The 42,097-nt window shown below is 69.9% G+C and carries 36 protein-coding genes (1 of these 36 cut by a window edge); 18 read left to right on the top strand and 18 right to left on the bottom strand.

Annotation, left to right across the window (positions count from 1 at the left end):
* Positions 1-319: 319 nt before the first annotated feature.
* Entirely contained in the window at positions 320-2,491 is a 2,172-nt protein-coding gene (locus tag JHL17_RS31535; RefSeq protein WP_200198617.1) for an ATP-binding protein, read from the bottom strand.
* A gap of 217 nt (positions 2,492-2,708) precedes the next feature.
* Between JHL17_RS31535 and JHL17_RS31530 the strand changes: the two genes are divergently transcribed.
* The 4 genes from JHL17_RS31530 to JHL17_RS31515 all read left to right on the top strand — a co-directional run bounded on the left by JHL17_RS31530 (position 2,709) and on the right by JHL17_RS31515 (position 6,809).
* Positions 2,709-3,143, top strand: a complete 435-nt coding sequence (locus JHL17_RS31530) for a response regulator (RefSeq protein ID WP_200198616.1) — start codon at positions 2,709-2,711, stop codon at positions 3,141-3,143.
* 167 nt (positions 3,144-3,310) lie between these two features.
* Positions 3,311-4,072: an exopolysaccharide biosynthesis protein gene (locus JHL17_RS31525; RefSeq protein ID WP_200198615.1), complete on the top strand. Its 762-nt coding sequence runs from the start codon at positions 3,311-3,313 to the stop codon at positions 4,070-4,072.
* Between the two features lie 25 nt (positions 4,073-4,097).
* On the top strand, positions 4,098-5,402 hold the full coding sequence (locus tag JHL17_RS31520) for a hemolysin family protein (RefSeq protein ID WP_200198614.1): 1,305 nt from the start codon (positions 4,098-4,100) through the stop codon (positions 5,400-5,402).
* 174 nt (positions 5,403-5,576) lie between these two features.
* Complete coding sequence (locus JHL17_RS31515) at positions 5,577-6,809, top strand: HWE histidine kinase domain-containing protein (RefSeq protein ID WP_247893952.1); 1,233 nt, start codon at positions 5,577-5,579, stop codon at positions 6,807-6,809.
* 63 nt (positions 6,810-6,872) lie between these two features.
* Here JHL17_RS31515 and JHL17_RS31510 read toward each other — a convergent pair whose 3' ends face one another.
* Together JHL17_RS31510 and JHL17_RS31505 are read right to left on the bottom strand one after the other, a co-directional pair.
* Positions 6,873-7,133 (bottom strand): hypothetical protein, encoded by a 261-nt coding sequence (locus tag JHL17_RS31510; RefSeq protein ID WP_200198612.1) that lies wholly within the window; start codon positions 7,131-7,133, stop codon positions 6,873-6,875.
* A 130-nt stretch (positions 7,134-7,263) separates the two neighbouring features.
* The gene (locus tag JHL17_RS31505; RefSeq protein ID WP_200198611.1) at positions 7,264-7,638 is read right to left on the bottom strand and encodes a DUF1636 domain-containing protein; all 375 of its coding nucleotides are present in this window, start codon (positions 7,636-7,638) and stop codon (positions 7,264-7,266) included.
* Positions 7,639-7,856: 218 nt separating this feature from the next.
* On the opposite strand from JHL17_RS31505, the gene JHL17_RS31500 reads away from it, so the two are divergent.
* Together JHL17_RS31500 and JHL17_RS31495 are read left to right on the top strand one after the other, a co-directional pair.
* On the top strand, positions 7,857-11,366 hold the full coding sequence (locus tag JHL17_RS31500) for a hybrid sensor histidine kinase/response regulator (protein WP_200198610.1): 3,510 nt from the start codon (positions 7,857-7,859) through the stop codon (positions 11,364-11,366).
* Complete coding sequence (locus JHL17_RS31495; RefSeq protein WP_200198609.1) at positions 11,363-12,307, top strand: response regulator transcription factor; 945 nt, start codon at positions 11,363-11,365, stop codon at positions 12,305-12,307. The genes JHL17_RS31500 and JHL17_RS31495 overlap by 4 nt, the downstream gene beginning before the upstream one ends.
* A gap of 35 nt (positions 12,308-12,342) precedes the next feature.
* Here JHL17_RS31495 and JHL17_RS31490 read toward each other — a convergent pair whose 3' ends face one another.
* Together JHL17_RS31490 and JHL17_RS31485 are read right to left on the bottom strand one after the other, a co-directional pair.
* Positions 12,343-13,176, bottom strand: coding sequence for an FkbM family methyltransferase (locus JHL17_RS31490; protein ID WP_200198608.1), 834 nt, complete (start codon positions 13,174-13,176; stop codon positions 12,343-12,345).
* A gap of 114 nt (positions 13,177-13,290) precedes the next feature.
* A complete protein-coding gene (locus JHL17_RS31485; protein ID WP_200198607.1) occupies positions 13,291-13,758 on the bottom strand; it encodes a MaoC family dehydratase in 468 nt (155 codons plus the stop codon).
* A gap of 213 nt (positions 13,759-13,971) precedes the next feature.
* Between JHL17_RS31485 and JHL17_RS31480 the strand changes: the two genes are divergently transcribed.
* The 9 genes from JHL17_RS31480 to JHL17_RS31440 all read left to right on the top strand — a co-directional run bounded on the left by JHL17_RS31480 (position 13,972) and on the right by JHL17_RS31440 (position 26,220).
* Positions 13,972-14,565, top strand: coding sequence for a chemotaxis protein CheW (locus tag JHL17_RS31480; protein ID WP_247893949.1), 594 nt, complete (start codon positions 13,972-13,974; stop codon positions 14,563-14,565).
* A complete protein-coding gene (locus tag JHL17_RS31475) occupies positions 14,562-16,013 on the top strand; it encodes a CheR family methyltransferase (protein ID WP_200198605.1) in 1,452 nt (483 codons plus the stop codon). The genes JHL17_RS31480 and JHL17_RS31475 overlap by 4 nt, the downstream gene beginning before the upstream one ends.
* Positions 16,013-16,672, top strand: coding sequence for a chemotaxis protein CheW (locus JHL17_RS31470; protein ID WP_200198604.1), 660 nt, complete (start codon positions 16,013-16,015; stop codon positions 16,670-16,672). The genes JHL17_RS31475 and JHL17_RS31470 overlap by 1 nt, the downstream gene beginning before the upstream one ends.
* Positions 16,673-16,720: 48 nt before the next feature.
* On the top strand, positions 16,721-18,409 hold the full coding sequence (locus JHL17_RS31465; RefSeq protein WP_200198603.1) for a methyl-accepting chemotaxis protein: 1,689 nt from the start codon (positions 16,721-16,723) through the stop codon (positions 18,407-18,409).
* A gap of 292 nt (positions 18,410-18,701) precedes the next feature.
* Positions 18,702-20,963, top strand: coding sequence for a hybrid sensor histidine kinase/response regulator (locus JHL17_RS31460; RefSeq protein WP_200198602.1), 2,262 nt, complete (start codon positions 18,702-18,704; stop codon positions 20,961-20,963).
* Entirely contained in the window at positions 20,960-22,093 is a 1,134-nt protein-coding gene (cheB, locus tag JHL17_RS31455) for a chemotaxis-specific protein-glutamate methyltransferase CheB (protein ID WP_345773920.1), read from the top strand. Before JHL17_RS31460 ends, cheB begins: the two co-directional genes overlap by 4 nt.
* A gap of 23 nt (positions 22,094-22,116) precedes the next feature.
* Positions 22,117-22,857: a response regulator transcription factor gene (locus tag JHL17_RS31450; RefSeq protein WP_247893948.1), complete on the top strand. Its 741-nt coding sequence runs from the start codon at positions 22,117-22,119 to the stop codon at positions 22,855-22,857.
* A gap of 95 nt (positions 22,858-22,952) precedes the next feature.
* Entirely contained in the window at positions 22,953-24,632 is a 1,680-nt protein-coding gene (locus JHL17_RS31445; RefSeq protein ID WP_200198600.1) for an ATP-binding response regulator, read from the top strand.
* 517 nt (positions 24,633-25,149) lie between these two features.
* Positions 25,150-26,220, top strand: coding sequence for an alkene reductase (locus JHL17_RS31440; protein WP_200198599.1), 1,071 nt, complete (start codon positions 25,150-25,152; stop codon positions 26,218-26,220).
* Between the two features lie 12 nt (positions 26,221-26,232).
* On the opposite strand, the gene JHL17_RS31435 is transcribed toward JHL17_RS31440, so the two are convergent.
* A complete protein-coding gene (locus tag JHL17_RS31435; protein ID WP_200198598.1) occupies positions 26,233-27,150 on the bottom strand; it encodes a LysR family transcriptional regulator in 918 nt (305 codons plus the stop codon).
* Between the two features lie 88 nt (positions 27,151-27,238).
* On the opposite strand from JHL17_RS31435, the gene JHL17_RS31430 reads away from it, so the two are divergent.
* On the top strand, positions 27,239-28,000 hold the full coding sequence (locus tag JHL17_RS31430) for an SDR family NAD(P)-dependent oxidoreductase (protein WP_200198597.1): 762 nt from the start codon (positions 27,239-27,241) through the stop codon (positions 27,998-28,000).
* 45 nt (positions 28,001-28,045) lie between these two features.
* Positions 28,046-28,582, top strand: coding sequence for a VOC family protein (locus JHL17_RS38050; RefSeq protein ID WP_200198596.1), 537 nt, complete (start codon positions 28,046-28,048; stop codon positions 28,580-28,582).
* On the opposite strand, the gene JHL17_RS31420 is transcribed toward JHL17_RS38050, so the two are convergent.
* The 5 genes from JHL17_RS31420 to JHL17_RS31400 all read right to left on the bottom strand — a co-directional run bounded on the left by JHL17_RS31420 (position 28,509) and on the right by JHL17_RS31400 (position 32,880).
* Entirely contained in the window at positions 28,509-29,060 is a 552-nt protein-coding gene (locus JHL17_RS31420; RefSeq protein ID WP_200198595.1) for a nitroreductase family protein, read from the bottom strand. The two genes, JHL17_RS38050 and JHL17_RS31420, sit on opposite strands and share 74 nt — an antisense overlap.
* 18 nt (positions 29,061-29,078) lie before the next feature.
* Entirely contained in the window at positions 29,079-29,327 is a 249-nt protein-coding gene (locus tag JHL17_RS31415; protein WP_247893946.1) for a DUF2934 domain-containing protein, read from the bottom strand.
* Positions 29,328-29,466: 139 nt separating this feature from the next.
* On the bottom strand, positions 29,467-30,699 hold the full coding sequence (locus JHL17_RS31410) for an ABC transporter permease (protein ID WP_200198593.1): 1,233 nt from the start codon (positions 30,697-30,699) through the stop codon (positions 29,467-29,469).
* The gene (locus tag JHL17_RS31405) at positions 30,696-31,442 is read right to left on the bottom strand and encodes an ABC transporter ATP-binding protein (RefSeq protein ID WP_200198592.1); all 747 of its coding nucleotides are present in this window, start codon (positions 31,440-31,442) and stop codon (positions 30,696-30,698) included. Before JHL17_RS31405 ends, JHL17_RS31410 begins: the two co-directional genes overlap by 4 nt.
* A gap of 16 nt (positions 31,443-31,458) precedes the next feature.
* Positions 31,459-32,880, bottom strand: coding sequence for an efflux RND transporter periplasmic adaptor subunit (locus tag JHL17_RS31400; RefSeq protein ID WP_200198591.1), 1,422 nt, complete (start codon positions 32,878-32,880; stop codon positions 31,459-31,461).
* Between the two features lie 197 nt (positions 32,881-33,077).
* Here JHL17_RS31400 and JHL17_RS31395 point away from each other — a divergent pair, with 197 nt between their 5' ends.
* Positions 33,078-33,425 (top strand): ATP-binding cassette domain-containing protein, encoded by a 348-nt coding sequence (locus JHL17_RS31395; RefSeq protein WP_200198590.1) that lies wholly within the window; start codon positions 33,078-33,080, stop codon positions 33,423-33,425.
* A gap of 9 nt (positions 33,426-33,434) precedes the next feature.
* Here the strand turns inward: JHL17_RS31395 and JHL17_RS31390 are convergent, their stop codons facing one another.
* The 7 genes from JHL17_RS31390 to JHL17_RS31360 all read right to left on the bottom strand — a co-directional run.
* Positions 33,435-34,493 (bottom strand): osmoprotectant NAGGN system M42 family peptidase, encoded by a 1,059-nt coding sequence (locus JHL17_RS31390; protein WP_200198589.1) that lies wholly within the window; start codon positions 34,491-34,493, stop codon positions 33,435-33,437.
* 185 nt (positions 34,494-34,678) lie between these two features.
* Positions 34,679-36,457 (bottom strand): N-acetylglutaminylglutamine synthetase, encoded by a 1,779-nt coding sequence (gene ngg, locus JHL17_RS31385; protein ID WP_200198588.1) that lies wholly within the window; start codon positions 36,455-36,457, stop codon positions 34,679-34,681.
* Between the two features lie 262 nt (positions 36,458-36,719).
* Complete coding sequence (locus tag JHL17_RS31380) at positions 36,720-38,495, bottom strand: N-acetylglutaminylglutamine amidotransferase (RefSeq protein WP_200198587.1); 1,776 nt, start codon at positions 38,493-38,495, stop codon at positions 36,720-36,722.
* 226 nt (positions 38,496-38,721) lie between these two features.
* Complete coding sequence (locus JHL17_RS31375) at positions 38,722-40,170, bottom strand: mechanosensitive ion channel family protein (protein WP_200198586.1); 1,449 nt, start codon at positions 40,168-40,170, stop codon at positions 38,722-38,724.
* A gap of 123 nt (positions 40,171-40,293) precedes the next feature.
* Positions 40,294-40,851: a BLUF domain-containing protein gene (locus JHL17_RS31370; protein WP_200198585.1), complete on the bottom strand. Its 558-nt coding sequence runs from the start codon at positions 40,849-40,851 to the stop codon at positions 40,294-40,296.
* Between the two features lie 111 nt (positions 40,852-40,962).
* The gene (locus JHL17_RS31365; protein WP_200198584.1) at positions 40,963-41,673 is read right to left on the bottom strand and encodes an extensin-like domain-containing protein; all 711 of its coding nucleotides are present in this window, start codon (positions 41,671-41,673) and stop codon (positions 40,963-40,965) included.
* 11 nt (positions 41,674-41,684) lie between these two features.
* Positions 41,685-42,097, bottom strand: partial view of a GFA family protein gene (locus JHL17_RS31360; protein ID WP_200198583.1) — the 3' portion only. 82 nt of this gene lie beyond the right edge of the window; only the last 413 of its 495 coding nucleotides appear in the window; the start codon falls outside the window, past its right edge; its stop codon occupies positions 41,685-41,687.

Below are 42,097 nucleotides of genomic sequence, written 5' to 3'. Positions count from 1 at the left end.
GCTTCTCTTCTAGCAAAACTCAAAGACACAAGGGGGCGGTGGCCGTAGGCCTATGGAAATTGAGATTTCCACCCCCTCACCCCAACCCCTCTCCCGCGAAGGGAGAGGGGCTACCTTCAACGTGAAGCTGCCTTTCCTGCTGTAGGCGCGAAATGTGTGCATACTTTAGCGCCTCCGCGGGGATGACGAGTGGGAGATGTGCACGCCTGCCAGATCGGGGCTTTCTCATCCGAGTCCGACGTCCTCACGGCCTCCTTTGCCGGAATGACGGCCGATGCGGTGATGTCCCCGGATTCGAGCGGCCGTGGACTTCCCCTCCTCAATCGTCGCTCCCCACAGGGTCGCGCACCAGGCTGCTGGTGGCGGCGACGGCGGTCTCCAGCAGGGGCAGCAGGGCCGCGGCCTTCTCGGCGTCGGTGGGATTGTCGTTGATGGCGCGGGCGATGGCGGCCATGCGCGGGGCGCCGAAATTGGCGGCGAGGCCGGCCAGCGTGTGGGCGGCCTGCTTCAGCTCCTTCGGCCTGCCGGCCTGCAGGGCGGAACGGATGGCCGTCAGCTCGCGCAGGGCGGTCTCCGGCAGCAGCTGGAGCATGCCGTCCAGCGCCTCGCCGCCCAGCGCCAGCCGCAGCTCCGCCAGTTTCACCCGGTCGACCAGCGGCAAGGCGGAGAATTGGCCGCCATCGTCCGGCGGACGGCTGGGGATCGGCACCACGCGTCCCTCCTGCGGCCGGGTCGCCAGGTCAACCAGCACGGCGTTCAGCTGTTCCCAGTCGATCGGTTTGGTCAGATAGGCGTCGAGACCCGCCGCCATATGGCCGTCGCGATGTTCCGGCAGGGCGTCGGCCGACAGCCCGACGATGGGGATGCGCGACACCGGCCCGTCCATCCGGCGGATCGCCCGCGCGGCCGACCGGCCGTCGAGCACCGGCATCTCCATGTCCAGGATCAGTGCGTCGTAATCGGCCGCGGCGAGCGCGTCCAGCGCCGCGCGCCCGTCGGTCACCGCGTCGATCTGGTGGCCGATCCGGGTCATCATCGCCACGACCAGCATGCGGTTGATGTCGTTGTCCTCGGCCAGCAGCAGCCGCAGCGGCACGCGTGTCGGCGCATCCGACTCCGCCCCTGCTGCCCCCGACAGGGCCGGCCGGGCGCCGAGCTCGCCGACCGGCGACGCCTCCGCCAGGCGGGCGGCGATCGAGAAGCGGAAGGTGGATCCGCGGCCGGGCGCGCTGATCACGGTGATGTCGCCGCCCATCGCCTCCACCAGCCGCTTGCAGATCGCCAGCCCCAGGCCGGTGCCGCCGTATTTGCGGCTGGTCGATGCATCGGCCTGCACGAAGGCGTCGAACAGCCGGGCGCGCTGTTCCTCCGTCATGCCGATGCCGTTGTCCTGCACCTCGAACCGCAGGGTCACCGGGTCGGAATGGCTATCCGCCGCCGCCGCATCCGGTGCGGTGAGGGCGGAGGGCGGGTCGGGCGACCACACCGCGATCTCGATGGCGCCGCGGTCGGTGAACTTGATGGCATTGGACACCAGGTTGAACAGCACCTGCCGCAACCGCGTCGGGTCGCCGCGGATGTGGCGCGGCGTGTCGTCGGCGATGGAGGCCGACAGGCTCAGCCCCTTGGCCGCCGCCCGCACCAAAAACAGCTGCACCACGTCCTCGACCAGCCGGGGCAGGGAGAAGTCGATCTCTTCCAGGGTCAATTGACCCGCCTCGATCTTGGAGAAGTCGAGCACGTCGTTGAGGATGGTCATCAGCGTGTCCGCCGACGAGCGCAGGGTCTTGACGAAGGCCCTCTGCTGGTCGTTCAGACCGGTGCCCATCAGCAGGTCGCCCATCCCGATCACCGCGGTCATCGGCGTGCGCAGCTCGTGGCTCATCATCGCCAGGAAGCGCGACTTGGCGCGGCTGGCATTCTCCGCGGCGACGCGGGCGGCCTCCGCCTCCTCCCGCGCGCCGTCCAGCTTCTCGGCCAGCGCGAAGGTCTCGGCGGCCAGCCGGGTCAGCTGGTCGTCGGCGGCGCGCAGCTCCTCCTGCGATCGGCGGTTGTCGGTGACGTCGGCGCAGGAGGCGGCGATCCAGCGCGCCTGCCGGCCCGGTCCCGGCACCGGCCGCAGGTTCAGCGCGTTCCAGAAGACGCTGCCGTCCTTGCGGTAATTCAGCACCTCCACCGACAGCGGCTGCGCGTCGGCCATCGCGCTGCGGATCGCCGCGGCGGTTTCGGGATCGGTGGCCGGCCCCTGCAGGAATTCGCCGTTCCGGCCGATCACCTCCTCGGCCGCGTAGCCGATCATCTCCAGGAAGGCGCTGTTGCAGTAGACGATGGGATGGTCGGGGCGGGTGGCATCGGCGACCGTGATGCCGGCGCCGCTGGCATCCACCACGGCGGCGAGCATCGCCGCGTCAGCGATCGCCGGTACGGGCATCGCCGGTTCGGGCGAATTGCCGAAGGGCGGCGGCGGCGGGGTGGCGGGCGGCGCGGTCAAGGAGCGATCCTGATCGGTTCGGAACGACCCGCATTGCGGGTGGGTGCCCAGGATATGACGTTGTGCGGCCGATTGCCATTCTCCGACAGCACCATTTGCATATCCCACCGACCGACATGGCGAATCCGTTAACGACTGCGCAACAATATGTTAAGAAAACTGTGTCGGCCGGCCGCTGGAATAGCGTACGGGGAACACTGTCGGAGCGGAGAGCGTCATGGTGGTGGAAGCAGGCGGACGGACCCGTCAGGTCCGGACGGTTCACGATCTCGGTGTGCTTCTGGTCGAGGACGACGACTTCACCCGCAAGCTGATCTACCGGCTGCTGCACGACATCGGCCTGCGGACGGTGTTCGAAGCGGCGGACGGCATCCAGGCGCTCGACATCCTGCGCAAGAGCGGCGAGGACGTCGATGTGGTGATCTGCGACCTGGAAATGCCGCGCATGGGCGGGCTGGACCTGCTGCATGCGCTGCGCACCGCCACCGGCAACCCGCTGGCCGACCTGCCGGTGCTGGTGCTGACCGGCCATCGCGAGGCGGAGGTGGTGAAGCGCGCCATCGCCTACGGCATCTCCGGCTATCTGGTGAAGCCGGTGTCGAAGGCCGACCTGATGAAGCGCCTGGCCTTCGTCATGCAGAAACGGCAATAGCCCGGACCGGCGGTGCCGTTCCCCTTGCACGCCGCAACCCGCACTGGCGCTTTCGTCTCCCGTCCTGTAGAAGGGAGATCGATGCCGCCGCGACGCGAAAGGTCCATGGTTTCCTGCCATCCTTCGCCCGGCCCGCTCCGATCCCGCTTCCGGCATCGGGGAGAGCCGTGAGCAAAGACCGACCTCCCGGGTCGTCCCCCAGGTCGAAAGACGCACGCCATCCCGGTGCGGACCGGCCCTGCGCGCGCGTTTCGGATCTGCTGGACGACTTCCTGACGCGCGGTGACGCCGCCACACCCGGCGATCCCGAGTCCGGTGCAGCCGCTTCCGACGGCCCGGCTGCTCCGGCTCCCGCCCGCATTTCCGTGGGCGAGGCTCCATCCCGCATCTCGCTGGGCGAGATCATGGACGCGCTCGGCGACCGTGCCTTCGGCGCGCTGCTGCTGATCCTGTCGATTCCCAACGTGCTGCCGGTCCCCGGCCTGTCGACCGCCACCGGCGTGCCGATGATCCTGCTCGGCGCCCAGATGGCGGCCGGCCGGCATGGCCCCTGGCTGCCCCGCCGCATGCTGGCGGCCAGCTTCGATCGCAAGGCCTTCCTGGGGGTGATCCGCCGGGCCAAGCCCTGGGCCGAGCGGGTGGAGCGCCATCTTCGCCCACGCATGCCGGCGCTGGCCGGCCCCACCGCGGAACGGCTGCTCGGGCTGGCGGTGGTGGTGCTGGCCGTCATCCTGTCCCTGCCCATCGTTTTCGGAAACCAGCCTCCGGCCTTCGCCATCGCGCTGATCGCGCTGGGGCTGATGGAGTCCGACGGCGCCTTCGTGTCGGCCGGCCTCGTCGCCGGCCTCCTTGCCATCGCCATCGTCGCCGCCGTCCTGCTCGGTCTCGGGCAGGCGGCGGTCGCCGTGGCGCAACAATTGATCGGTTGAGGGAGCGCCCTTCGGGCACAATGCCATGATCTGGGAACTGTTGGTCATCGTCCTGCTGATCCTGCTCAACGCCTTCTTCGCGATGTCGGAGATGGCGCTGGTGTCGGCGCGCCGCGCCCGGCTTCAGCAGATGGCCGAGGAAAAGGGCGGTGCCGGCGCCCGCGCCGCGCTGGAGCTTTCGGAGGATCCGAGCCGCTTCCTGTCCACCGTGCAGGTCGGCATCAGCCTGACCGGCATCATCGCCGGCGCCTATGGCGGCTCCACGCTGGCCGAACGGCTCGGCGGCGTGCTGGACGAGCGGGTCGCCTGGATCGCCCCCTACGGCCACACCGTCGCCTTCGCGCTGGTCGTCGCCGCCATCACCTATTTCTCCCTGATCATCGGCGAACTGGTGCCCAAGCGGGTGGCGCTGATCTCGTCGGAGCGGATCGCCTCGCTGGTCGCCGCCCCGATGCGGACGGTGTCGCGCCTGTCGGCCCCGGTGGTCTGGATCCTCGGCGTGTCGAGCGACGCGGTGCTGAAGCTTCTGCGCCTGCCGACCTCGCGCGAGCAGACGGTGACGGAGGAGGAGGTCAAGACCCTGATCGCCGAAGGCACCCAGAGCGGCGTCTTCGAGCCTGCCGAACGCCAGATGATCGAAGGCGTGATGCATCTGTCCGACCGCACCGTGCGGTCGATCATGACGCCGCGCCCCGACCTGATCTGGCTCGACATCGACGACGGTCCCGAAATCGTCGGCCGCGAGATCTGCGACAGCGGCTATTCCCGTTTCCCGGTCTGCCGCGGCGACGTCGACGAGCTGCAGGGCATCGTCTCGGCCAAGGGGCTGCTCGACCAGTCGCTGAAGGGGGTGGCCTTCGACCTGCGGTCGGCGATGGTCCGGCCGCTGGTCGTCCATGACGGGACTCCGGTCTTCCGCCTGCTCGACCTGTTCAAGCAGGCCAGCGTCCATATGGCGGTGGTGGTGGACGAGTACGGCAGCGTCGAGGGTCTGGTCACGATGACCGACATCCTGGAGGCGATCGCCGGCGAGCTGCCCGACAGCACCCAGGAAGGCGACGCCGGCGCGGTCCAGCGCGAGGACGGCAGCTGGCTGGTCGACGGCATGACCCCGGTCGAGGAAGTCGAGGCGCTGGTCGGCGTCAAGAACCTGAAGGGGGAGGGCGATTTCCACACCATCGCCGGCTTCCTGCTCGACCAGTTCGGCCATGTCCCGACCGCGGCGGAGCATTTCCACTGGAACGGCATCCGCTTCGAGGTGGTCGACATGGACGGCCGCCGCATCGACAAGGTGCTGATCCAGTTGAACCCCGAGGTCTCGGAAGGATAAGGAAAGCGGCCTCGCTTCGGCTATTCTCATATGTCGTCCTCATGCCGGAAGCGCTAGTTGCTCCAACCGCCATCGAGGGGAGATAGTCGGGCGTTCCCAGCCAAGGTACCGGCACTGGGGAGACTGTCGGCGGCCCGACGCCCTCGCCTCAACGTCCGGATGGCTTCCTTGAGCATGCTTCGCATCGTCTCGACCACCCCCACGCTCTCCGCATTCCAGGAGGCGCAAGACGGCTCGTCGGACATCGACCTGCTCCATGCGATCAGCGTCGATCTGATCGCGGAGCAGGACCGGATGGCGCTCTACGGCAAGATCGTCGATGCGGCCATCGCGATCACCCGGTCGCAATTCGGCACCATGCAGTTGAAGCGCCAGCCCTCCGACGGCGGCGCCCCCGGTCTGCACCTGCTCGTGTCCCGCGGTCTGACGGCAGAGGACAGGGCCGTATGGCAGTGGGTCGATCCGGCGGCGCACAGCAGTTGCACCGCCGCGCTCAAATCGGGCCGGCGGGTGGTCATCGCGGATTACGAGTTGTGGGACGAGATCAGAGGCACCAGGGACCTCGAAGCGTTTCGTCGCGCCGGCATCCGGTCCGCGCAGACGACGCCGCTGGTCTCCCGGGACGGAACCCTGCTCGGCATGATCTCAACCCACTGGGACGAGCCGCACGAGCCGTCCCGACGCGACTTGCGCCTGCTGGACATTCTGGCGCGCCAGGCGGCCGACCTGCTCGACCGCATGATCGCCGAAGAGGCGCTGAGGGACCGGGAACAGGAGCTGGAGAAGACGGTCGCGGCCCTTCGGAAGAACGAAGAGCTGCAAAAGGTGCTGAACGACGAGCTCGGTCATCGCGTCAAGAACCTGTTCGCCGTGGTCGCGGCGATCACGTCGTACACTCTGCGCGGATCGAGCGATCAATCGCGGTCCCGAACCCTGCAGGATCGCCTCATGGCGCTCAGCTCGGCGCACGACATCCTTCTGCAATCGAGCTGGAAGCCGGCTCTGCTGAAGGATGTCGCCGTCGCGGCCATGGCCAACGCTGGCATAAGGGACCGGATCGGGATCGACGGCCCCGACGTCGCCCTGGGTTCGAAGGCGGCTCTGAACCTCGCCCTCATCCTCCATGAACTGGCCACCAACGCCCTGAAATACGGCTCCCTGTCGCTCGGCGCCGGCTTCGTCGACCTTTCCTGGAGGATCGGCGGCGAGCCGGCGTCCGAAACCCTGTATTTGTCCTGGAAAGAGACCAGAGGCCCCATAGTCCGGAAACCGACGGGCTCCGGATTCGGTTCGAGGCTGATCGGCGCCGGGATCGCCGGCTCGGGCAACGTGGTGCTCTCCTACAAGACGACCGGGCTCGAATGTGAGATGAGCGCTCCGCTCAACGAACTGGGTGGTTCGGAATAGCGCCGGCGGGTTCTCGAAGGATCGTGTTCGAGCGATTCGGTCGCGTTCAGGGACGCTGGTCCGTCAGTGCAAGGCCGCTCCGCCCTCCGCCAAGCCGAACGGCCGTTCGTCCGCGTTCGTGACCCGCACCGCTTCCACCAGATCGCGAACTTCTTCCGACAGATCGTCGGCATTCCAGCCATGCCCGTCGGCGCCGGCCACCACCAGCAGGCGGAGCGTGGTGCGCAGCAGGTCGCCGGCTTCCCAGCCGTTGGACCGCTCCGCCTCGCGGGCCATGTGCAGCAGGCCGGTGGCGCAGTTCAGGACCTCGGGGTCGACCTTCATCGGGCGCTCCTCCCCGCCCGTAAGGGGGCGAGATTGGTTGGTCTTTCCAACAATAATTGGAACGCCACCTTGGTCTGTCAAACACGTCCTTCGGAAATAGGGGAAAGCACCTAAGTACCGCAGCCCCGGCTCACTCCTCCAGCGGTGGCAGGCGCGAGACGAACCGGCCCTTGACGCCCTGGGGCCATTGCTTGAAGGGAACGATTCCATCGGCGGTGGCGGAATAGGCGCGCAGATAGGCGGTCAGCGTCTCCACCGTCACCTCGTCCGGGGCCATGTCGCCCAGCACGTAGCTCATGCGGGCGGCCGAACGCACCGCGACGGCGCAAGGCCGCCGGCAGCTCATCAGGCAGCGCATCGGCCGCAGCCGCACCTGCGCCGCCAGATCGGGGGCGTCGGCCAGCGCCCGCTCCATCAGCGCCACCAGCTCCGCCCCCGGCCGGATGGCTTCGGGCGGGTCTTCCGGACGGCGGCAGGTTTCGCAGACGATGAGCTCGACGGTCATGCTTTGGCTTTCAAAACTGTTTTGGGGAGCCATGAGGTCCGACAGCTAGAGGCCGGTCCCGGCGCTGTCAACATCGCCCTCTCCCGTCCCGGGAGAGGGAGGGGACCCACGAAGTGGGGAGGACGAAGGACATTCCCGGCGCTTCCACCTTGCCAAGGGCGGGGAAACTCCCGACGATGCGGGCCGGCGGAGGCGACGGGCGGGAACGGCGGACGGGCATGAGCGCGAGGCAACGGATCGTCCGCGAACGCCGGCAATACAACCAGCTCGCCGCCGACCAGACGATGGAGGACTACGCGCTCCGCTACACCGCGGAGCGGGCGCGGCGCTGGAGCGCCTGGCGCGTCGCCAACACCGCGCTCGGCGCCATCTCCTTCCTGGCCTGCGAGGCGATCGGCGCGGCGGTGACGCTGACCTACGGCTTCGAGAACGCCATGGCCGCCATCCTGGCGGTGGCGCTGCTCAGCATCCTGGTCGGGCTGCCCATCACCTACCATGCGGCCAAGGCCGGGGTGGACATCGACCTGCTGGCCCGCGGCGCCGGCTTCGGCTATCTCGGCTCCACCATCACCTCGCTGGTCTACGCCTCCTTCACCTTCATCCTGTTCTCCATCGAGGCCAGCATCATGTCGGCCGGGCTGACCATGGTGCTGGGCATCCCGGCCTCGGTCGCCCATGTCATCAGCTCGCTGGCGGTGATCCCCATCGCCGTCTACGGCATTCGCTTCATCAGCCGCATGCAATGGGCGACCCAGCCGGTGTGGATCCTGCTGCAATGCGCGCCGCTGGCCTATTTCTTCCTGCTCGACCGCGAGACGCTGGCGCAATGGACCTCGCTGCCGGGTGTCTACGCCCCCGACGGCGGGCTGTCGCTGCTGCCCTTCGGCATGGCCGCCTCGGTCCTGCTGTCGCTGCTGCCGCAGATCGGGGAACAGGTCGACTATCTGCGCTTCCTGCCCTCCCAGGCCCGCATCGGCCGGGTGCGCTGGTGGGCGGCGATGCTGGCCGGCGGGCCGGGCTGGGTGCTGATCGGCAGCCTGAAGCTGGCGGCCGGCTCGCTGCTGGCCTTCCTCGCCCTCAAGCATGGCTTGCCGGTGGAGGATGCGGTGCAGCCAAACATCATGTACCACATGGCCTTCCTCGACGTCTTCGGCTCGCCCGCCGCGGCGCTGGCGCTGACCGGCATCTTCGTCGTCGTCTGCCAGATGAAGATCAACGTCACCAACGCCTATGCCGGGTCCATCGCCTGGTCGAACTTCTTTTCCCGCCTGACCCGCAGCCATCCCGGCCGCGTCGTCTGGCTGGTGTTCAACGTGCTGCTGGCGCTGCTGCTGATGGAGATCGGCATCCTCGGCGTGATCGAGAGCATCCTCGGCCTCTACGCCAACGTCGCGGTCGGCTGGCTGGGGGCGGTCGCCGCCGATCTGGCCGTCAACAAGCCCTTGGGCTTCAGCCCGCCGGGCATCGAGTTCAAGCGCGCCCATCTCTACGACATCAATCCCGTAGGCACCGGTGCCATGGGGCTGTCGGTGCTGTGCTCCACCACCGCCTTCTTCGGGATGCTGGGGCCGGTGGCCCAGGCGCTGGCCCCCTTCATCGGTCTGGTCGTCGCCTTCGCCGCCGCCCCGCTGATCGCCTGGAGGACGAAGGGCCGCTATTACATCGCCCGCAGGTCGGACAGGCTGCCGGCCGATGCCGCGACCATCCGCTGCTCGATCTGCGAGAACCAGTTCGAACGCCAGGACATGGCCTTCTGCCCGGCCTACGACGCGCCGATCTGCTCGCTCTGCTGCACGCTGGAGGCACGCTGCCACGACCTGTGCAAGACCGACAGCCGCTTCGCCGACCAGATCGCCCGCAGCCTGCAGCGGGTGCTGCCCAGGCGGATGGCCGCCGGGGTCCACACCCGCACCGGCCACTTCATCGGGGTGATGACGCTGTTCTCGCTGGTGCTGGGCGGGGTGCTGGTGGTCATCGACTTCCAGTATGCCGCGGCCGAGGCGGCGGAGCGGGCGGCGATCCACACCGCGCTGGTCTCCGTCTTCGTCTGCCTGTTCATCCTGTCCGGCGTCGCCGCCTGGCTGCTGGTGCTGGCCCATGAGAGCCGCCGCAAGGCGGAGGAGGAGACCGGCCGCCAGACCGCCATGCTGATGGACGAGATCGCCGCCCATGAACGCACCGACGCCGCGCTGCAGAAGGCCAAGGAGGTGGCGGAGGCCGCCAACGCCGCCAAGAGCCGCTACATCATCGGCGTCAGCCACGAGATCCGGGCGCCGCTGAACGCGATCTCCGGCTATGCCCAGCTGCTGGAGAGCAACAGCACCCAGCGTCCCCAGGACGCCGTCCGCGTCATCCGTCGCAGCGCCGAGCATCTGTCGAACCTGATCGACGGGCTGCTCGACATCTCCAAGATCGAATCGGGCCTGCGCCGGCTCAGCCGCGACAAGGTGCAGCTGATCGACTTTCTCGACCAGTTGGCCGACATGTTCCGTATCCAGGCCGCCGCCAAGGGGCTGGAGTTCCGCTATGCCCGCGTCCCGCATTTGCCGGTCTGGGTCCACACCGACAGCAAGATCCTGCGCCAGATCCTGATCAACCTGCTGTCCAACGCGGTGAAATACACCGAGACCGGCCATGTCGCCCTGACCGTCCGCTACCGCAGCCAGATCGCCGAGTTCGAGATCGCCGACAGCGGCATCGGCATCCGCAAGGAGGATCTCGACCGCGTCTTCGAACCCTTCGAGCGCGGGCGGGGCGCTGCGGTGCGGGCGGTGGCCGGCACCGGGCTCGGCCTGACCATCACGCGGGTGCTGACCCGGATCATGGGCGGCGACATCGCGCTGCGCAGCGAGGCGGGGCAGGGCAGCGTCTTCACCGTCCGCCTGCTGCTGTCGGAGGCGATGCACCGGCCGGGCGAGCAGGCGGAGCGCCGCGCCGTCACCGGCTATGCCGGGCCGCAGATCACCATCCTGCTGGCCGACGACGACCGCGACCACCTGGCGCTGATGACCGACATCCTGCGCCCGCTGGGATTCGTCCTGTTCACCGCCTCGGACGCCGCCACCTGCCTGGAGCTGGCGGCGCAGTGCAAGCCCGACGTCGCCATGCTCGACATCTCCATGCCCGGCGAGAGCGGCTGGGACGTGGCGGAGGGCTTGCGCCGGCAGTTCGCCGACCGCATCCGCATCATCATGGTCTCCGCCAACGCCTACGAGGCGCAGGGACCGGGCGACGGCCGGGCGCCGCACGACGCCTTCGTCGCCAAGCCCATCGAGATCCAGGCGCTGCTCGACCGCCTCCAGGCGCTGACCGGCCTGGAATGGATCCATGCGGTGGAACCGGTATCCCAGCCGCCCCTCCAAGCGGTGGAAAAGCCGGAGCCGGCGGTTGTGCCGCCGGTCCCGGCGGTCGAAGCTGCCCCCGCTGCGATCCCCGTCCAGCCGGCCGGTCCGCCGGATTCGGCGCTGCGTCATCTCGACGACCTGCGCCAGCTCGGCCGGATCGGCTACATTCGCGGGATCGAGGCCAAGCTGCGCGAGATCGAGGCGGAGGATGCCGCCGCCCTGCCTTTCGTCGAGCGGCTGCGAAGGCTGGTGCGCGCCTTCGACCTGAAAGGCTATATGCGTGCGGTCGAGGATGCGGCGGCACAGCGCGACGTCGCCGCCACGGAGGATGAAGGGCGTGACCATGACGACGACCAGGCAGAACACGGGGCCGTGACGGGATGAAGCGCCGCGACATGATCCTGGTGGTGGACGACACCCCCGACACGCTGGGATTCCTGACGGAGGCCATCGAGCAGGCCGATCTGACCGTGCTGGTCGCCGTGGATGGCGAGGGCGCGCTGGATCTGGTCGGCCAGATCACGCCGGACCTGATCCTGATGGACGCGGTGATGCCCGGCCTCGACGGTTTCGAGACCTGCCGGCGGCTGAAGCAGATCCCCCAGCTGTCGCACATTCCCGTCATCTTCATGACCGGCCTCAGCGACACCGAGCATGTGGTGAAAGGGCTGGAGGCCGGCGGCGTCGACTACGTCACCAAGCCCATCGTGGTGGACGAGCTGATCGCCCGCATCCGCGTTCATCTGACCAACGCCCGCGTCGCCTACGGTGCCCGCGCGGCGCTCGACGCCACCGGGCGCTTCCTGCTGGCGACCGACGGGGAGGGCAGGCTGCTGTGGTGCACCCCGCAGGCGGAACGGCTGCTGGGCGGGCTGCTGCCCGGTCCCGACGGCGTGCGGCCGGCGGCGGCATCCTCGCTGGCCGGCGGTCTGGTCCGGCTGCGCCAGGCATCCTCCCCGGCATCCTCTCCCGGGTCCGCCACGGAAAGCTTCACGCTGGAGCTGCCGGACGGCGAGGGCGTGCGGCGGCTGGAGTTCACCTATCTCAGCCCGGCCAATCCCGACGAATATCTCTTCCGTCTCAGCGAGCCGACCGCCGGCCGGCAGGAAGCCGTCCTGCGCGACGCGCTGGGCCTGACCGCCCGCGAGGCGGAGGTGCTGCTGTGGATCGCCAACGGCAAGCCGAACCGCGACATCGGCGAGATCCTGGGCATCAGCCCGCGCACGGTGAACAAGCATCTGGAGCAGGTCTTCGCCAAGCTGGGCGTCGAGAACCGCGCGTCCGCCGCCGCCCTGGCGATCCGCACCCTGGCCGCCCGGGCGTGAGCGGGGAGCGGGGCCGCCGCTCCTCCGCGCTCCCCTCAGCGCAGTCCTTGCTCGAAGACGAGGCGGCGGCCGTCATCCTCCAGGCCGAATCGCAGGATCTCCCGCCGGCTCAGATGCTGGGCGATCGCCATTTCCCCGGCGACCAGCACCTCGTAGCCGAGCCCGTAGAGATGGGACAGCAGCGCCTCCTGCGGGTCGCGGATGCCCGGCATGGCGTCGGCATCCCACAGTTCGAACAGGACCGGTGGATGGCCGGACCGCTTCAGCGTTTCCGCCGCTCCCTTCAGGACCGGCAGTTCCATCCCCTCGACGTCGAGCTTCAGCAGGGAGAGGTCGTCGATGCCGAAATCGTCCAGCCGGACCATGCTGGCCTGTCCCATACGCACCCCGGGCGCGTCGGTGTCGCAGCCGAGCCCGGCTTCGCGGCGGATCCGCCGCACCTCGGGATCGAGGCTGAGCGCGCCCAGGTTGGGGTCGTTGGCATAATCGGGCAGGGGGATCTCGATCACCGCCATCCGCTCGCCCAGCGCCAGATTGTGGACCAGCACGCTGTCGAGCCCGTTGAGCGCGACGGAGCCGCACAGCAGGTGATAGAGCGGCCGCTGCACCTCGAAGCCGACCAGCCGGTGGCTGTCGCGGAAGGTCAGCGCCATCGGGATGGTGAAGGCGCCGACATTGGCCCCGCCATCGACGATGGTGCCGCCGCTGCGGCCGCCGCTTTCCCCGATCTGCACCAGGGCCTTGGCGACCGTCAGGGTGGTCGGATCCCATTGGCCGTCGCGACGCAGGTGGCGGGTGATGCCGTCGGCCGCGTCGAACAGCAGGAACCGGCCCATCTGGGTCTCGACCACGGTGGCGTTCGGCAGCATTCGGGAAAAGCCTCGCAACGGGAAGATGCCATCATAGCCGACGCCGCCCGCCCGTCATCAGGCGATTCGAACGGCGATTCGACCCAACGGCGCTCGGATCGGACTGCATTCGGATCAGACTGCGATCGTGGCTTCCGGGCCGCTCCGCCCGGCGATGATGTGGTTCATGATGCAGGTCATCACCGGCTCGCCCCGCTGGTTCACCGTGGTGTAGGCCAGCCGCACCGTACCGCGGCCGCCGCGGCGCGACGGGATCGTTTCCATCACCTCCGCCCGGACGCGGATGCTGTCGCCGGGCCGCACCGGCCGCAGCCAGCGCAGCTCGTCCATGCCGGACCCGCCAAGGCTGGTGCCGGTGATGATGCCGGTGTCGCGGATCAGCCGGAAGGTCAGCGACAGGGTATGGAAGCCGCTGGCGATCAGCCCCTGGAACGGCCCGTCCGCCGCGGCGGACGCGTCGATGTGGAAGGGCTGCGGGTCGAAGCGCAGGGCGAAATCCATGATCTGGCTGTCGGTCAGGGTCGCTCCTTCCGACAAGATCACGTCGCCGATGCGGAAATCCTCGAAGTAACGGCCGGCCATCGTCTCGCCTCTCCCTTGATCTGTCCGGCTTGTTCGGCCCGGTTTGCCCGTTCCGTCCGGTGCCGCCGAGAGTAGCCTGCCGCAGCCACAGGGCAAAGGGCAGGGACGGCCAAGCCCAAGGCATAGGCCCTACGGCGTAAACCTTTGGAGTAATTCGCATTGCAGTCGTGATGGGGCATGTTCCCGGTCGGATCCCAGACCATCGACGGACGGATGTCACCACTCCCCGAGCAATTCCCCTCCCTGCCGTCGTCGGTCCGTTGCGTCGTGTTTTCGGTTGCCGGCCGGGTGCTGGCGCTGCCGGTCGAAGCCGTGCGGCGTTTCCTGCCGTTGCCGCGGCTGGAACGGCTGCCGACGGCACCGCTGCCGGTGGAGGGCGTCTTCCGCTACCAGGGGGAGGTGGTGCCGGTCCTGCGCCTGGACATCCTGCTGGACCTGGCGGAAGGGGCCGCGGTGCCGAGCCTCTATTCGCCGCTGCTGCTCGTCACCTGGCAGGGCCGGCCGGCGGCGCTGCTGGCCGATCAGGTCCATGGCGACATGGCGGTCGATCCGGCGGAGCGGACGCCCACCGACCCGTCGCTGTCCTTCAACGGCTGTGCGGCCGGCGCCTTCCTGGACCGGGTGACCGGCCGCGGCGGCGCGGTGACCCTGCTCGACCCCGGCCGGCTGCTGACCGAGGCGGAGGGCCGGCTGCTCGACTCCTTCCGCGCGGTGGCGGAACGGCGGCTGGCGCAGTGGGACCCCGTGCCGCCCGCCGTCCCGTCCGCCTCGCACGATGCGGCGTCGTCCCGGGACGGCGCCGCATGATGCCGAGCGCCGCCGCCGCCGGGATCGAGGCGATCCGCCGCGACCCGAACTTCCTGCGCCTCAAGGCGATGGTGATCGACGCCACCGGGCTCGCCTATTACGCCGACAAGGATTCCGCCTTCGCCGAGCGGATCAACCGCCGGCTGCCCTTCGGCCGGATCACCACGGTCGGCGGCTATCTCGCGGTGCTGGAGGCCGAAGGGCCGAACGGTGCGGAATACCAGGGGCTGATCAACGAGCTGGCGGTGGGGGAGACCTTCTTCTTCCGCTACATCGAGCAGTTCGACGCGCTGCGCGCCGTCGCCATCCCCGAATGCCTGCGCCGCAACCAGTCCAGCCGCCTGCTGCGGATCTGGAGCGCGGGCTGTTCCATCGGACCGGAGGCCTACACCGTCGAAATCCTGCTGAAGCAGCATTTCGCCGCCCAGCTGGAGGGCTGGCAGGTCCACATCGTCGGCACCGACATCAACGGCGCCTTCCTGGAACAGGCGCGGCGCGGCGCCTACGGCGACTGGGCGGTGCGCGGCCTGTCGCCGGAAACGCTGGAGGCCTGCTTCGACCGCCAGGACAGGCTGTGGTCGGTGAAACCGAAATACCGCCAGTGGACCAGCTTCATGCCCTTCAATCTCGTGGAGGGGGAGATCCCCTCCTATCCGCACGGGATCGGGCATTTCGACATCATCCTCTGCCGCAACGTCATGATCTATTTCGACGAGGCGACGCGGCACCGGCTGCTGGGGAACCTGCACAAGGCACTGGCCGATGGCGGCTGGATGGTGGTCGGCCATGCCGAGGCCGGACCGCAGATGAACGAGCTGTTCATTCCGGTGTCGGTTCCCGGCGCCACCCTCTACCGCAAGCAGGCCGAAACGCCGGCTCCGGCCGCCGCCGCGAAGCGCGGCGCGCCCCCCGGCCCGGTGCCGGTGCCGTCCACGGCGGCGACCGCGGCCGGACTGCGGCGCGCCATCTCCAAATCCGCCGTCCCCCCCGTCTCCGGGGCGTCGGCCGAATCGGCCCCCGGCCCGCGCCCGCGCAAGGCCGCATCGACGGCCACGCCGCCCCCCGTGCCGCCCTTGCCGAATCAGGCCGAGACGAACGACCGCTCGAGCGCACTGGAAGCCTGTCTGGCCCGGGTGGAGGCGAACCGGCTGGATCCCGCCGTCCACTACCAGCTCGGGCTGGTGGAGGAGGAACTCGGAGTCGGCGATCCGGTGGCGGCCTTCAAGCGGGCCCTGTATCTCGACCCGCGCTTCGTCCTCGCCGACTATCACCTGGCGCTCGCCTATTGGCGGCGCGGCCGGCTGGTCCCGGCGCAGCGCCATTTCCGCAACGCGCGCGAGGCGCTGGAGACCCGTGCCGACGACGAGGCGGTGACGGAGGGCGGCGGCCTGACCGTCCGGGAGCTGCGCGGCATGCTGGACCTCTGGCTGACCGGTGAGGAGGGCTGATGGACGATACGCTTGCCGGCGCCGGTCCGGGAGCCGCTCCGCTGCGCGCCGCTCTCGAAAGCGCATCCGCCGCCCGCGCTTCCATCGACTGGGAGGCGGTTCACGACAAGCTGGCGCACCGCCGCGCCGAGCTGGAGGAGACCTTCGCCGGCCGCGGCCCCTGGGCCGACGCCGTGCTGGCCCGCCGGGCGGACGAACTGGCCGAAACCCCCCGGCTCCACGGCGAGGAGAGCAGCGGCACGCCGATGCTGGTGGCGCGCGGGGCGGAGACGCTCTATGGGCTGGAACTGCGCCATCTCGGCCAGATCGTGCCGATGCCGCGGCTGGCCCGGGTGCCGGGCACACCGCCCGCGGTGCTCGGCGTGATCGCCGTCGCCGGCCGGGTGATGCGGCTGTTCGACCTCGACCGGCTGTGCGGCGGGCTCGGCGCCCTGCCGGCAACCGGCGGCGGCCCTGCGGAGCCGGGCTATGCCGTCGTGCTGCGCACCGGCGCCGGCCGGCCGGCCGCCCTGCGCCTGTGGGAGGTCGACCGGGTGGCCGGCATCGTGCCGCCGCGCGCCGCCGCCCCGGCGGAAGCCGGCCCGCTGGTCAGGACGATCACCGCCGACCGCATGGCGATCCTCGACATGGCAGCCTTGCTCGACTTCGTGAAAAGCTGAAAACGACCGATCCACCAGAACAGAGCCGTCCGGGGCTGGAGTCCGAGAATGAACATCAAAGTCGCGCACAAGCTGGTCCTGGGATTCGGCGTGGTCTGCGTCCTGACCGCGCTGCTGGCGCTGTATCAGATGTCGCGCTTTTCCGATGCGCTGGACGTCATCATGGCGGTGTCGAGTTACGACACCGAGGCCGCCGACTTGGTGACCGCGGTCGGCAACGATCAGGCGGAGCTGCGCAGCACGCGCGAGACGGCGCTGAACGCGGTCTCCGTCGCCAATGCCGAAGGGCGCGTGCCCGACATCCCGACCCTGTTGCTGCCGCTGCGGCGCCATTATGACGAGGTCGGGGTGAGGCTGCGCGACACGCTGGGGAGGCTGCGCGCAATGGTGGCTGAGCGGTCCGTCAGCAGCGTGACCGACAACCGCCGCAAGGGCTGGGTCGAGCTGGACACCGCGGTGAACGAGATGAACCGCGCCATCATGGCGGTCGGGGATGAAGCGCGGACCATCTACACGCTGCTGGAGCGCAATCAGATCGCGGAGGCCCTGCAGCGCCGCCAGCGGGTGGACGAACTGCGCAAGGTGATGGAGCAGCGCATCGAAAACGCCCAGACGGCCATCGATCATCTGACCGCCGCCGGCCGCGACGACATCCGGGCGATCTACAATTCCGCCATCCAGTCCTCGGTCATCGCCCTGGTCGCCGTCTTCCTGATCGCGGTCGGCGTCGCCTACCTGATCGGCAGCTCGATCACCCGCCGGCTCGGCCGCGCCATCGATTTCGTCACCAAGGTCGGCCACGGCGACCTGACCCAGGAGATCGTCATCGCCGGCAAGGACGAACTGTCGATCCTCGGCCGGCACCTGAACGAGATGGCCGGCCGCCTGAAGTCGATGGCCCGCACCACGCGGGAGACGGCCGAGAGCGTCCACGCCGCCACCGCGCAGATCCGCGCCTCGACCCAGCAGCAGTCGGCCAGCGTCGCCGAGCAGCTGGCGGCGGTGGAGCAGACCACCGCGACCCTGTCGGAGATCACCGAATCGGGCGCCCAGATCAACCGCCGCGCCCAGGACGTCTCCCATGGCGCCCAGACGGTGGCGGCCTCCAGTCATTCCGGCATGAAGGCGGTCGACGACACCATCCAGGCGATGGACGCCATCCGCGAGCAGGCCGAGGCGGTGGCCGAGAACATCGTGATGCTGTCCGAGCGCACCCAGGCGATCGGCGAGATCATCGTGACGGTGAACGACATCGCCGAGCGCTGCCACCTGCTGGCGCTGAACGCCGCCATCGAGGCGGCGGCGGCCGGCGAGCACGGCCGCACCTTCTCCATCGTCGCCGGCGAGATCAAGAGCCTGGCCGACCAGTCGAAGGAGGCGACCGCCCAGGTCCGCTCCAACCTGTCGGAGATCCAGCACGGCATCAATGCCTCGGTCATGCTGACGGAGGAGGCGGTGAAGCGCGTCTCCGCCGGCAAGCGCCAGACCGACGCCACCCAGTCGACCATCCGCACCATGGCGGAGAACATCCAGGAGAGCGTGCTGGCCTTCCAGCAGATCGTCGCCGGCACCAACCAGCAGCAGATCGGCCTGGAGCAGGTGATCCAGGCGCTGCAGAACATCCGCGAAGCCAGCAGCCAGACCGCCGCCGGCACCCGCCAGCTGGAGGGCGCCGCCGCCAACCTGAACAACCTCGGCCAGGGCCTGGTCGAGGCGGTGCGGAACTACCGGGTGTGACGCGGATGACGGGCCTTTCCCTTTCCCCTCTCCGAAATCGCCCTCTCCCGTCCCGGGAGAGGGAGGGGACCCGCGCCTTTGGCGCGGGGAGGGTGAGGGGTAGGGCAAGGTTCCCGGACCGCATGGTTTCTCGCAGCACCCCTCACCCATCCCATGCTCCGCATGGGCCCCGAGGTCGCTCGCAAGTCCCGCGACCGCATTCCGCCTACGACTGCCTTGCAGTCGTCCGGCCTGTGGCCGTCGTCTCCATGCCCTCTCCCGGGACGGGAGAGGGAGAAGTACCGAGCCCCTGATGGACATCCGCCAGCGCCTGCTCGCCGCCTTCGATCTCGAGCACAAGGACCATCTCTCGGCGATCCGCAACGCGCTGCGCGACGCGGAGGCGACGGGCGACGCGCCGGACCTCGTCGACATCCACCGGCGTGCCCACAGCCTGAAGGGCGCCGCCCGCGCGGTCGACCTGCCGGAGGTGGAGGCGATCTCCCACCGGCTGGAGGCCGCCGTCATCGCGGTGCAGAAGGGCGAGATCGCGCTGGACGCCGCCAGCGTCGGCGTGATCCGCCGTTCCCTCGATGCCATCGAGGATCTGGTCGCCTGGTCGCTCCAGGGGGGCGGCGAGGTGGAGACGGCCGCCGTGCTGGCCGACCTCGACGCGCTGGCCGGCGGACGCGACGGCCCCCCTTCTCCGCGGTCCGCCCCGGCAGGTCCCGCCGCCGCCCGCACCGCCGCCCGCACGGCCGAACGCCAGTCGCCCCGCCGCGACCGGGCGGACGAGGCCGACTCCGCGGCCCTGGTCCGCATCGCCGCCCAGGGGCTGGAGCGCCTGTCGGAGACCGCGTCGGCCCTGCTGCCGGAGGTGGAGGCGCAGGCCGGGCTGGGCGAGCAGCTCCGGGCGATGCGCCAGGAATGGCGGGCGCTCGACCGGGCATGGCGGCACCTGCGCGTGCAGCTCGGCCGCGGCGCCCGAGCCGACAAGGCGGCGGATGGCGGGGCCGATGCGCTGGAAGGCCGCGGCGCGTTGCCGGCCCTGATGGCCTTCGAGCGGCGCTTCCGCGCGCTGGGCGGCGCGCTCGACGGCGCGCACCGCAGTCATGACCGGCTGCTGTGGTCGATGCGGCGCTGGGGCGGCGGCTTCCAGCAGGACATGCGGCGCCTGCGCATGCTGCCGGCGGAAAACCAGCTGAGCGGCCTCGGCCGCATGGTCCGCGACATCAGCCGGGCCGAGGGCAAGGAGGTCGAGGTCGATGTCCGCGGGCTGGAGGTCGAGGCCGACCGCACCGTCCTGCAGCGGCTGAAGGACCCGATCCTGCACATCGCCCGCAACGCCATCAGCCACGGCATCGAGACGCCGGCGGAACGGCTGGCGATGGGCAAGCGGCCGGCGGCGCGCGTCACCATCGCCGCGTCGGTGGAGGGGGCCCGGCTGCGCCTGCGCATCGAGGATGACGGCCGCGGATTGGACCGCGCGGCGATCCTGCGCAAGGCGGCGGAGCGCGGCCTGATCGACGCCGCGGAGCTGTCTTCGGGCGAGGAGATGCCGCTCGAACGGCTGACCGAGTTCCTGTTCCACCCCGGCTTCTCCACCGCCTCCCACACCACCGAATTGGCCGGGCGAGGCATGGGGATGGCGATCGCCCGGCGGGAGGTGGAGCGGCTGCAGGGCAACCTGACCATCGCCGACCGGGCGGAGGGCGGCACCGCCGTCACCATCGAGGTGCCGCTCAGCCTCCTGAGCCAGCGCCTGGTCTTCGTCGCCGTGCAGGACCAGATCCTGGCGATCCCGTCGGCCGACGTGGTCCGGCTGCGCAGCGCCACCGCCGAATCGCTGTTCTCCGGCGTCGGCACGCCGATGATCCGCATTGCCGAGGAGGAGATTCCCGTCACCTCGCTGGCGGCCCTGCTGAACATGGAGGCGCCGGTGGTGCCCACCCCCGACCGCTCGCTGGCGCTGGTCGTGGTGCGGACGGCGGACCGGCGGCTGGCGCTGGCGGTCGACCGCTTCGTCGCCACCCGCGAGACGGTGGTGACCGCGGCGGAGGAGACCGGCCTCGACAGCGGCCGCTATCTCGGCACCGTGCTGATGGACGACGGCGGGCCGGCGCTGGTCCTGAACATTTCGGGTCTGATGCCGCTGCCCGGCAGCGTCCTGCCGGCCCCGGCACGCCCGGCGGAGGAGGCCACCCCTGCCCGGGCGCATATCCTGGTTGTCGATGACAGCATCACCACCCGCACGCTGGAAAAGAGCATCCTCGAAGCCCATGGTTATCGGGTGACGCTGTGCGTCGACGGGCGCGAGGCTCTGGAGCGCCTGTCGGAAGGGATGGAGGTTGGCCTGATCATCAGCGACGTCGAGATGCCCCGGATGGACGGCTTCGCCCTGTTGCAGGCGGTGAAGGCGGACAAGCGGCTGGAGGAGATCCCGGTGATCCTCGTCACCTCGCGTGCCAGCGACGAGGACCGCGAGCGCGGCCTGCGGCTCGGTGCCGACGCCTACATCGTCAAGACGCGCTTCGACCAGAACGAGCTTCTGGCCGGCATCCGGCGGCTGCTGTGAGCGGGGTGGCGAACGCCGGCACCCCCACTCCCGGAAACCGTCGCATCCGCGTGCTGGTGGTCGAGGACAGCCCGGTCATCCAGCAGCTGCTCAGCCACGTCATCAGCGCCGACCCGCGGCTGGAGGTGGCCGGCATCGCCTCCAGCGGCGAGCAGGCCCTGCGCATGATCGAGCGGACGGCGCCCGACGTGGTGTCGCTCGACATCCGCCTGCCGGGGATCGACGGCTTCGAGGTGACCAGCCGCATCATGCGGCAGACCCCGCTGCCGATCGTCGTGGTGGCGTCCGACGTGCGCGACCTCGACATCCCGATGCGGGCGCTGCAGGCCGGTGCGCTGGCGGTGGTGGAGAAGCCGGGCAGCATGGCGCGCGCCGACTACCAGACGGTGGCGCACCATCTCTGCACCCAGCTGGTCATCATGAGCCAGGTGAAGGTGATCCGGCACCGCATCGGCGCCCGCAGTGCCAAGCCGGCCGTCGGTCCCGCCGCCGAACCGCCGTCCCAGGACGGCCGGCTGCCGGAGGCGGCGGTGGCGGCCGACGGACGGGTCCGGCGCTTCCGCGCGGTGGGGCTCGTCGCCTCCACCGGCGGGCCGGCGGCGCTGGCGAAGATCCTGAGGGAGCTGCCGGCCGGCTTCCCGCTGCCGGTCTTCGTGGTCCAGCATATGGGCGCCCCCTTCATGGCGGGTTTCGCCAACTGGCTGGGCACCGTGTCGGCCCTGCCGGTGAGGCTGGGGGAAGCGGGGATGAGCCCGCGTCCGGGCACGGTCTACGTGGCGCCGGGCGACCGGCACATGCTGGTGGACGGCGGTACCATCCGCCTGTCCGCCGACCCGATGGTGTGCGGCCAGCGCCCGTCGGGCGAGGTGCTGTTCCAGTCGATGGCGCGCGGCTACGGGGCGTCCGGCATCGGCGTGCTGTTGACCGGCATGGGCGAGGATGGAGGGAGAGGACTGGTGGACATGCATCGGGTGGGGGCCTACACAATAGCCGAACATGCCTCCACGGCGGTGATCCACAGCATGCCGGGAACCGCGGTGCGGCTGGGCGGCGCCGTGGAGGAACTGCCTCTCGACCGGGTGGCCGGACGGCTGCTGCAACTGACCTCCGACGATAAGATGGCGTCATGAACGGACTCCGCAGCCTGGTTGTCATGGGTTCCCGGACGCAGGGCCTTCTGCTGAAGCTCCTGCTGGAGGAACGCGGGGTCGAGACCGTCTGCGTCGACGGCGTGGAGCCTGCCCTGGCCGAGATCGCCGGCGGCGTGCAGGATCTGCTGATCGTCGAGGGCGATCTGGCCGGCCCGACCGGTCTGGCCGAGCTGCGCGCGCGCACCGACGCCGCCGTCCTGGTGCTGGGCCGCGGCGCGGGGGAGCACGACCCTTCCGATCCCAAGGCGGTGGTGGAGGCGGCCTGCGCAAGCCTGGAGCGGCGCAACGCCCCGCCGACGACGCCGGAGATCTTCCGCCGCGCCCGCATCCTGATCGTCGACGACAGCGCGACCTATCGCGAATTCCTGCGCGGCGAGCTGGAGCAGGAGGGCTGTACCGTCACCGCCGCCCGCAACGCCGACGAGGCGGTGGAGGCGTTGGCCGGCGGCGGGCTGGACTGCGTCATCCTCGACCTGGTGATGCCGGGCACCAGCGGCACCCAGCTCTGCGAACGGTTCGACGGGTTCCGGCGCCGGCGCGGCCTGTTCTTCCAAATCGTCATCCTGACCAGCCAGGACGACGAGGAACAGCTGATGACCAGTCTCAACGCCGGCGCCGACGATTTCGTCGGGAAGGGGCAGACGATGGATGTCCTCAAGGTGCGGTTGATGGCGCTTCTGCGCCGGAAATACTTCGTGGAGGATCATCTGATGCGGTTGCCGCGGCTTGCACCTTCCGCATAGGAAGGGAGTAGAGCCATCGTGTGATTTCGAAAGCCGGTTTGTCCGTTTATTCTCTGCGGGCTTTGCGAAACCATCAGAAGATCCGGCCGGTGCCCATGGCGATCAGCCTCCAGGCCATCCACGGGACCCCGATCCCCAGCGACACCGACGCGAGAGACACCGCCGCGATGCATCGAGCTTCGGCCACCCCCAACTCCCCGAACGACCTGCGCTACCGCGAGTGTCTCGACAACGCGCGGCGGGTCTGCATGGCCGGAACGGTCCCGGCCATGCTGGTGGTCGGCGGCCCGGACATGGCGGCCGTCCGCTGCAACGAGGCGATGGCCTCCCTGCTGAACCGCCCGCGTGCCGCCGCCCGGGACGAGAGCGGGCCGGCCCTGCTGTCCGATGGCTGGCCGGCGGTTGCGGAAGCGCTGAGCCCGCTCTATGTCGACGACGGCGGGGACGGGACGGAGGGAGCCCGGACCGCCCCCGTCCGTCCTGAGTCGGTGATGCTCCATCTGCCGGCCGATCCGCCGCTGAGCCTGTGCGCCGCGCCGCTGCTGGTCGACGGCCGCGTCGTCGGGGTGCTGGCCACCGCGACGCTGGATGGAGCCGTCGCCCGGATGGCCGAGACCATGCGGGCGGAGGTGGCGCGCACCACGGCGGCCCGGTCGCGCTTCCTGGCCTCGGCCAGCCACGACCTGCGCCAGCCCTTCCAGGCGATGCGCCTGTTCCTCGACGCCCTGACCACCCAGGTGGAGGGCAACGCGCGGGCGACCCGCACCGCCGGCATGCTGGGCAACGCGATGACGGCGGGCGAGCAGCTGCTGAACGCGCTTCTCGACATCTCCACGCTGGATGCCGGCACGGTCGAGGCCGACATGCAGACCGTGCCGCTCGACGGGCTGCTGCAATCGCTGGCCGAGGAGTTCCGTCCGCAGGCGGAGGAGAAGGGGCTGCGCCTGCGCGTCCATCTGCCCGTCCGGGCGGTCACCCGCAGCGATCCGGTGCTGCTCGGCCGCATCGTCCGCAACCTGCTGGCCAACGCCATCCGCTACACCCAGCGCGGCGGCATCATGCTGGGGTTGCGCAAGCGGGACGGCCGGTGGCGGATCGAGGTGTGGGATACCGGCTTCGGCATTCCCCAGGACAAGCTGGACGTCATCTTCGACGAGTTCCACCAGCTGACCAATCCGGCCCGCGACACCACGCGCGGCCTCGGCCTCGGCCTCGCCATCGTGCGGCGCCTGTCGGTCCTGCTGAACGCGCCGGTCGACGTGCAGTCGCGCTCCGGCCGCGGTTCGGTCTTCGCCGTCACCGTGGACCGCCTGGAGGAGGACGCCGTGCCCGCCGCCGTGCCCGCCGCGCCGGCTGCCGCCGCCGAGGGCATGCCGAGCACGCCGTTGGACGGGATGCGCATCCTGGTGGTGGACGACGACAGCATGGTGCTGTCCGGCCTGCTGCTGACCCTGGAAAGCTGGGGCTGCGCCTTCGTCTCCGCGTCCAACATGCGCGAGGTGTTCGCCGCGGTCGACGGGCTGGAGGGGCCGCCCGACGCCATCCTGACCGACCTGCGCCTGCCGGGGAAGGTGTCCGGCTTCGACGTGATCGACCGCGTGCGCAAGCTGTTCAGGACCGACATCCCGGCCGTGGTGCTGACCGGCGAGACGGCGCCCGAATCCCTGCTGGAAGGCCAGCGCCGCGGCTGTGCCTTCCTGCACAAGCCCCTGCATCCCGGCGACCTGCGCCGCGTGCTGGAGGAGGTGAGGCGGGACGGCAAGGCGGCCTGCTGAGGGAGCGGCAACCGTCCCGCTTTCGGCCGGCCGAGCCGCCGCCAACGAACGCGGTCGTCAAGCCGAATCCTGATCTCCCGCCATAGCCCGGACAAGCAGCCCGATTCGCTCAGGGCCTGCGGCCGGCCTTGTCCGCTTCGTGAATTCAAGTTCGCCCAACCCATGCAGGGCCGCCCGGAACGTCTCGGTCGCGACGTCGATTTCGGCACGGAAGGGCGCCACGGCGACGATGAGCCCTCGGCGTCCATGGCGCGACCGCACTTGTCATGATCCTTGCCACCATGGCCCGGCTGCGCACGGCCATTCCGGGCGTCCCCGCCCGGTGCGGGCGGCACGGCGGCGGCCGGGCAACCGTCGAAGACTTCAGTGTTCCAGAGGTGGGACGGTCTGTTCAGATTGGGCTGCTGGCGGTCCTGATGCGGATCACCGATCTTGGGTCCGTGAGCGGCGGGACGAGCACACGCCCCAGTGCGGATGGGCTCGCTCGCCGCCGAACGAACGCCCAAGGAGACATCGAATGACCGCTGACTGGACCTCCCCGATCGACGTCGGAACCATGCAACTGCCGCATCGGCTGGCGATGGCCCCGATGACCCGGAGCCGGGCGAAGCCCGATGGGACGCCCGGCGATCTCGCTACCGCCTACTATGCGCAACGCGCCACCATGGGCCTTCTCATCTCGGAAGGCACGCAGCCGTCCGACGACGGGCAGGGCTATCTGGCGACCCCCGGCATCTACACCGACGCCCATGTCGCCGGATGGCGCCGGGTGACCGACGCCGTCCATGCGGCCGGCGGGCGCCTGTTCGTCCAGCTCATGCATGTCGGGCGCATCTCCCACCCCGAGAACACGCCGCATCACCGCCAGCCCGTCGCCCCCTCCGCCATCGCACCCGGGGTCGACATGTTCACCATGCGGGGGATGCAGCCGATCCCGGAGCCCCGCGAACTCACGACGGCCGAAGTCAGGCAGACCGTGGCCGATTTCGCGCAGGCCGCCGCATGCGCCGTCGAAGCGGGTGCCGACGGCGTGGAGGTCCACGGGGCGAACGGATATCTGGTGCATCAGTTCCTCGCCCCGGATTCGAACCGCCGCACCGACGCCTATGGCGGCTCGATGGAAAACCGCGCCCGCTTCGCCATCGAGGTCGTTCGTGCCATCGCGGACGCGATCGGTCCGGAGAGGACGGCGATCCGCCTGTCGCCGGGCGTTCCCGCCGGCGGCATCGCCGAAGGCCAGGACAATGACGACCTCTACCGCCATCTCGCGGCCGAGTTCGACGGGATGGGATTGGCCTACGTCCATGTCCTCCATGTCCGCAGCGATCCGCTCCTGGCGGATCTCCGCAAGGTCTTCAAGGGAGTGATGATCGTCAATCGTCCAGGCCGTCCGCGCGAGAAGATCGGTTCGGACGTGGCGGCAGGGCTCGCCGACATGGAGTCCCTGGGCGTCATGGCCCTGGCCAATCCGGACCTCGTGAAGCGCCTGGAGACGGACGCCCCGCTCAACGAGGTCCGGCAGGCCCTGTTCTATGCCGGCGGCGGCGCCGAAGGCTACACCGACTATCCGGCCCTGGAGACGGCTTGACCGTCCGCCTCCTCATGCCGCCCAGCGGAACCGGCGCTGGAAATCGATGAAGGCGCGCAGCGGGGCCGGCGTGTGGTCCCGTCCGGGATAATACAGGAACGGGCCGGTGAAGCTCTGCCACCAGGGCTGGAGCACCGGCTCCAGCTCGCCGCGGTCGAGCGCCGGCCGCAGCCAATCCTCGAACAGATGGACGATCCCGCTGCCGGCGACGGCGGCCGACACCGCGAGGTCGATGGCCGCGACCGGGACCGTCAGCGGACCTGCCGGCTCGATCCGGACCACCTCGCCCTCGCGTTCGAACTCCCAGGCGGCCAGCGGGCCGCCGCTGGTCCGTCCCGCCAGGCAGGCGTGCGCCAGCAGGTCCCGGGGATGCTCCGGCCTACCATGGCGGTCGAGATAGGCCGGGGCGGCGGCGGTGGCGAAGCGCTGGCGCCGCGGGCCGATCGGCACCGCCACCATGTCCTTTTCCAGCCGGTCGTCGTAGCGGATGCCGGCGTCGCAACCGGCCGCCAGGATGTCGACGAACCCGTTGTCGACGACGACCTCCACCCTGATGTCGGGATAGGCCGCCAGGAAGGCCGGCAGGATGCGCGGCAGGATGAGCCGCGCCGCGTTGACCGGGACGTTCAGCGTCAGCGTCCCCGCCGGCGTTCCCCGATGCTCGTCGGCGAGGCCCATCGTGACCGCGAAATCGTCCAGCACGGATTCGAACCGTTCCAGCAGAATCGCCCCGACCTCCGTCACCGCGACCGTCCGCGTCGTCCGGTTCAGCAGCCTCACCCCCATCCGCGCTTCCAGGCGCTTGACGGAGTCGCTCAGGCTGGAGGCGCTGAGGCCGGTGGCGCGCGCCGCCTCTCTGAAGCCGCCGGCCCGGGCCACCGCCACGAAGGCCTGAACCCCGGCGAAGTCGGTCCCGGAGGGATTGCTCATTGTACGGCTGTCCGGACAAGCTGTCGTGATATTGCCATCTTATCCAGAACGCTCTTTCCGTCCATATCCGACTGCGAAGGAGCAAGCCATGACCACTTCCAATCGCATCGCCATCGTCACCGGCGGCAGCCGCAGCCTCGGGCGCAGCACCGTCCTCACCCTTGCCGAGCGCGGCGTCCGCTCGATCTTCACCTATCATTCCCGCCCGGAAGAGGCCGGGACGGTCGTCGCCCTGACCAGGGAAGCCGGCGCTGAGGCAGTCGCGCTCGCCCTCGACACCGGCGATGCCGGATCCTTCGACGGCTTCGCCGGCCGGGTGGGCGACGCGCTCGCGCAGTTCGGGGCGGAACGCTTCGAGTATCTCGTCAACAACGCCGGCATATCCGACCACACGCCTTTCGCCGCGCTGACCGAGGATGTCCTCGACCGGATCTATGCGGTGAACCTCAAGGGCGTGCTGCTCCTGACGCAGCGGCTGCTGCCACTGATGACGGACGGCGGGCGCATCATCAACATCTCGACCGGCCTGACCCGCTTCACGACGCCGGACACCATCGCCTATGCCTCGCTGAAAGGTGCCATCGAGGTCTTCACCCTCCATCTCGCCAAGGAACTCGGCCCGCGCGGCATCACGGTGAACACCGTGGCTCCCGGCGCCATCCAGACCGATTTCAGCGGCGGAATCGTGCGCGACAACCCGGAGGTCAACCGGCGGGTCGCCGCGATGACGGCGCTCGGCCGTCCCGGCCTGCCCGACGACGTCGGCCTGATCGTCTCGTCCCTGCTGTCGGAGGACAGCCGCTGGGTCACCGGGCAGCGCATCGAAGTCTCGGGCGGCATGAATCTCTGACAGGCCCGGACGGGCCCGTGCCCCCCTCATCGGAAAGGCTGTGCCATGCCGTTGTTCACCCCGCCGCGGAACGCGTCCTCACCCTTCAAATCGATGCGCGGCGACCATGTCGGCCTTCGGGTCGCCGATCTCGACGCCGCTTTGGACTGGTACCGGGATGTCCTCGATTTCCGCCATACGCGCAGCATCGAGGCCGTGGGACTCACCTTCGCCTTCATGGCGCCGCCGAACGACGACGGTTTCGAGATCGAACTGGTCGCTGGCCCCGGCGCCGCCGACCGGCCCAAGCCCGAAGACCTGCACGCGACCCTCGGCCTCCATGGCTGGCACCATCTGTGCCTCCGGGTCGACGACGTCGACGGGACGGTCACCGAACTGCGTCGCCGCGGCGCTGACATCATTGCCGGTCCGATGGATTTCGGTGAAATCCGGCGCCGGGGCGCGTTCTTCCTCGATCCGTGGGGTAATCTCTTCGAACTGACCCATGACTTGCCCGTTAAGCCACGTCCTATTCGCACCGGACGATCCTGGGCTCCCGCCTCGGCGTGGCCACCGGCAGCGATCGGGGATGTCCCAGGATGATCGGTGCCACCGGTATGAGATGCTCGGGAATGCCGAGTTTCGATTTCACCTCAGGAAGGCAGAGCCAGGGGCGGGACAGACCAATCCAGCAGCTGCCCAGCCCGCGGGCGTGGGCGGCAAGCATGAGGTTCTGCGCCGCCAGGCAGCAATCCTCCGCCGACTGAGTGTGGCTGTCGGTGGCGCAGATGACGACCAGCGTTGCGGCGCCATGGAAGAGATCGAACTGCGGATCGGCGAGATGGCCGGTCAGCGGCGAACCGGCCGGCAGATGTGCCGCCACATGCCGTTTGGCATGGATGGACATGGCGCGCAGGCGATCCACGCCGTGAAGCAGGGCGAAGGCCCAGGGCTGCAGGTTCATCGCGCTCGGCGCCTGCACCGCGGCGTCGATCAGGCTTCGGATCGTCGCCTCGTCCACCGCTTCGCCGGTGAAATCACGCACCGCCCGGCGGTGATAGATCGCGTCCAACACATCCATGATTGCCGCTTCTCCTTCTCACGCATGGGAGCGCTGGCGCGCACCGCCGGCGACGCGCGGAGTCCGGCGCGGCCTCGGCGTCTCCTCCGTGATGTGGCGGGCGATCGCCTCGGCGAGGCGGGCGTCCGGCGCGAGTCCGCTCTGTTCGGTCAGGATCGCAGCCTCGGCCTCCCGCCAATGCCGTTCCTGCTGTCCATCGGGCCGTCCGTCTCTTTCCCAGAGCGCGTAGGCCCGTTCACGGATCCGGAGGCTTCGGTCCTGTTCCATGGGATGGTCCATGTGGATGGCTCCCAGCGTTCGACGCTACGGTGGAAAGTGATGGATCGATCCTAAACCGCCGCCGGCCGGCCGGACTTTACCTGGATTAACCAGGGCCAAGCGGGGGCTGATCGGGCGTCCTCCGCTCCTACTCGTAGCGCAGGGCCTCGATCGGCTGCAGGCGCGACGCCTTGCGGGCCGGGTAGAAGCCGAAGAAGACGCCGACCGCCGCCGCGAAGCCGACGGCGAGCAGGACGGCCTCCGGCCGGAGCTGGGTCTGCCAATGCGCCCAATGGCCGATGGTGAAGGACGCGGCGGCTCCCACGGCGATGCCTGCCAGCCCGCCCAGCAGCGACAGGGTCAGCGCCTCGATGAGGAACTGGCCGAGAATGTCGCGGCTGCGCGCCCCCACGGCGAGGCGCAGCCCGATCTCGCGCGTGCGCTCGGTGACGCTGACCAGCATGATGTTCATGATGCCGATCCCGCCGACCACCAGCGACACCGAGGCCACCGCCGCCAGCAGCAGCGTCAGCACGCGCGACGAGGCTTCCTGCGCCTGCGCCACCTCCGACAGGTTGCGCACCCAGAAATCGTCGTCCTGCGCCGGCTGGAGATGATGGCGCTGCCGCAGCAGCCCGTGGATCTGCGCCTCTGCGGCGCCCATGTCGGCCCCCTCGCGCATCTTCACCAGGATGGCGGCGACGGCGTGCCGGTTCACCTCGCTGGCCCCCAGCACCCGGTTGCGCGCCGTGCTGAGCGGCATGACGATGGTGTCGTCCTGGTCCTGCCCCTGCATGCTCTGACCTTTGCGGTCGAGCACGCCGATCACCGTGAAGGGCACCTTTTTGATGCGGATCGTCTGTCCGACTGGGTCCGCGCCGCCGAACAGCGTCGTCGCCACCGTCTGGCCGAGCAGGGCCACCTTGGCGGCGCGGTCGATGTCGGCCTGCCCGAAGGGTCGCCCCTGCGCCACCCCCCAGTCGCGGGCGGCGAGGAAGTCCGGCGTGGTCCCGAAGACGATGGTCGACCAGTTGAGGTTGCCGTAGATGATCTGGGCGCTTCCGCGCACGCCGGGTGCGGCGACGAGGATCTCCGGCAGCTCGCGCTGCAGCGCCGTCGCGTCCTCCTCGCTCAGCGTCATCTGGGTGCCGAAGCCGAGTCGGACGCCGCCCGACGTGATGGCGCCGGACACCACGACGATGAGGTTGGAGCCGAGGCTGTTGATCTGGTCGGCGATGCGCGCCTCCGCCCCCGATCCGACGGCGATCATGGTGATGACGGAGCCGACGCCGATGATGATGCCCAGCATCGTCAGCACGCTGCGCATCAGGTTGAGGCGCAGCGCCGCGAGCGCGATGCGCAGGGAGGCTGCCAAGGTCATGCCGCCTCCTCCGCCGGCCGCCAGGCCGCCAGCACCTCGGCGGCGACCCGCGGGGCCGCCACCGGCCGGTCGTCGATCAGGCGGCCGTCCCTGAAGCGCAGGGTGCGCCGGGCATAGGCGGCGATGTCCGGTTCGTGCGTCACCAGCACGACGGTGATGCCGCGCGCGTTGAAGGTCTGGAACAGCGCCATGATCTCGATGCTGGTGCGCGAATCGAGGGCGCCGGTCGGTTCGTCGGCGAGGATCAGCAGCGGCCGGTTGACCAGCGCGCGGGCGATCGCCACCCGCTGCTGCTGGCCGCCCGACAGTTGCGAGGGGTGATGCAGCGCCCGCTCGGCCAGCCCGACCTCGGCCAGCTGCGCCAGCGCGCGCCGGCGCCGCTCCGCCGCCGGGACGCCGGCATAGACCAGCGGCAGTTCGACATTCTCCACCGCCGAGGTGCGCGGCAGCAGGTTGAAGCCTTGGAAGACGAAGCCGACCAGCCGGCCGCGGACCTGCGCCAGGGCGTCACCGTCGAGGTGGGAGACGTCGCGGCCATCCAGCCGGTAGCGGCCGGCCGTCGGGCTGTCGAGGCAGCCGAGCAGGTTCATGAAGGTGGATTTACCCGACCCCGACGGTCCCATGACCGCCACGAATTCCCCCCGCGCGACCTGCACCGACACGTCGTTCAGGGCCAGCAGCGGCACGTCGCCGAGCCGATATTCCTTGCCCAGATGCTCGATCTCGATCAGCCGGTCGCCCATGGCAAGCTCCTCGATCTCAGAAGCGCGGGCCCGCGCCCATGGAGGGAACGGCGCCGGTACCGGCCGCCGTGGCGCTCTCGCTCAGCACGACCCGGTCGCCGGGAGCGAGCTTGCCCTCGACGATCTCCACCACCGTCCCGTCGGAGATGCCGAGGCGCAGGGGGCGACGCTCGGGCTGGCCGGAAGAGCCGAGCAGCCAGACCTCGCCCGTCTGCGGGGACGGTGGCGCGCTCGACTGCGGGGCCTTGGCCGGGCGGTAGCGCAGGGCGGCGTTCGGGATCAGCAGCGCGTCGTCGCGGTGCTCGGCGATGATCCGGATGTTGGCGGTCAGTCCGGGCAGGAGCGCCAGGTCGGGATTGGGCGCCGAGATCACCACGTCGTAGGTGACGACGTTCTGGACCACCTGCGGCGCCTTGCGGATCTGCAGCACCCTACCCGTGAAGCCGCGGCCGGGATAGGCGTCCACGGTGAACCGCACCTCCTGGCCGAGCCGCACGGCGCCGACATCCGCCTCGTCGACCGAGGCGTCCACCTGCATCGCCGCCAGATCCTGGGCGATGGTGAACAGCACCGGGGCCTGCAGGCTGGCGGCGACGGTCTGGCCGCGGTCGACGTTGCGCTGGATGACGGTGCCGTCCACCGGGGCGGCGATGCGCGTGTGCTCCAGGTTGATGCGTGCGCCCTGATAGGCGGCCTCCTTCTGCTGGACCAGCGCGGCGGCGCTCGTCAGGGTGGCCTGGGCGAGGCTGAGTTGCGCCTCGCCGGAGCGGACGGTCGCCTGCTGGCCGGTCTGCTGCGCCGCCAGGGCTTCGACATCGGCTTGGGCGGCATCGTTGGCGGCCTTCGCGCCGTCGCGGTCGGACGCGGACGCGTTGCCGCGCTCGAAGAGGCGCTGCGTGCGCTCGAAGCTGTTCTGGGCGTTGACCAGGACCGCCTGGGCCTTGCGGAGCTGGGCCTGGACGGTGGTCAGGGCGGCGCGCGCGGCCTCCAGGTCGGCGGCGGCGCGGGTGACCGTGGCGCGCTGGGTCTCGATGCCCGCGCGGGCGACGGCGAGGTCGCCGGCGGCCTGCGCGACCTGCGTTTCGAACAGCGCCGGGTCGATGCGGGCGACGAGCTGGCCGGTCTTCACCTCGGTGTTGAAGTCGGCGAGCAACTCGCTGATCTGCCCGGAAACCTGTGAGCCGACCTGCACGGTGACGACGGGATTGACGGTCCCCGACGCCGTGATCGACGCGGTGACCGCACCCCGCGTCACCGGGCCGGTGCGGTAGGCCGGAGCGCCGCTGCGCGTGCCGACGGCGGAATAGAGCAGCGCTCCGCCGGCCAGCAGGAGCAGCGCCAGACCGGCAAGCCAGACCGATGGCCGCAAGCCGCCATGGCGGGGCGCCGTCGCGGTCCGCTCTGCGCGCGATCCCTGATCCGAAAGGGGCAGCGTCATGGTTCGGCTCCGTACCGATGCCGGTCCGCATCGTCGCGTCTGCAGGGTCATGATGGTTCCGTCCATCATGACTCTGTCGGCAGGCAGGCCATTAACCTGGATCAACCCCGTCGGGATCGGCTCGGCGCAGGATCGGGATATCGGATCGGAGCGGAAGGAGAGGCGTCACGAAGCCGGCAGCATGGGGGGCCGGGGAGATGCTCGGCCCCATCGGCAGCAACGGCGCGGGAAAAAGCACGCTGATCAAGATCCTGGCCACGCTGTCGCCACCCGGTGCCGGGCCGGTGCTGGTGGCCGGCGCCGGCGTGGTAGGGCCGGCGGCTGAGGTGCGCCGGCACGGCGGTCAGGTTCCCCCGCTGTTGCCCGCCGATGGGGCGCCGACCGGTTACGAGAAGATGCTGCTGTCGGCGCGACTCTACGTCATTCCCCGCAACGAACGGCGGGCCCGCATCGCCGAGACCCCGGACCGCCCGGTTCAGCATTATTCCGGCGGAATGATCCGCCGGCTGGAAATCGGTGCGGATACCAGCAGTCATCGTCAATGACCGCTGGTATCAATCCCGCGGCGGGCTCTGCAGGTACAGCACCAGCAGCCGGACCAAGCTTTCCAGCGCGTCGGCATGGATGCGCTCGTAGCCGTGCGAGGCGTCGATGCCGAAGCAGACCAGCGCGGTGCGGATGTCGTTGCCGGCCTCGATGGCCGACGCGCTGTCGCAGCGGTAATAGCGGAAGACGTCGCGCTGGTGCGGGATGTTCTGCGCCTGGCACAGCGCGATCAGCGAGTGGGTCAGCGCCATGTCGAAGGGGCCGGTGCTGTCGGCCATGGCGATGGTGACGCCGTATTCGCTGCTGTTCTGGCCGGGGGCGGTGGTGCCGTTGTCGATGGTCACCATCTCCGCCACGTCCTGGTGCAGGATCGACGAGGCGCCGGACCCGACCTCCTCGGAGATCGTGAACAGCAGGTGGCAGTCGACGGGCAGGGCGGCGCCGGCATCGACCACCGCCTTCGCCGCTCCCAGCATCACCGCCACACCCGCCTTGTCGTCGAGATGGCGCGAGACGATGTAGCCGTTCTCCAGGAATTCCGGCTGCGGGTCGATCGACACGATGTCGCCGATGTTGAAGCCGCGCTCTTCCAAGTCCCGCCGGTTGGCGACCGGGGCGTCGACGCGCAGCTCCACCTGCTGCCAGGTGACCGGCTGGCTGTCGACCTCCTTGTTGAAGGTGTGGCCCGATGCCTTCAGCGGCAGGATGGTGCCGCGCCAGGGACCGCGGTCGGTCAGGACGGTGCAGCGCGCCCCCTCGGCGAAGCGGGACGACCAGTGGCCGATCGGCACCAGCTCCATCCGGCCGTTGTCCTTCAGCATCTTCACCTGGGCGCCCAGCGTGTCGACATGGGCGACCAGCGCCCGGTCGGGGGTGGAGCGCACCCCCTTCAGGTCGGCGCGGATGGCGCCGCGCCGCGTCAGCTCATAGGGGATGCCCATCCGCTCCAGCTCGGCGCAGCACAGCCGCACCACGTCGCCGGTGTGACCGGTCGGGCTCGGCGTCGTCAGCAGCCGGTACAGGACGTCGGTGACATAGCCCATATCGACGGGCAGCGGCACGGCCATGGTCGGATGGTCCTCCTGTTGAAACTTCTCCCGCCTTGCCAAGGATCCCCTCTCCCCCCCGGGGAGAGGGTTAGGGTGAGGGGGATACATGGCGAGGATTTTCGTGAAGCCACGTAGTGCTTCCCCCTCACCCTCCCCACTTCGTGGGGCCCCTCCCTCTCCCCGGGGGAGAGAGGGCGGATTCGCTACAGCACGCCCCGCGTCTGCGGGAACAGCAGATCGACGAAGCGTTCCGCCGTCGGCTGCGGCTCGTGGTTGGCGAGGCCCGGGCGCTCGTTCGCCTCGATGAAGACGTATCCCGGCCGGTCCGGCGCCTCGACCAGCAGGTCGAACCCCACCACCGGGATGTCCAGCGCGCGGGCGGCCACCGTCGACACCTCGACCAGCTCCGGATGCAGGCTGTCGGTCACGTCGTGGATGGTGCCGCCGGTGTGCAGGTTCGCCGTCTTGCGCACTGGCAGCACCTCGCCGGCCGGCAGCACGTCGTCCAGCGTCCTGCCGGCGGCGGCGAGGCAGCGGTCTGTCTCGGCGTCCATCGGAATGTGGCTTTCGCCGCCGGTGGCGGCGGCGCGGCGGCGGCTCTGCGCCTCGATCAGCTCGCGCACGCTGTGGCTGCCGTCGCCGGTGACCTCCGCCGGGCGGCGCACCGCGGCGGCCACCACCTTCTTGTCGATGACGATGATCCGCAGATCCTGCCCTTCGCAGAACTGCTCCAGCAGCACCGTGTCGCAATGCTGGCGGGCCGCCGCGACGGCGCTTTCCATCGTCCCGGCATCGCGGACGTCCACCGTGATGCCGCGCCCCTGCTCGCCGCGCGCCGGCTTGACGACGATGCGGCCATGCGTCGCCAGGAAGGCGGCATTCTCCTCCGAATCCGCCGCCACCGCCTGGGCCGGGACCTTCAGGCTGGCGCGCTCCAGCACGCGGCGCGTCACCGCCTTGTCGTCGCAGCGGCTCATGGCGACGGCGCTGGTCAGCTCGCTCAGCGACTCCCGGCAGACCACGCTGCGCCCGCCCCAGGTCAGGCAGAAATAACCCGCCTCGGCGTCCAGAACGTCGACGCCGATGCCGCGGCGCCGCGCCTCGTTGACGATGATGGTGGCATAGGGGTTCAGCCGCTCACCCGGCTGCGGGCCGGTGAACAGCCGCTCGTTGATCGGGTTCTTGGTCTTCAGCGCGAAGGCCGGGATCCGGCGGAAATTCAGCTTCTCGTACAGCGCGATGGCGCTCTCGTTGTCGTGCAGGACCGACAGGTCGAGGAAGGCGCGCCCGCGCGCCTGCACATGCTCCGCCACCGTGCGGACCAGCGTCTCGCCGATTCCCGGGAAGGAGGCCTGCGGATCGACCGCCAGGCACCACAGCGAGCTGCCGTTCTCCGGATCGCCGAAGGCATGGGCATGGTCGACCGCCGTCACCGACCCGATCACCTCGCCGGTGGCGTCGTCGCAGGCGACGAAATGGGTCAGCACCCGGCTGTTGCGCTGCGCCACCAGGAACGAGGCGGAGACTGGCACCATCCGCCGCCGGGCATAGATGCGCTGCACCCCCTCGGCATCCTCGCGCGTGCGCAGCCGGCGGACGCTGTAGCCCTTCGGCCGGAGCCGCGACGGGCGGTAGTCGCTCAGCCACAGCCGGAAGGTGTGGGACGGATCGAGGAACAGCTCCTGCGGCGCGCGAGCCAGGGCGACATGCGGGTCCTGCAGGTAGAAGACGATGTCGCGGGTGCCCGGCGCCTCCTGCCGCAGCGTGTCGATCATGCGGTCGAGGTCGTCGAAGGTGTGGGCGAAGATCAGTCGGCCCCAGCCGCAATCCACCGTCACGTCGGCCGTCAGCTCGGCTTGCGCCGCCGTCCCGCCGGGCGCCGTCCCGCCAGCCGGCGGACGGCCGGTATAGCGCCGGGTGTGGCGCAGGCTGGCGCTGGCGGCGCGCTCCAGCCGGTGCGGTTTCACGCGGGCGTAGCTCATGGAATCCCCCTGGTCGTCGGATGCGGCGCTGTCGTCTGAATTCAGGGAGCCCCTCTCCCCTTGCGGGGCGGGATCGGCCAAATGCCAATGGCGTTTTGCCGACCCGCGGGTTGGGGTGAGGGGTAGCAAATTCAACATTTCTACCGGCCTTCGGCCGCTGCACCCCTCATCCCAACCCTTCTCCCGCAAGGGGAGAAGGGCTTCTTCAGCCCAAGGTTGCCACTCCCCATTTAAATGCAAATCTTCGTTTTGAGTCGTCTGCTTACAGGCCTTGTTCCTGGAACCAGAATTCCAGCAGCGCCACCTGCCACAGCTTCGATCCCCGCAGCGGCGTGATGTGGCGTTCCGGATCGGCCAGCAGCCGGTCGAGATAGTCGCGGCGGAACAGCCCGCGCTCGCGCGCCGCCGGGGCGTCCAGCACGTCGCGCACCCGCTCCAGGAAGGGGCCGCGCAGGTATTTCAGCGCCGGCACCGGGAAATAGCCCTTCGGCCGGTCGATCACCGCGGCCGGCACCACCCGGCGCGCCGCCTCCTTCAGGACGTATTTTCCGCCGTCCGGCAGCTTCATCTCCGCCGGGATGCGGGCGGCCAGCTCCACCAGCTCATGGTCGAGGAAGGGCACGCGCGCTTCCAGCCCGGCGGCCATGGTCATGTTGTCGACCCGCTTCACCGGGTCGTCGACCAGCATCACCGTGGTATCGAGCCGCAGTGCCTTGTCCACCGGCCGCTCGGCGCCCGGCATGGCGAAGCGCTGCTCCAGCCAGCGGCGGGAATGGTCCTCGCCGACGAATCGCGGGTCGAGCGCCTCGGCCATCTCCGCATGGTCGCGGTCGAAGAAGACGCGGGCATAGTCGCCGACGGCGTCGCGGCTCTCCAGCAGCGGCGGATACCAGTGATAGCCGCCGAACACCTCGTCGGCACCCTGGCCCGACTGCACCACCTTCACCTGCTTGGCCACCTCCTGCGACAGCAGGAAGAAGCCGATGTTGTCGTGGCTGACCATCGGTTCCGACATCGCGCGGACGCAATCGGTCAGCTCCGGCAGGGCGCGGGCGCTGTCGACGAAGAGGCGGTGGTGATCGGTGCCGAAATGCCTGGCGACGATGTCGGAATACTGGAACTCGTCGCCGCGCTCGTCGCCCACCGTCTCGAAGCCGATGGAGAAGGTCTTCAGCCCGCTCTGCCCGTTCTCGGCCAGCAGGGCGGTGATCAGCGAGCTGTCCAGCCCGCCCGACAGCAGCACGCCGACCGGAACGTCGGCGACCAGCCGGCGCCGCACCGCGCGGGTCAGCGTCTCCAGCACCAGCTCGCGCCAGTCGGCGAAGTCGCGGCCCTCGTCACCGGCCTGCGGACCGAAGCTCAGCGACCAGTAGGTGTTTTCGCGCCGGGTTCCGTCCGGCTCCACCACCAGGACCGTGGCGGGGGGAAGCTTGCGCACGCCCTTCAGGATGGTGTGGGGAGCCGGCACGACGGCGTGGAAGCTCATGTAGTGGTGCAGCGCCACCGGATCGACGTCGGTGTCGATGCCGCCGGAGGCCACCAACGCCGGCAGCGAGGAGGCGAAGCGCAGGCCGTCCGGGATGTCGGCGAGGTAGAGCGGCTTGATGCCCAGCCGGTCGCGGCCCAGCACCACCCGGCCGCTGTCGCGCTCGTGGATGGCGAAGGCGAACATGCCGTTCAGGCGCTTGACGAAATCCGGCCCCCAGGCGTGATAGGCCTTGAGCAGGACCTCGGTGTCGCCGCCGGAGAAGAAGCCGTAGCCGAGCCCGGCGAGCTCCTCGCGCAATTCCCGGTGGTTGTAGATGCAGCCGTTGAAGACGATGGCGAGGCCCAGCGCGGAATCGACCATCGGCTGCTGCGATGCCTCGCTGAGATCGATGATCTTCAGCCGGCGATGGCCGAAGGCGACGCGCCCGTGGGCGAACAGGCCGTGGCCGTCCGGCCCGCGCGCCGCCAGCCGGTCGCACATGGCCTGGACGGCGGCGGTGCTCGCCGCTTCGCCGCTCTTGAAACGAATCTCGCCACTCACTCCGCACATCGGCTGTCGAGCCTCCTCGTTGGTTCAGGACGAAGGGGCGCTCGACCCGCAAAAAGGGCCAAACACCGGGGGCGCCGGCTGCGGAATGCGGCCGCCACCCGTTGCGAGCGGTCATTGATCGCCGGTCATCATCCCGCTCCACTCACCACCGGCACCTGCGCGGCATAACGTCTGGCAGGGTCCAAGGTTCCTTGTCGGCGGGATTCAAGGGGGGAAAACCTGCCGCCTACAGCCCGAAGAATCCCTTCAGCCGTGCCAGCAGCGCCTGAGACTCCATGGGCGGCGGCGGAACCGTGCCCTGCTGGCGGTTGCGTTCGGCGACGTTGCGGGTCTGGCGCTCGGCCATCAGGTCCGCCAGCCGCTCCGCCAGTTCCGGCCGGCGGCGCAGGACCGGATCCAATTGGGTGCGGGCCAGCTCGAACACCACGGAATCGGTGCAGGCGACGACGGAGGCGCTGCGCGGCTGGCCGGTCAGCAGCGACATCTCGCCGAACAGGTCGCCCGGCCGCAGCCGGGTCAGGTGCAGCAGCCCGGGGCGCTGCCCGCCCTCCGCGTCCGCCGGGGCGGCGATCTCGACGTCGAACACCCCCTCGGCGATGACGAACAGCGATTCGCCGGCATCGCCCTGGCGGACGGCGGCGGTGCCGGCGGGGATGTCGAACTGGCGCATCGACAGGGCCAGCGCATCGATCTCCTCGTCGTCGAAGGCATCGAACAGCTCCACTTGGCGCAGCAGGCCGCGCCGCAGCCTGTCGGTGTCGGGGAGGGCCTGCTGGCGCCGGCGGAACTCCTGCTTCGGGCGGGCGGGTTCGATCCCGGCGCGGGCGAGGTTGGTCAGCGCCGCGGTCAGCACCGCGTCGCGCACCAGCGTCAGCCGGGCGCCGTCGTCGGCCCAGAAGCGCGCCAGATAGGAGATGCCGTTGGGCGTCACCGCTTCCACCACCACGTCCGGCCGCGGGGTGGGCAGCACGCCGTCGGCGCAGAGCATCGCCGACAGCAGGATGCGCTTGGCGCGCTCCACCGGCACCTCCTGGTCCAGCAGGATCGGCACGCTGGCGCGGAAGGCCGGGTTGGGTCGGCTGAAATTGACGAAGCGGCTGCCGGCGACGATGCCGTTCGGCACGATGATGGCGGTGCCGTCGCTGGCGATCAGCCGGGTGGCGCGCCAGTTGATCTCGTCGACCCGGCCCGCCACGCCGGGCGACAGCTCCAGCCAGTCGCCGATCCGGTAGGGATGTTCGATGTTCAGCGCGATGCCGGCGAAGATGTCGGCGATCATGTTGCGCAGCGCGAAGCCCAGCACGGCGATGGCGACGCCCGAGGTCGCCAGCAGCCCGGTCACCGGCTGTTCCAGCACGAAGGCCAGGATCGCCAGCACCGCGACGCCATAGACGAGGAAGCGCAGCAGGTCGGCGAGCAGCCGCGGGATGCGCGGCGGCCGGGCGCCGTTGCCGTCGCTGGCCGTGCCGCCCGCCGCCAGCATGTCGATCACCCGTGCCCCGCCCCAGGCGGCGGCCAGCCAGGCGGCCGAGGCGACGGCGATGTCGAAGCCGCTGCTCAGCGGCAGGCCGACGAAGGGTTGCAGATGGCCGTGCAGCCAGGGCTTGGCGGCGACCAGCGCTGCCAGAAGGGCCAGGACCAGGACGGGGGCGGACAGACGCCGCAAGGCGTTCATCGACGGGCTTCTCCTCGGCGGCCGGCCATCCTCGGCCGGGCGAGGTGCGACGATGGCACGAGCAAGCGCCGTCCCGTCAAGCGGGCAATTGAAAGCGGCCAATCGAATCAGCGGCCAATCGAATCAGCGGCTTGACTGCTCGTAGACGATGGCCGGCCGGCGCGGCGCGGCAGGCGTCGCCGAGGAGGCCTTTCGGGCCGGCGTCATGGGAGACGCCGAGTGGTAGCCCATCACGAAGCCGCCGACCACCGGATCCGACACGGCGACCTTGCTGGCGAAGACATAGGCGTGGCACAGCAGGGCCAGCGCGGTCTCGGCATCGCAGCTCTTGCGCCGGAACGCCTCGCCGTCGCGCAGGTCGGAGAAATCCCCATGCCAGAAGGTCGGATCGTCCAGCGGGCCGAAATTCATCGCCCAGAAGCCGAAGGACCGTCCCGGGCGTTCCCGCCGGCCCAGAACGGCGAGATTGCCATGGCGCTTGTCCTGCGAGATCCGTGCGAACAGGCCGGCCACGGTCTCGGCCTCGCCTTCCAGCACCTGAAGGAAGATGCCCTCATGTTCCATCAGGAAGCCGGTCACGTCCAGACGCCGATTGTTCACCGAGCTTCGCATACAAATGTCCGCCAGTGCCGAGAAAGGCAGCAAAGAGACGGCGTCACTGCGATAGAGCAGGGTCAACATTGCGCACCTCCTACTTTCATTAGGAAAGTGGCGCGGGACCCGCTACGCGGTAACCCTTTCTTTCGTAGAATCGGTGTCGCAGCCTCCGGACATAGTCCGATCGGATGGACCTTAACGGCAGGTCCGGAAGGCGCCCCTGTCGAGGTGGAAGTGGTTGCGGTGCGCCTCGTTGTAGTCCGGCCCGAGCACCACGTCGAAGAAGCGGCAGGCGCCGTCTCGCACGTCGCGCAGGAAGGCCGCCTTCTGCCCGTCCGCCTTCGCCTCCCAGTCGTTCAGCACGCCGACCCGCGTCCCGTCGGCCAGCACGAAGGCGGCGAGGTCGATGGCGTTGGCGCCGGCATGCTCGCTGCGCCGTCCGGTCGCCCGGCCATAGACGTTGCGGCAGGCATAGGTGCCGAGATGCTCGACCCGCGCCACCCTCTGCCCGAAATGCCGCTCCGCTGCCGGTTGCAGGGCGTTCGCCTCGAACAGGGTCCAGGCGGCGGCCAGCCCGCAGGTGGCGACGAAGCCGCTGCTGAACGCCACATCCGACCGCGCCACCCGCACCACGCCGGTGAGCGCGCAGTTCTGGTCGGACGGGCGGTCGGGCAGGGGGGTGAAGCGCAGCCCGGTCTCGCCCAGCGCCGCCCGGCATTGTTCGGGATCGCGGGCCAGCCGCGCCAGCTTGAAGCCGGTCAGCCAGTCCGGCTCCGCCCGCAGGTCGAGCCGCGCCCACGGGTCGTAGCGTGGCGGCACCGTGATCACCCCGGCCCACACCCCCGCCGCCGCCCCGGCCGCCGCCAGCAGGACCAGCAGCGCGAGCCACCGCAGCAGCCTCGCCATCGGGAGGACGTCTAGCGGTCGAGCAGCCCGTGGCGGCGGTGCCAGTCCTCCAGCGATTCCTCGGGATAGCGGGCGAACTGCACGTCGTTCGGACCTTCGGGCACCTCCACCCACGGCGCCTTGAAGTCCAGCATGATGTGGACCCGCTCCGGCGGCGTCGGCAGCGGCGTGTCAATGGCCGAGGCGAACGGGTGGACCAGTTCCGGCCAGGCCGGATCCTCCGCCCACAGCGCCGTGCCACACTGCTTGCAGAAATGCCGATGCGACGGGCCGGGATGGGTTTGGCCCGGATGCTCGGGGTCCTCGATGGGCGCCCGCCACATCGCCACCGCCTCGCGGCCCTCGACCTCCAGCGTGTCGGCGTCGCCGCCCAGATTGATGGCGTATCCGCCGCCGCCGGCACTCTTGCGGCAGATGGTGCAGT

This window comes from Azospirillum endophyticum (assembly GCF_016595245.1).
Classification (GTDB): Bacteria; Pseudomonadota; Alphaproteobacteria; order Azospirillales; family Azospirillaceae; genus Azospirillum; species Azospirillum endophyticum.
This window is presented reverse-complemented; position numbering and strand designations above follow the sequence as displayed.

Coding starts and splice junctions, on each gene's coding strand:
- JHL17_RS31530 (WP_200198616.1), top strand. CDS start 2,709: ATGGTGGTGGAAGCAGGCGGACGGACCCGTCAGGTCCGGACGGTTCAC.
- JHL17_RS31520 (WP_200198614.1), top strand. CDS start 4,098: ATGATCTGGGAACTGTTGGTCATCGTCCTGCTGATCCTGCTCAACGCC.
- JHL17_RS31515 (WP_247893952.1), top strand. CDS start 5,577: ATGCTTCGCATCGTCTCGACCACCCCCACGCTCTCCGCATTCCAGGAG.
- JHL17_RS31510 (WP_200198612.1), bottom strand. CDS start 7,133: ATGAAGGTCGACCCCGAGGTCCTGAACTGCGCCACCGGCCTGCTGCAC.
- JHL17_RS31505 (WP_200198611.1), bottom strand. CDS start 7,638: ATGACCGTCGAGCTCATCGTCTGCGAAACCTGCCGCCGTCCGGAAGAC.
- JHL17_RS31500 (WP_200198610.1), top strand. CDS start 7,857: ATGAGCGCGAGGCAACGGATCGTCCGCGAACGCCGGCAATACAACCAG.
- JHL17_RS31495 (WP_200198609.1), top strand. CDS start 11,363: ATGAAGCGCCGCGACATGATCCTGGTGGTGGACGACACCCCCGACACG.
- JHL17_RS31490 (WP_200198608.1), bottom strand. CDS start 13,176: ATGCTGCCGAACGCCACCGTGGTCGAGACCCAGATGGGCCGGTTCCTG.
- JHL17_RS31485 (WP_200198607.1), bottom strand. CDS start 13,758: ATGGCCGGCCGTTACTTCGAGGATTTCCGCATCGGCGACGTGATCTTG.
- JHL17_RS31480 (WP_247893949.1), top strand. CDS start 13,972: ATGTCACCACTCCCCGAGCAATTCCCCTCCCTGCCGTCGTCGGTCCGT.
- JHL17_RS31475 (WP_200198605.1), top strand. CDS start 14,562: ATGATGCCGAGCGCCGCCGCCGCCGGGATCGAGGCGATCCGCCGCGAC.
- JHL17_RS31470 (WP_200198604.1), top strand. CDS start 16,013: ATGGACGATACGCTTGCCGGCGCCGGTCCGGGAGCCGCTCCGCTGCGC.
- JHL17_RS31465 (WP_200198603.1), top strand. CDS start 16,721: ATGAACATCAAAGTCGCGCACAAGCTGGTCCTGGGATTCGGCGTGGTC.
- JHL17_RS31460 (WP_200198602.1), top strand. CDS start 18,702: ATGGACATCCGCCAGCGCCTGCTCGCCGCCTTCGATCTCGAGCACAAG.
- JHL17_RS31450 (WP_247893948.1), top strand. CDS start 22,117: ATGGGTTCCCGGACGCAGGGCCTTCTGCTGAAGCTCCTGCTGGAGGAA.
- JHL17_RS31445 (WP_200198600.1), top strand. CDS start 22,953: ATGGCGATCAGCCTCCAGGCCATCCACGGGACCCCGATCCCCAGCGAC.
- JHL17_RS31440 (WP_200198599.1), top strand. CDS start 25,150: ATGACCGCTGACTGGACCTCCCCGATCGACGTCGGAACCATGCAACTG.
- JHL17_RS31435 (WP_200198598.1), bottom strand. CDS start 27,150: ATGAGCAATCCCTCCGGGACCGACTTCGCCGGGGTTCAGGCCTTCGTG.
- JHL17_RS31430 (WP_200198597.1), top strand. CDS start 27,239: ATGACCACTTCCAATCGCATCGCCATCGTCACCGGCGGCAGCCGCAGC.
- JHL17_RS38050 (WP_200198596.1), top strand. CDS start 28,046: ATGCCGTTGTTCACCCCGCCGCGGAACGCGTCCTCACCCTTCAAATCG.
- JHL17_RS31420 (WP_200198595.1), bottom strand. CDS start 29,060: ATGGATGTGTTGGACGCGATCTATCACCGCCGGGCGGTGCGTGATTTC.
- JHL17_RS31415 (WP_247893946.1), bottom strand. CDS start 29,327: ATGGAACAGGACCGAAGCCTCCGGATCCGTGAACGGGCCTACGCGCTC.
- JHL17_RS31410 (WP_200198593.1), bottom strand. CDS start 30,699: ATGACCTTGGCAGCCTCCCTGCGCATCGCGCTCGCGGCGCTGCGCCTC.
- JHL17_RS31405 (WP_200198592.1), bottom strand. CDS start 31,442: ATGGGCGACCGGCTGATCGAGATCGAGCATCTGGGCAAGGAATATCGG.
- JHL17_RS31400 (WP_200198591.1), bottom strand. CDS start 32,880: ATGACGCTGCCCCTTTCGGATCAGGGATCGCGCGCAGAGCGGACCGCG.
- JHL17_RS31395 (WP_200198590.1), top strand. CDS start 33,078: ATGCTCGGCCCCATCGGCAGCAACGGCGCGGGAAAAAGCACGCTGATC.
- JHL17_RS31390 (WP_200198589.1), bottom strand. CDS start 34,493: ATGGCCGTGCCGCTGCCCGTCGATATGGGCTATGTCACCGACGTCCTG.
- ngg (WP_200198588.1), bottom strand. CDS start 36,457: ATGAGCTACGCCCGCGTGAAACCGCACCGGCTGGAGCGCGCCGCCAGC.
- JHL17_RS31380 (WP_200198587.1), bottom strand. CDS start 38,495: ATGTGCGGAGTGAGTGGCGAGATTCGTTTCAAGAGCGGCGAAGCGGCG.
- JHL17_RS31375 (WP_200198586.1), bottom strand. CDS start 40,170: ATGAACGCCTTGCGGCGTCTGTCCGCCCCCGTCCTGGTCCTGGCCCTT.
- JHL17_RS31370 (WP_200198585.1), bottom strand. CDS start 40,851: ATGTTGACCCTGCTCTATCGCAGTGACGCCGTCTCTTTGCTGCCTTTC.
- JHL17_RS31365 (WP_200198584.1), bottom strand. CDS start 41,673: ATGGCGAGGCTGCTGCGGTGGCTCGCGCTGCTGGTCCTGCTGGCGGCG.